The following is a 56,130-nucleotide window of genomic DNA, read 5'->3' as shown; positions in this document are numbered from 1 at the left end:
CAGCAGGGGCCAGACTCATCGCGGTACCCGGATGGCCGTTGCCCACCTTCTCCACGGCATCGGCCGCGAGGATCTTTGCGGTGTCTACGGCTTTGTTGTCAATGGGATCCCACTGGAGAGTTACCACGAGGTACTGCACCCTTCTTCAAGCGTCGTACCGGGCGTGTCGCCCGGCGTACGGTTTTCTGGATCTGCTGAGGACGACAGTGTCTCCGCCGCGGCGCACCACAATCACCCGTGGGTGAACTTTGGATAGGGCCGCGAAGGGCAGGCGTGACCAAGTATAGAGAAGGCCGGAAGTTCACGCCGATACTTGCGAATCGTGCCGTACGGGAGTAGTCAGTCTCCCAGCATTGCGTCGTTTAGAATCGTCTATATGGATGTAGTGATCGAGAACCGTGCCCCCCGGGAACGACTTGGCATCCTCAGGAAGACGAAAGCATACGTCGCACTCACCAAGCCACGGGTGATCGAGCTTCTCCTCGTCACCACGGCTCCGGTGATGATCCTTGCGGCGGGCGGCATCCCTAATCTCTGGCTTGTACTCGGCACCCTCGTCGGGGGAATCATGAGCGCGAGTTCCGCCAACGCATTCAACTGCTACATCGACCGCGATATCGATCGCGTCATGGACAGAACCCGGAAACGACCTCTCGTCACCGGCGACCTGAGCGATCGTGAGGCTCTCGTATTCGCCTGGGCCTCCGGAATCGCCTCAGTGCTCTGGCTGGGCCTGCTCATCAACTGGCTCGCGGCGATGCTGTCGCTGGCCGCGATCCTTTTCTATGTTCTGGTCTACACGCTTGTGCTCAAGCGCCGCACGCCGCAGAACATCGTGTGGGGTGGCGCTGCGGGATGCATGCCCGTGCTCATCGGATGGGCTGCAGTCACCGGCGAACTGACCTGGGCCCCGGTCATCCTGTTCGGGATCGTGTTCCTCTGGACCCCGCCGCACTATTGGCCGCTGTCGATGAAGTATCGCGCCGACTACCAGTCGGTCAACGTCCCCATGCTCGCCGTCGTTCGTGGCCGCACTGTCGTCGGACTCCAGGTCGTGCTCTACGCCTGGGCCACCGTCGCCTGCTCGCTGCTGCTCATACCGGTGGCCGACATGGGCATCCTCTACACGGCCGTCGCCCTGGCCAGCGGAGCCTGGTTCATCATCGAATCCCACCGCTTGTACAGCACGGCTATCCGCCATGGGGATGTGCGACCAATGCGCGTCTTCCACAGTTCGATCACCTACCTGACGCTGGTGTTCCTCGCCGTGGGGATCGACCCGCTGCTTCCGTTCTAGCCGGGGTTTCGGCTCCGGAGCCGCAGGCGGTTAATTCGCGGTGACGCGATCCCGTATGTCGATCGGGACCACGGGATCGACAGCAGAACGCGGCCGCAGCGACAACATCACGGCAGTCATCGCGGCCACGAGCGCGGCGGCGAGCACCATGTGGATGCCCACCAGCAACTCGGGCAGTCCCAGGCGGGCCTGGGTGATGCCGACGATCACCTGAACTGCTTCGATACCCAGCAGTGCGAGAATCCATCGTCTCTCGACGGGGAATCGCATGATCAGGATGGCCAGCGCCACCGTGAGGGCGACGGTGATGTACGCGGGCCAGCTGTGGACGTGCTGCAGCAGTTCGGGGTCGAGACCGTTGCGCGGGGCCGGCCTGTCGGGGTTCGAGTTGTCTCCGGCGTGAGGCCCTGATCCTGTCGTGAGGATGCCGACCACGACAGTGAACGCCACGGAGACGGCGCTGAGCCTGGCCAGGGAGAGCACGCCGGCCGGGACGAGGAGACCCGGGTTGTGTGGGCCGTTGTACACCTTCCAGACCAGCATCGTCGTCGCCATGACCAGCACGATCGACACGGCGAAGTGCGCCCCGACGACGTAGGGGTTGAGGCCAGTGAGCACCGTGATACCACCGAGGACCGCCTGGAAGGGAATGCTCAGTCCCTGCAGCAGCGTGAGCCTGAAGAGGTCCCTGCGCTGGCGACGGAATCGGAAGACCGACAGGAATGCGGCAATCGTGACGGCAGCGAGTACGAAGGTGAGCAGTCGATTGCCGAATTCGATGACCCCATGCAGTCCCATCTCGGGGGTGTTGACGAAGGAGCCCTCGACGCACTGGGGCCAGGTGGGGCAGCCGAGTCCGGATGCGGTCAACCGCACGGCACCACCAGTGCCGATCAAGGCCACCTGGAACGCGAGGGAGAGCCACGCGGCTACCCGAACACGCCTGTCCACACTCGACGGCAACCACTGCACGAACCGGTCAATTACGCGACGCAACACTGAAATACTGTCCTCTCAAGAGACCCACCCCATGATAGGCATCCAGTGCTGGGGATTCCCGCCGAAGCAGTGTGCCGGAGTCTGGCTGTTTGCCCCCTAAACGGCTGGTGAGCATCCACGGCCTGTAAGATTAAGTGGTTCTACGAACGCAACCGCGCCGCACAGTCAATGTTGATGACGGGCATCGAACCCGTCCTGCCAGTACATCGACAGGCCGGAATTTGTGCCGTCATCCCGCAGCGTGATCCCGTTTAAAGGAATGCCGCGGCAGCCACCTCGGTTGGCCAAGGTAGGGAAAGAGGAAAGCTATGTCTGACGTACTGATTGACCGCCCGGAACTGAATGGTCTTGGGCAGTATGAATTCGGGTGGTCCGACTCTGACACCGCTGGAGCTTCAGCGCGGCGCGGAATCAATGAGGAGGTCGTCACCGACATCTCCCGGCTCAAGAACGAGCCAGAATCCATGTTGAAGATGCGACTCAAAGGGCTGGAACTGTTCCGTCGAAAGCCCATGCCGACGTGGGGCGCCGACCTGTCCGGCATCGACTTCGAGAACATCAAATACTTCGTGCGCTCTACTGAGAAGCAGGCGCAGACCTGGGAAGACCTTCCCGAGGACATCCGGAACACGTACGAGAAGCTCGGGATCCCCGAGGCGGAGCGCAAGCGGCTCGTGTCGGGTGTTGCAGCCCAGTACGAGTCAGAGGTTGTCTTCCATTCGATCAACGCCGAGCTCGAAGCCCAGGGCGTCATCTTCATGGACACGGATACCGCGCTCCGCGAGCACCCCGAATTCTTCGACGAGTACTTCGGCACCGTCATTCCGGCTGGCGACAACAAGTTCGCGGCTCTGAACACGGCCGTGTGGTCGGGCGGATCCTTCGTCTACGTCCCCAAGGGCGTGCATGTCGAGATCCCGCTGCAGGCCTACTTCCGCATCAACACGGAAAACATGGGCCAGTTCGAGCGCACGCTGATCATCGCCGACGAAGGTTCGTACGTCCACTACATCGAGGGTTGTACGGCTCCGATTTACAAGTCGGATTCCCTGCACTCCGCGGTCGTCGAGATCATCGTCAAGAAGAACGCCCGCGTTCGCTACACGACGATCCAGAACTGGTCGAACAACGTCTACAACCTCGTCACCAAGCGGGCCATCGCCCACGAGGGCGCAACCATGGAGTGGATCGACGGCAACATCGGTTCCAAGGTGACGATGAAGTACCCGTCGATCTACCTCGTGGGGGAGCACGCCAAGGGCGAGACGCTCTCCGTCGCATTCGCCGGCCCCGGCCAGCACCAGGATGCCGGAGCGAAGATGATCCACATGGCGCCGTACACGACGTCATCCATCGTGTCCAAGTCCATTGCCAGGGGAGGCGGCCGTGCCGGCTACCGCGGTGAAGTGCGCGTCGACGAGAAGGCTCACCACTCGGCGAATACCGTGCGCTGTGACGCCCTGCTTGTCGACACGATCTCACGGTCGGACACCTACCCGGCGATCGACATCCGCGTGGATGACGTGCAGCTCGGACACGAGGCGACAGTGTCGCGCGTCAGTGCCGAACAGCTGTTCTACCTGCAGTCTCGCGGCATGCCCGAAGACGAGGCCATGGCCATGATCGTGCGTGGATTCATCGAACCCATCGCTCGCGAACTGCCGATGGAGTACGCGCTCGAACTCAATAAGCTCATCGAGATGAGCATGGAAGGCAGTGTGGGATGACCTTCCTCGCAACGTCGAAAGGAACTGTCGGATAGTGACCGTAGTAACCACACCCGAGCAGCTCGGGGCGAAGGCCCACAGCGATGGCGGATGGGGAGAACCGGGATACGTTCCCGTGCAGACCCGCTCAGCACGTTTCTCATCGACCCACCACGACGACTTCCCGGCCGTTACCGGCCTCGAAGCCGACTGGAAACTCACCCCGGTGAAGCTCGTGCGGCCGCTCATCGATGGAGAGCTCGACGGCTCGATCTACGACTACGTCGCCGACATCCCCGCCGGTGTTTCCGTCGCCTGGGTCGACAGGGATGATGCGCTCATCGGTCGTGCGGGTACGCCCGAAGACCGTGCGTCAGCGAACGCTTGGTCGACCTTCGACAAGGCCCTCGCCATCACCGTGACCTCGGAAGATCACGTGGCCCTCACGATCTCCCGCTCGACACTTGGAGGCGCGGCTCGCGCGGCCCACATGGTGATCACCGCGAAAGCGAACAGCAATGCGACCGTCATCCTCGAGTCGACCGGTAAAGCGACGCTTGCCGAGAATGTCGAGATCGTCGTGGAGGATGGCGCGAAGCTGACTGTCGTTTCGCTGCAGGAATGGTCTGACGACTCCCTCCAGCTCTCCAGTCACTTCGCCACCGTCGGTCGCGACGCGTTCCTGAAACACATCGTCGTCTCACTGAGCGGAGCCGTCGTCAGGCTCAACCCGTCTGTGCACCTGGCGGGTGAGGGATCTGACACCGAGCTCTACGGGCTTTACTTCGCCGACGCGGGGCAGCACTTCGAACAGCGCGTGTACCTGCACCACCTTGGTGCGAACACGAGGGGTCGGGTCAACTACAAGGGTGCGCTCCAGGGCACCGGCGCGAGGACGGTCTGGGTCGGAGATGTACTGATCGGGCCCGACGCTTCGGGAACCGACAGCTACGAGCAGAACCGCAACCTCGTACTCACCGAGGGCACCAGGGCTGACTCCATCCCGAATCTCGAGATCGAGACCGGGGACATCCTCGGCGCCGGTCACGCGAGTGCGACCGGGCGATTCGACGACGAGCAGCTCTTCTACCTGCAGTCGCGCGGGATAAGCGAGGCGGAGGCCCGCCGACTCGTCGTCATCGGCTTCCTCTCGGAGATCATCCAGAAGATCGGAAGCCCGCAACTCGAAGCCCGGCTCCATTCGGCGATCGACGCCGAACTCTCCCTCACCGCGGCGGTGACGTCGTGACCGCCGAGCGGATCTGCACGACGGCAGAGCTCGAGACCGACAAGGCCTTCAGGGTCGTGCTCGAGGGGGAAGCGATCGTGGTGGTGAAGGATTCGACCGGAGCTGTGCATGCCATCGGCGACACCTGCACCCACGGCGACATCTCGCTGGCAGAAGGTTTCGTCGAAGACAACGCCATCGAGTGCTGGGCCCATGGGTCGCAGTTTTCGCTCGCCACCGGAAAGCCACTCAACCTCCCGGCTTACGAGCCCGTCCCTGTCTACAGCGTGAATGTCGACGAATCCGGTGTGGTCTATATCGACTCCGCCCTTAAGACACTGGCCTCCTGACCCAGCACGGTCACGGCCCCAACAGGAAACAGAGCAATGTCAGTACTTGAAGTCAAGGATCTCCACGTCAGTGTCGAGACCGAGCAGGGCACCAAGCAGATCTTGAAGGGCGTCGATCTCACGATCGCGCAGGGCGAGATCCACGCGATCATGGGCCCGAACGGATCGGGGAAGTCGACCCTGGCCTATTCGATTGCGGGTCATCCGAAGTATCACGTCGAAGGCGGCTCCGTGCTGCTCGATGGCGTCGAGGTGCTGACGATGAGCGTGGACGAGCGCGCCCGCGCCGGCCTGTTCCTCGCGATGCAGTATCCGGTCGAGATTCCGGGCGTCCGTATGGCCGACTTCCTGCGCACCGCCAAAACGGCGCTCGACGGAGAAGCCCCGGCCCTGCGCCCCTGGATCAAAGAGGTGTCAGGGGCGATGAAGAGCCTGCGGATGGAGAAGTCGTTCTCCGAGCGCAACGTCAACGAGGGATTCTCCGGTGGTGAGAAGAAGCGACATGAGATCCTGCAGCTCGAACTGCTGAAGCCGAAGTTCGCGATCCTCGACGAGACCGACTCCGGGCTCGACGTGGACGCATTGAAGATCGTTTCTGAGGGTGTCAACCGCGCCAAGGAGGCCAACAACCTCGGCGTGCTGCTCATCACGCACTACACGCGCATCCTGCGTTACATCACCCCTGACTTCGTGCACGTCTTCGTCGATGGTCGCGTCGCGGAAGAAGGCGGCGCAGAGCTGGCGGATCGCCTTGAGAACGAGGGCTACGATCGCTTTCTCACCGACTCGAGCGTAATCTAGGACTATGTCGACTGCTCTTGCTCCCGCCCTGTTCGACCAAGTCGAAGAGGGACTCAAAGACGTCATGGACCCTGAGCTCGGGGTCAATATCGTCGATCTCGGTCTCATCTACGACCTCAGCTGGGACCCGGAGAGCGACGCGCTGATCATCAGCATGACACTGACCTCCGCTGGCTGCCCGCTCACCGACATTATCGAGGAGCAAATCGCCCAGTCTCTCGATGGCATCGTCGACGCCTTCAGGATCAACTGGGTCTGGATGCCGCCGTGGGGTGCCGAGAAGATCACCGACGACGGCCGCGACATGATGCGCGCCCTCGGATTCTCGATCTAGACCTGAACCTATAGGCAAGAACGGCCCGTGCGATCAATTGCACGGGCCGTTCTCTCTTGGGCTGGGTGGTTACTGCTGAGTGTTCCTGTTGTCGCGACGGCCGACGGCGAGCCACGCGAGGGTAATGATTCCGGCGCCGAGGATGGATTTCACCACTCCACCGACGACGAACGGGTAAAGGCCGGCGGCCAGCACGGAGTTGAGGTCGTTCGGGGCTCCGACGGCGCCGAGGTAGGTTGCCAGCCACGGAAGGCCGAACGCGAAGGTCACGACGGATCCCACGAGGAACGCGACGAACGCACGAAGGAGCTTGCGGTCCCATTCGCGCTGGGCCAGCCATCCGGTCAGGATCGCGGCGAAGATGAAACCGATGATGTACCCACCGGTCGGGCCTGCGACAACGCTCCACCCCGACGACGACTCGCTGAACACCGGCACACCGACGATGCCCACGATCGCGTACAGGGCCATGGACAACCCGCCGCGCACTGCGCCGAGCGTGACACCGACGAGCAGCACCGCGAGGGTCTGGCCGGTGACGGGAACGGGCCACAACGGAACCGCGATCTGCGCCGACACGGCTGTCAGGGCGGCTCCAGCGGCAATGAGCGCGACGTCCGCCACGAGGCTGCGGCTCACGATTCGGTCAGCCAGGGTGGGGCGCCCAAGGGCCAGGGTCAGATTGCTCACAAATTGCTCCTCGACGGGGATGGAAAGGGATCGGGGCCGAGCGCACCGTTCCACGAAGTAGACTAGCTGGCTGGTGCGCTGTTGGACCGCACCCTTCCCCTCCAAAAGAACCGGCCGTTCTTTATCGCTGGAGCCGTTCTCGATTACCAAAGGATTACCGCTGTGCTCTCTGTGCACGATCTCGAGCTGCGTGTTGGCGCACGCCTCCTGATGGACGAGGTTTCGTTCAGGGTCGACCGCGGAGACAAGATCGGCCTGGTCGGTCGTAACGGCGCAGGAAAGACGACGCTGACGAAGACACTCGCGGGGGAGTTGCAGCCTGCCGCCGGCCGCATCGACCGGACAGGCGAGATCGGCTACCTGCCCCAGGACCCACGCTCGGGCAATCCCGAAGACCTCGCGCGCACCCGGATCCTCGATGCCCGGGGGCTCGGGTCGATCGTGTTGGGCATGGCCCAGTCGATGCAGGACATGGCGAGCCCGGATGACGCGGTCAGCACTGCAGCGATGAAGAAGTACGGCAGCCTCGAGGAACGGTTCACGGCGCTGGGTGGCTACGCCGCCGAGGCCGAGGCTGCCTCCATCGCGAGCAACCTGAGCCTGCCGGACCACATCCTCGACCAAAAGCTTTCGACCCTTTCGGGTGGCCAGCGCCGACGCATCGAACTCGCCCGCATCCTGTTCTCCGGAGCAGACACGATGCTTCTGGATGAGCCCACCAACCACCTCGACGCCGACTCCGTCGTATGGCTGCGCGAGTTTCTCAAAGGCTTCCAGGGCGGCCTGATCGTGATCACCCACGATGTGAACCTCGTGGAGGAAACCGTCAACAAGGTCTTCTACCTCGACGCGAACCGCCAGACGATCGACCAGTACAACATGGGCTGGAAGAACTACCACAAGCAGCGCGCTGCCGATGAGGAACGACGCAAAAAGGAACGCGTCAACGCCGAGAAGAAAGCCGGCGTGCTCACCACCCAGGCTGCGAAGTTCGGTGCCAAGGCATCGAAGGCCGCGGCCGCGCACCAGATGGTGGCGCGCGCGGAGAAGCTGCTCGCCGGCCTCGACGAGGTCAGGAGCGTCGACCGCGTCGCCAAGCTGCGATTCCCGGACCCCGCGCCGTGTGGTCGCACTCCGCTCATGGCATCCAATCTCAGCAAGAGTTACGGTTCGCTCGAGATCTTCACGGCGGTGGATCTCGCGATCGACCGCGGTTCGAAGGTCGTGATTCTCGGATTCAACGGTGCAGGAAAGACGACTCTTCTCCGGATGCTGGCTGGCGTCGACAAGCCGGATACCGGCCAGATCGAACCGGGACACGGGTTGCGCGTCGGTTATTACGCCCAGGAACACGAGACCATCGACGTCAAGCGCACAGTACTCGAAAACATGGTCTCGTCATCCCTCAGCATCACCGAGATGGAAGCGCGGCGGGTTCTCGGCTCCTTCCTCTTCACCGGCGACGACGGTCACAAGCTCGCCGGGGTTCTCTCCGGTGGCGAGAAGACGCGACTCGCCCTGGCGATGATCGTGGTCAGCGGCGCCAACGTGCTGCTGCTCGACGAACCCACGAACAACCTCGACCCTGCGAGCCGCGAGGAGATCCTGGGGGCTCTCGCGAGCTACAGTGGCGCCGTCGTACTCGTCAGCCACGACGAGGGTGCCGTGGAAGCACTCAACCCCGAGCGTGTGCTGATTCTCCCCGACGGGATCGAAGACCACTGGAACAAGGATTACGCCGAGCTGATCTCGCTCGCGTAGGCCCGGCTTCTGCCTCGGGGCCTAGCGGTCGGCATGATCGAGGATCGCATCCTCGATCTCGGCGTCGGTCGGGCCCTTCGCCTCCGCCTTGCGACGTCTCGCCTCTGCCCTCAGTCGTTCCTGCGGATCGTCGGCGTTTTTCGCGCGGAATTCCTGCCTGACGGCCCACCCGAGACCGATGAAGGCCATGATTCCGAACACGATCCATTGGAACGCATACGACAGGTGGGGCCCCTCGTCAGGGACCGGTTTCGTGACGGCAACCGGCATCTGTGCTGACGCGGGATCCTCACTCGCCAGGAGGCCATACGCGCTCGAATAGATCGGACGGTCGATGATGCCGGCGATAGTCTCCAGGTTGATCGTGGCGACCTGCCCCTCTGGAGCCGATCGGCCGGGGATCGTGGGCTCGCTTCCCTTGAGCCTGGCGACCACGGTGACCTCGCCGGAGGGAACCGCAGGGATGACCTCGGGGGTATCCTGCTCGTTTCCCGCCCTGATCCAGCCGCGATCGACGATGAATACCGAGCCGTCGGAAAGCTGGAATGGCACGAGTTGTTCGAATCCGGCATTACCGTCGAGCGGTCTCCCGCGGGCGAGGAGTTCATCCTCGTCGAGGTACCGCCCGGTGAGGATGACCGGGGTCCACTTGTCATCGGGATCGAACGAGTCTAGGGTCTGAAGCACTTCGTCGATGGGCCTCGGTGCTGCCGCCCAGTTCGTATCCACCCTGTCGATCTCTGCACGTGCTTCGTCGCGCCGGGCGATCTGCCAGTACGAGAGACCGGCGCAACCAATGGCAAAGATGATCACGAGCGCGAGATAGCCCAGCCAGCGGCGGGAGAATGCGAAACCCCAGCCCTTCACGATGGCACCGACTCGACCACCTGGTCGAGGCTCGTGGTGAGAACGGGGAAGCTCCGCGAGTACAGGTAGTCGTGCAGGAACTCGCTGTGGTCGTCGCAGGCCAACCATACCTTGACCCGATCGACCCCGTGGATTCGCGGGTTGCGCCAGTTCACTTTGGCCGTTGCCGGATTCGTGCACCCCGCACGGGAACACCGGTCGACGAGTGGACCATCCGCGCCGATCATCATTCAGTACCCGTCATTCGTCCCGGGACACCGGGGGTTGGTAGCGGACAGGGAGCATCGATACCGGTCGCTCCACAACGCCACCCTCCTTGTAGCCGACGTTCGCGATCACGACGGCGATATAGGGCAACAGGACGGCGCCAAGCACGCAGGCAAGAAGCCACCACCCCTGTACGAAGAAGCACGCGATGACACACGCTACGCGCACACTCATCGCTATTCCGTACCTCACCATGCGACGCTTCTGATCGTCTTTCGGCGATTCGGGAAGCGACGTGATCGACTGCTTCTGGTTCACTATGCCTGCTCTGCTGTGGCTCTGCCGCGAAGTCCCAGACGCGGACATCTGGGCGCCAGAATGGCGCCATCTACCAAGCCTACGACGCAATCGCACGACTATAAGCTGGAGCGCATGACCTCGGCAAAACTCACAGCAGACTTCACACCTCGGACCGTTCTCGTGACGGGAGGCAACCGGGGGATCGGCTGGGCGATCGCCGAGGAGTTCATCGCCGCGGGCCACAGGGTTGCGGTGACAGCGCGATCGGGACGTGGCCCAGAGGGTTCGCTTACCGTCATCGCGGACGTCACGGACGGGCCGAGTCTCGACGCTGCGTTCGCGGAGATCGAGTCGACACTCGGGGCCGTCGAGATCCTCGTCGCCAACGCGGGAATCACCAGGGACACCCTGCTCATGCGCATGTCTGACGACGATTTCACCGATGTCATCGACACCAACCTCAGCGGTGCCTTCCGCGTCGTCAAGCGCGCGACCAAGTCGATGATGAAGGCCCGCTTCGGTCGGATCATCCTCGTGTCGAGCGTCGTGGGCCTGCTCGGGTCAGCGGGGCAGGTGAACTACGCGGCATCGAAGAGCGGACTCGTCGGGCTCGCCCGATCGGTCACGCGCGAACTGGGCAGTCGGGGCATCACTGCGAACGTGGTCGCTCCGGGCTTTATAGAGACGGATATGACGGCTGCGCTCCCCGAGGAACAGCAGAAGGCATACCTCAAGCAGATTCCGGCGAACCGGTTCGCGAGTCCGCTCGAGGTAGCCCGAGTCATCACCTGGCTCGCTGGCGATGACGCCGGCTACGTCTCCGGAGCCGTCATCCCGGTGGATGGCGGCCTGGGCATGGGCCACTGATCCGTCGGGTTCAGCCGCGGAGCCCGAGTAACGGCAGCACCTGCGACAGGTCGCGCACGTCGAGAAGCACGCCGGCGAGGTCCCGCACCGGGGCTTTGGCATCGAAGCCCACCGCGAGGCCGGCAATCGCCATCATCTCGAGATCGTTGGCGCCGTCTCCGACGGCGACGGTGCGCGAGAGCGGCACACCGCTGTCCGCTGCCCAATCCCGCAACGTTGTGGCCTTCGCCGCGGCATCCACAATCCGACCCGTGAGGCTACCGGTGAGCACACCGTCCACGACCTCCAGTCGGTTCGCACGGCAGTAGTCGAGGCCGAGTTCGCTCGCGATGGGATCGACGATCTCGTGGAATCCGCCAGACACGACGCCGACCCGGCCCCCGGCTGCGTGGATTCCCGCGATCATCTCGGGCACCCCCCTGGTCACGGTCACCTGGGCGGCCACGGCGTCGAAGACAGTGTCAGGGAGCCCCCTCAGGGTCGAGACCCGTGCGCGGAGGCTCTCCTCGAAATCGAGCTCTCCATTCATCGCCTGGAACGTGATCGACTCGACTTCGGCGAGCGAGCCGGCGTGGCCAGCGAGAAGTTCGATCACCTCGTCTTCGATGAGGGTGGAATCGACATCGAGCACGACGAGGAAGCGGGGCATGGGGGTCGGACCTTCCTCGAAGTGCGCGATCAGGTGACGATAACGCCCTTACCGACGACGGTGATTCCCGTCTCCGTGACAGTGAAGCCGCGCGCACGGTCGGCATCATGGTCGACGCCGACCGAGGCGCCTTCGCTGATGACGACCTCTTTGTCGAGAATAGCGCGTCGGACCGTCGAGTTCGGCGCGATCCTGACCTTCTCGAAAATGACGGAGTCGACGACGCTCGCGCCGGATTCGACCACCACCCACGGCCCGATCATGCTCCGCTCGATGTGGGATCCGGAGATCACACACCCGAGCGACACGATCGAGTCGATCATGGTGCCCTGGTTTCCCTGGGCATCCCTGACGAACTTGGCCGGGGGAGAGTTGAGCTGCTGGCTGAAGATCGGCCATTCCGTGTTGTACAGGTTGAAAATCGGCAGCGCCGCGATCAGGTCCTGGTGGGCGTCGAAGAACGACTCGATCGTGCCGACATCCCGCCAGTAGAAGCGGTCACGCTCGGTGGAGCCAGGCACGACGTTGCGATTCAGGTCGTAGACGCCGGCGAGTCCCCGCGAGACGAAGTCCGGGACGATGTCGCCGCCCATGTCGTGGTTGGAGTCCGAGCGCTCCCCATCGCGCTGCACGGCATCCATCAGTACGTCGGCGTCGAAGATGTAGTTGCCCATCGAGGCGAGCACCTCGTCGGGGGAGTCGGCAAGCCCGATGGGCTTTTGCGGCTTCTCGTGGAATGCGGCGATCTTCGACGGGTTGTCTGCGTCGACTTCGATCACGCCGAACTGGTCGGCGAGGGAGATCGGCTGGCGGATCGCGGCCACGGTGACACCGAATCCCGACGCGATGTGGGCTTCGACCATCTGGCTGAAGTCCATGCGGTACACGTGGTCAGCGCCGACGACGATGACGATGTCGGGCTTCTCATCCCGAAGCAGGTTCAGACTCTGCAGGATGGCGTCGGCCGAACCACTGAACCAGCGCTTGCCCAGGCGCTGTTGGGCGGGAACAGAGGCGACGTACGAGTTCAGCATGCCGCTCAATCGCCAGGTCTGGGAAACGTGACGGTCGAGGCTGTGGGACTTGTACTGCGTGAGCACCACGATCTGGCGGAGGCCGGAGTTGATGAGGTTGCTCAGCGCGAAGTCGATCAATCGGTAGCCCCCCGCGAAGGGAACCGCGGGCTTGGCCCGGTCAGCTGTCAGGGGCATGAGGCGCTTGCCTTCACCGCCGGCGAGGACGATGCCGAAGATCTTCTTTGATGACATAGGCCAACAGTATTAGAGGCAGGCGAGGTTCGGTAACCGCTTGTCTATCGACCCGCCGGGTGCACTACCGTTTTGATATGCGCGTAGATCTGATCAGCCGTGAATATCCCCCGGAGGTGTACGGCGGTGCCGGCGTGCATGTCGCCGAACTCGTCAGGGCCCTGCGTGGCGACCTCGATGTCGTGGTGCGCTGCTTCGGTGCGCCACGCGAGGAACCCGGGGTGTTTGCTTACTCGGTTCCGAGTGAACTGGCAACGGCCAACCCCGCGCTGACAACGCTCGGGGTCGATCTCCAGATTGCGCAGGACGTGGCCGGAGCCGATCTCGTCCACTCCCACACCTGGTATGCCAACGGAGCGGGGCACCTCGCCTCGATGCTCCACGGCATCCCGCACGTCGTGACGGCGCACAGCCTCGAACCACTCCGCCCCTGGAAGGCCGAGCAACTCGGCGGCGGATACCGGGTGTCCAGCTGGATCGAGAGCACCGCGTTCACCGGAGCGGCCGCGATCATCGCCGTCAGCGACGGCATGCGCCGCGACATCCTGCGTTCATACCCCTGGCTCGACGAAGAGAAGGTCATCACCGTGCACAACGGCATCGACCTCGCCCAGTGGAAGCCGGTGGATGACCCCGCCCTCGTGCGCGAGCTGGGAATCGATCCCGAGCGCCCGTCCGTGGTGTTCGTGGGAAGGATCACCCGCCAGAAGGGTCTTCCCTACCTCCTTCGCGCCGCCGCGTTGCTGCCACCGGAGGTACAGCTCATCCTCTGCGCCGGAGCCCCGGACACTCCCGAGATCCTCGCCGAGGTAGAGGCCGGAGTGAAGGCGCTCCAGGCCCAGCGTTCTGGCGTCGTGTGGATCGACAGGCTGCTGAGCCAGCACGACCTGTCCGCGGTGCTGAGCCAGGCCACGACATTCGTCTGCCCTTCTGTGTATGAGCCGCTCGGAATCGTGAACCTCGAGGCCATGGCGTGCGGTGTTCCGGTCGTGGGTACAGCAACGGGAGGGATCCCCGAGGTCATCGTCGACGGCGTCACGGGCAGGCTCGTGCCCATCGACCAGGCCGATGATGGAACCGGAACGCCGACCGACCCCGAGAAGTTCGTGGCTGACCTTGCAGCGGCGCTCACGGATGTCGTCAGCGATCCGGCGAATGCCAGGAAGATGGGCGCGGCGGGTCGCCTTCGGGCCGAAACCGACTTCAGCTGGGTGACCATTGCCGCGAGAACGCGTGAGATCTACGCGAGTCTCACCTAGGTCGTGCGTCTCACGCCGTAGGGTGGAGTGATCATGGCAAGTGTGCTGCAATTCTCTGATGTGACCGTCGTCCGCGACGGCAACCCGATCCTCAAATCCGCGAACTGGACGGTGGATGCGGCCGATCGCTGGGTGATCCTCGGTCCCAATGGCGCCGGGAAGACCACGCTTTTGCAACTCGCCGCGGCGCAGATGCATCCGAGCTCTGGTCGGGTCCAGATCCTCGACGACAGGTTGGGGCGGGCCGACGTATTCGAGCTCCGGCCACGAATCGGATTCGCCTCGAGCGCGCTCGCGCGCAAGGTTCCCCGCGATGAGCGCGTCATCGACGTCGTGCTCACGGCCGCGTACTCGGTGACGGGTCGCTGGAACGAGTCATACGAAGAGGTCGACATCAAGCGCGCCCAACGGGTGCTCGCGGAGTGGAAACTCACGCACCTCGAAGACCGGCGATTCGGCGATCTCAGCGACGGTGAGCAAAAGCGGGTGCAGATCGCTCGGTCCGTGATGACGGACCCCGAACTCCTCCTGCTGGATGAGCCGGCAGCGAGCCTCGACCTCGGAGCGCGCGAAGAGCTCGTCGGACTCCTGGGCGGCTTTGCTTCGGCCGACAGTTCTCCCGCGATCGTTATGGTGACGCACCATGTCGAAGAGATTCCGCCGGGATTCACCCATGCCCTGCTGCTTGCCCACGGTGAGATCTCGGCGGCAGGCGCGATCGACGAGGTGATCACGTCGGAGAACCTGAGTGAGGCGTTCGGGCTGCCGCTCGTCGTCACTAACGAGAACCGCCGATTCACCGCGCGGGCTGCCTGAATATTTGGTAGTCTTTTATGTCGGCTCCGAGTGGGCCGCTCGAGCGCACGCCGCTCCCTCATTCATCCTGTACTCCCGGCGCAAGAACCTCTCGCGCACGATATCAATCTGAAGGAACGTTCATGAAGACCGACATCCACCCCACGTACAACGCGATCGTGTTCCGCGACCTCGCGTCGGGCGCCACGTTCCTCACGCGTTCGACCGCGACCAGCGACAAGACCATCGACCTCGACGGTGTCACGTACCCGGTCATCGACGTCGAGATCTCATCCGAGTCGCACCCGTTCTACACGGGCAAGCAGCGCATCATGGACTCCGCGGGTCGCGTCGAGAAGTTCAACTCACGCTACGCCGGCTTCGGTACCAAGAAGGACTAATTCCTTCAGGATTCAGCGAAAGGCGGCCCTCGGGCCGCCTTTCGTCGTTAACGGTGAAGAGGGATGCCGGCCGGTCAGATCCCGGTCGCGCGCCGCGTGACCCACAGCGGCAGGATCGTGTCCCGCGTCAGCGGGGCGAGCTGAACCCCGGCTGGCTCGTCAGTGTCGATCCACAGCAGTTCTTCAATCTCGTCTGATGCCACCAGGTCTGCAGTGGTGGTCAGCGCGAAGACCTCAGCGCGGATGACGGTATCGGGCTCGTTAGCAGCATCAGCCCTGAAGCTTCCGAGGTACTCGGTGGCGCCAAGGTCGAGTTCGAGACCGACCTCCTCGAGAAGCTCGCGCGACAGCGCATCGACGGCGCTCTCGCCGCGTTCGATCTTGCCGCCAGCCTGCATGAAGGTCGAACTCCCACGCTTGCGCACCACGAGGGTGCGACCCTCGGCGTCGTTGATGATGGCGGCCGCGACCCGCAGGACCGTGGGCCGCAGGGTCGGGCGCTCTGCCGGAGCTCCGTCGACTGGCGCGTCGTCGCCTGGCACGACGCTGTCTGGGACGACGCTGCCTGGCACGACGCTGTCTGGGACGACGCTGTCTGCCGTCACCGGTTCCGACGCGATGGTCTGCGTATCGATGGAGAATTCCACTGACTCGAATTCGGGCTCGGGCGCGGTGGTGTCGATGTCGAGATCGCCCCACAGCAACTCGGGCTGGGCTGCGGCATCCGCGTAGTCCTGAGCAGGCTGAGTGCCGTCCGGCTCGGCCGGTTCCCCGGACTCTTCAGGGAGTGGCTCGACGAGCGAGAGTGGCTCGAAGACCGGCTCTGAGTCTGCGTCAGCGACCGGGTTGACGACCGAGTCTGACAGCGACGGCTCGACGTCGTCGAACGTCACTTCTTCGATCTCGGACACGCTCTCGGAGGCGCGGACGGGAGGCGCCTCGAGCGCCGGGCGGTCGAGGACGAGAACACCGGTGTCGAAGTCGAGGTGAGGTACGCGATAGCTGGGCCGCGGTGACGGTGCGGGAATCGGCTGGGTGTCCTGGATGCTCGTCGGATGGTCGGTCGACCGGATCGGCCACTCCGTGTCTGCCACGAAGTCCTGGTCGCCTTTCACCCTCCGGATGTAGTCCGCGAAGCTCGCCGCCTGCTCGGCGTACCACGCGATCTGCCTCTGGTGCAGTTCGGCCAGCGGCAGATCGAGCTGCTGGGGGTACGCGGCGCCCAGGGCAAGAGCTACCCGGCCCGCGGCTATGGCGTCGGCGCCGGCATCGTGGGCGTCATCCAGTTCCACCCTGTACTGGGCTGCCGTCACTTCGAGAGTGCGCTTGCCCTTGCGGTATTTATCGACCACCTTGTCGAGCACCAGCGGATCGATGACGGGCGTCGCCGTAGTCACGGGGTCGATGCCATACCGGCGGCACTCCCGGTCGAGAAGGCTGAGGTCGTACGGCGCGTTGTAGACGACAAGCGGCACCCCGAGAGCGAAAAGCACTTTGAGGCTCTGCGTGATCTCGGCCACGACGTCTTTGGCCTGGCGACCCATGGCCTGGGCGCGTTCCGTCGTGATGCCGTGCACGGCTGAGGCGCCAGCGGGGATCTCTACCCCCGGGTCGGCCAGCCAGTCCCAGCGCGCCACGACCGAACCGTCCGGATCGAGGATCGCTACGCAGGCAGACACGATGCGTGCGGTGTCGACGTCGACGCCGGTGGTCTCAAGATCGAAGACGCCGAGCTGGCCCCAATTGTTCATGACTTCAGGCTACGGCTGGCGAGCGACCGAGGCGCGCAGGCTCGCTGCTCACCTCTGACGAGTCCCGGCTCAGACCCGGCCTCCCGCGAAGTGCGCGTCGCCCAGGTGCAGCCAGTAGAAGCTCTGTGTGCCGAGGGTGAGCGTGAGCGTGCCGTCCTCATTCACCGGGGGAAACTCGCCGCCGCCGAACAGGTCGAAGGATGTCGCGCCCGAATAACCCTCGACCTCGATCGTGACCGAGACCGGATTATGGGAAAAGCTGAACACGCACAGGATCGATTCGGGGGAGTCGCCGAACTGGGTTCCCGCACCCTCGTACTCGCGAACGAACGCGAGCACAGACTCGTGATTGGTCTTGAGCACGCGCAGCGACCCCAGACCGAAGGTCGGGTGTCCCTTTCGTACATGGATGACGTTGCGCACCCAGTGCAGCAGCGAGCGCGACTGCGCGAGTTGGGATTCGACGTTGACGAGGTTGTAGTTGTACACCAGTGACTGCACCACGGGAAGGAACAGCTTTCCCGGGTCCGCGTGTGAGAATCCGGCGTTGCGATCCGGAGTCCACTGCATCGGGGTCCTCGATGAGTCACGGTCGGGCAGCCAGATATTGTCACCCATGCCGATCTCGTCACCGTAGAAGAGAAACGGGCTTCCCTGCAGCGAGAACAGGAGCGCATGGGCGAGCTCGAGTTCGGCGCGGGAGTTGTCGAGCAGCGGTGCGAGCCTGCGACGGATTCCCACGTTCGACCGCATCCTCGGGTCGTAGGCGTACCAGCCGTACATGGCCTGGCGGTACTCCTCGCTCACCATCTCCAGCGTGAGTTCGTCGTGGTTTCTCAGGAAAACGCCCCACGCGGCTCCCGCCGGCATGTCCGTCGTCTCCGCGAGAACCCGCACGAGCTCCCCGGCGTTCTGGGACCGCAGCGAGTAGAAGATGCGGGGCATCACCGGGAAGTCGAAGGCCATGTGGCACTCCGGCTCCTCCTCGGTGCCGAAGAAGGCGACGACCTCCTGCGGCCACTGGTTGGCCTCGGCGATCAACACGCGACCGGGGTACTCCCGGTCGACCATGGCACGGATCTCCTTGATGAACTCGTGGGTCCTCGGCTCACCCTCGCCGTTACCGTCTTCGGATTCGAAGAGGTAGGGAATCGCATCGAGGCGCACGCCGTCGACTCCGAGATCCATCCAGTGCCTGATCGTGTCGAGCACGGCGTCGCGAACGGCGGGGTTCTCGAAGTTCAGGTCCGGCTGGTGTGAGAAGAACCGATGGAAGAAGAACTGGCGACGCACGGGATCGAACGTCCAGTTCGACTCTTCGGTGTCGACGAAGATGATGCGGATGTTCGGATACTTCTCGTCAGTGTCGCTCCACACGTAGTAGTCGCCGTAGGGGCCTTCGGGGTCTTCCCTCGACTGCTGGAACCACTCGTGGGCGTCAGAGGTGTGGTTGAGCGGATAGTCGATGACGACCCGCATGTTGCGCTCGTGAGCCTTGGTGACGAGTTCTTTGAACTCGTCGAGGGTGCCGAATTCCGGCAACACTGTCGTGAAATCCGAGACGTCGTAACCGCCGTCACGCAGCGGTGAGTTGAAGAACGGAGGGATCCACAGCGCGTCGACACCCAGCCACTGCAGGTAATCGAGCTTGGAAATGAGCCCGGCGATGTCGCCGGAACCGTCGCCGTTGCTGTCGTAGAACGACCTGACCATCACTTCGTAGAAGACCGCACGGCGGTACCACTGGGGGTCGAGGGCGAGTCCGGGCGTTTGGATGGGCGCGGTAAAAGTCACCACTCGAGTCTATGGCTGAGCCGTCGAGGCGTGTCCAGACCTTGCGCAAGGCCGGGCCGTGCCGATACGGGGGGCGGGCATCCTCGTAGAATCGGACCGATGTCTGTCGAATCCCCTTATGCAGCCCTGCTGGCCGAAATTCCGACCCGTGAGGTCGTGGTGGACGTGCTGGGGAGCAGCACCCACTACTGGGAATATGGCTCGCCGGATGCCGCAACCACCGTCGTGGTCGTGCACGGTTATCGGGGCGAACACCACGGTCTCGAGCCGGTAATCGCGCAACTCCGCGGAATCCGAATCATCAGCCCCGACCTCCCCGGCTTCGGAGAATCGACCCCGCTCATCGGCCATCGCCACGACATCGCGGGGTATTCGCGGTGGCTCGGAGAGTTTGTCGCACGAATCGGAGTCTCGGGAAGCGCGATCATTCTCGGCCATTCCTTCGGCTCGATCGTGGTCTCGGCCGCCGTCGCTGGCGGGCTCGTTACCCCGAAACTCATCCTCGTGAACCCGATCGCCGCGCCGGCTCTCGAAGGTCCCAACGGCCTCATGAGCCGCCTGACCCTCGTGTACTACCGCGCCGGCAGGGCGCTGCCCGAGAAGCTCGGCAAGAGCCTCCTCAGCAACTGGCTTGTGGTGCGGTTCATGAGCGTGTTCCTCGCCCAGTCCCGTGACCGAGCCCTGCGTCGATGGATTCATTCACAGCACCACGACTACTTCAGCAGGTATTCGGATCGCGACACCGTGGTCGAGGGTTTCGAGGCATCCATCTCCAGCGATGTGAGTATGTTCGCCGCGAAGATCGCCGTTCCGACCCTGCTGATCGGCGCCGACCGTGATCCCATCACGAGTGTCAGCGCCCAGAACACGCTCGCCACCCTGTTTCCCGATGCCGAGTTGCACATCCTCACTGGCGTCGGGCATCTCGTGCACTACGAGAAGCCCCGTGAGGCAGCGGCCCTCATCGTTTCGTTCGTCAACGACGGTTCCCTCGCATGAAAATCATCTTCGATTGCCGCTACACCCGGATCGGCCGCCACGACGGTATCAGCCGCTACGGCTCGAGACTCGTCGAAGAGTTGGCGAAGCTGCATCCGGTCACGATGCTCATCTCGGACGAGCGCCAGCTGGCCATGCTTCCCGATCTCCCATGGGTGTTGGGGTCGGATCCCACCGCCGCGCGTGAGCCCTGGATCTCGCGGCAGGTAAACAAGCATGCCCCGGATGTCGTATTCACCCCGATGCAGACCATGGGTCCGGGTGGTCGCAACTATGCGCTCGTGACGACCGTCCACGACCTGATCTACTACACGCACCGCACGCCGCCGCGCGACCTGAACCCCGCACTCAGGCTGCTGTGGCGCGGATACCACCTGTGGTGGGGCTTCCAGCGCAGCCTGCTCAACCGGGCGGATGCCCACCTCGTGGACTCGGAGACGACCCGCGACCTCATGGAGCGGCACAGGCTTACGCGCAACCCCATGCACGTCGTGCTTCTCGGAACCGAACAGCACGACGGCCGGGAGCCCCGCACGGCTCCCACATCGAAGAATCTCGTCTACATGGGCTCCTTCATGCCGTACAAGAACGTCGACCTCATCGTCAGGTCGCTGGCCGACCTGCCCGGCTACAGGCTGCAGCTCATGAGCCGCATCTCAGACGACGAGAAAGCCAGGCTCACCGCGCTTGCTCCGGCCGGGGCTCTCGAGTTCTTCAATGGCGCCAGCGATGACGATTACGAATCGGCAGTCCTGGGCGCCACCGCCCTGGTGTCGGCCTCCCGCGACGAAGGCTTCGGTCTGCCCGTGGTGGAGGCGCAGGCGCTCGGAACGCCTGTGCTTCTCAGCGATACACCGATCTTCCGCGAGATCGGTGGCGAACCAGCCGGCTTCTTCGACCTGTCGAGCACGTCGTCGTTCGTCGCCGCCGTGCGCGAACTCGAGGACGATGCCGAGTGGGCTCGTCGGTCGGCGGCATCCATCGAATGGGCGAAGCGCTATAACTGGCCGGATGCCGCGAAAGCCCTTCTCGCGGTGCTTACCGGCGCCGTGCAGAGGCGCCAGTCCCGGCGTTAGCGAGCCGCCCAGAGCTCAGAGCGCAGCCAGGGGAAGAACCAGCCGGTTGAAAGCGACGAGTGAGAGCACGTCGGAGTCGAAACCGAGGGTGTGAATTGAGCCGTTGGCAATGCGACCGTGAGCGCCGGAGGGCTCGAGTTCGGCAAGGATGGCGCGGATGACTCCTCCGTGGGCGACGATGACCGTCGCCTTGCCCTCACTCGACCGCGCAATGGCGTGCACCGCTCGCACGGACCGTGCGGCGAGCTGCGACTTATGTTCCTGGCCGGGGACCAGAGACCTGTCGGGGAACCGCTTCTCGATCTGGAGGTAGTTGAGCCCCTCTGCCTCGCCGTAGTGACGCTCGACAAGTCTGGGTGCCGGAATCGGTGCCGGCAGGCCCAGCGAGCGGGCGATGATCTCGCCGGTCTCGAACGCGCGCACCAGCGGACTCGCGAAGACCGTATGCGGTTCGACGCGGGCCAGAAGCTCGGCGGTGGCCAGCGCCTGCGCACGCCCGGTGTCGTTGAGGGGTATGTCCGTGCTGCCCTGGATGCGCTGCTGGCGGTTCCACTCGGTCTCGCCGTGGCGTACGAGGTAGAGCCGTGAACTCACGGGCTGAGCCTCAGCAGCAGCGCCTGCAGGGTTTCGGAGGTGCCGGCATCCACCTTCACCGTCGCCCGGTTGTCACCCTTGGTCACTCCGCGGTTCACGATGACGATGGGCAGCTTCCGGCGATTGGCCTGTTCGAGGAGACGGATTCCCGAATTGACGATGAGGGATGAGCCTGCGATCAGCAGGGCATCGGCCGACTGCATGAGCGCCGATGCTTCGGCGAACTTCTCCTTCGGCACGAACTCACCGAAGAAGACGACATCAGGCTTGAGCACGCCGCCGCAGACCGAACAGTGCGGAAGCACGAAAGAATCGACGTCGTGCACCTCGACGTCGCCGTCGGGGGAGAGGTCGAAAGCCTCATCGGTATCGATCCACGGGTTTGCCGCGGTGATCTGGTCTGCCACCCCCTGGCGCGCAAAGAACTGCCCACAGTCGAGGCAGCGCACCCGATCCATGGTGCCGTGGAGGTCGACCACCCGTTGCGATCCGGCACGCAGGTGCAGGCCATCGACATTCTGGGTGATGATGCCGTCCACGATTCCCGCCAGCTCGAGCTCGGCCAGGGCTGCGTGACCCGCGTTCGGCCTGGCCGCGGAGAAACGCTTCCACCCGAGGTGGCTACCCGCCCAGTACCGCTTGCGGTAGTCGACATCGGCGAGAAAGTGCTGGAACGTCATGGGCGCGCGCACCGGAGCGCCTGCGCCGCGATAATCGGGGATTCCCGAGTCAGTACTCACTCCGGCACCGGTGAGCACCGCAATGGTGTGATCCCTGAGTGCATCGACCGCGGCATCGAGCGAATCGCCAGCAGGAGCCTCGACGGAGATCGGTTCGGCGTTCGCCATTCGATCTCCTTGCGATTACGTATTCCCGGGTGCGGTAATGCCTGCTCCAAGACTAAACGCAGCAGCTTTCCGATATGTTTCCGAATGCCGCCAGAAACCTGCCGGCACCGTCCGGTCGACCATGGGGGCACTCATCCACGTCATTCGCATCGACGACCTCACCGACGACAGGCTCGGCGATTTCGCCAATCTCACCGATGTCGCGCTACGGCGTCGCACTGAACCCGCCGGTGGCCTGTACATCGCCGAATCGCCCAAGGTCATCGCCCGCGCGCTGGCGGCCGGTCACCGGCCACGTGCCGTACTCGTGCTCGAGCAGTGGCTGGCCGAACTCGAGCCGCTGCTCGAGACCATCGACGTGCCGGTCTTCGTGGGGGAGTCCGACCTTCTCGAGGGCCTCACGGGCTTCAACCTCCACCGGGGCGCGCTCGCGTCGATGCATCGTCCCGTACTTCCGCCAGTATCGGAACTGCTCAGGGATGCCCGGCGGGTCGTCGTGCTCGAAGACATCGTCGACCACACGAACGTCGGTGCCATCTTCCGCTCGGTCGCCGGCCTGGGAGCCGATGCCGTGCTCGTGACCCCGCGCTGTGCGGATCCCCTCTATCGCCGCAGCGTGCGGGTGAGCATGGGCACGGTGCTGCAAGTGCCGTGGACGCGGATCGCGGACTGGCCACAGGGCGCGGACGACCTGCGCGCCGCTGGGTTCCACATCGCCGCGCTAGCACTTGCCGACAACGCGATATCGCTCGACGACTTCGCGTCGGATGCGCCGGAGCGTGTGGCCATCGTGCTCGGCACCGAGGGGGACGGGCTCAGTCGTGCGGCGCTCGACGCTGCCGATACCGTCGTGACGATTCCGATGCTGCACGGTGTGGATTCGCTCAATGTGGCGTCCGCGAGCGCCGTGGCGCTGTACGCCCTCAGGGTTCGTTGATGGCGGGCTCGCCTGAGCGACGGGTGGAAGGCGATCGTCTAGCATGAGCGGGTGCCGCTGACTCGACGACAGGTCTATTTCAGGCGCCGACTCGCGGTCGTCGGCGGAGGGCTCGTCGCTCTCGCCACGGCCTTCTACCTGCCCCTGACGCTGCTCGCTCCGGTGCAGGAGGTGGCAGCACAGGTCGAGGCATTCGAGACCCGCGCGGTCGTGCAACCGGCGCTCACGTTTCCGGAGTACGGCGCATCAGCCATCGGCGCTGTCGGCTACGCGGGAGTGCTCGCCAGTGGCGGATCCGCGGATGCGCTGCCGATCGCATCCATCTCGAAGGTGATCACCGCGCTCGTCATTCTCGACGCGAAACCGCTCGCGGTGGGGGAGCCAGGACCGGATATCGCTTTCGGGGATGCCGATGTGGCGCTGTACGACGCCCAGGTCGCCCAGAACGGAAGCGTTGCTCCCGTCTACGCAGGACAGGTGCTGACACAGCGCGACGCGATGAACGTGATGCTCATCGTGTCGGCGAACAACTATGCGGAATCCCTCGCGAACTGGGCCTTCGGGTCTCAGGAGGCTTTCGTCGAGGCCGCGAAGGTCTGGCTGGCCGGGGCCGGGCTGCCCTCGACGGCGATCGTCGAGCCGACCGGCGTCTCACCGAGCAACATCAGCACGAGCACCGATCTCGTCGAGCTCGGCCGGATCGCTCTCTCCCATCCTGTGCTTGCCGAGATCGTGGGAACGCCGAGCATAGACATCCCCGAGCTGGGAACCATCGAGAACACCAACTCCCTGCTCGGCATCACGGGGATCGATGGAATCAAGACCGGCACGCTCGACGAGGCGGGATCCTGCCTGCTCTTTTCCCAGGACTACGTTGTCGGCGACACCACAGTGACTCTCGTCGGTGTCGTGCTCGGCGGACCTGACCGCCCCACGATCAACGCGGCCGTACAGTCCCTGCTGGCGCAGGCGGATGCCGGCTTCCAGTCCGTGACCCTGGTCGAGCAGGGCCAGCGACTGGCGACATACGACACCGAGTGGGGGGATGAATCGGCAGCTGTCGCGGCGTCGACCCTGAGTGTCGTGGTGTGGTCGGCCACCCCGATCACCGCTGCGTCGAGCCCCGAGGATGTGCAGCTGGCCGAGGCAGGTACCGACATCGGAACTCTCAGTTTCACCGTCGGCAACCGCACGCTGGATGTGCCTCTGGAGCTTTCGTCGACCATCGACGACCCCGGACCGTGGTGGCGTTTGACGCATCCGCTGGAACTCTTCTGAGAGTCGCACGTCGTTCACAGCCTTCACCACTACGGTGGAGATATCTCGAGCATCCGCTCCCTATGTGTGACTGTGAAGTCATCTGAACTTCTGAGGTCACGTGACTACTGCTGCCGAACCCTCCCGCGTCATCAAAACCGGGCCACGAGGCATCGGGAACCCCATTTCGGAGTTCTCCGCCCTGCTCCACACCGTCCGCGATGCCGGACTATTGCGACGCAGCAAGGCCTTTTATGCGCTGACCTTCGCCGGAATCACCCTCGCCATGGTCGGGGCCTGGTTCGGCTTCGCGCTGCTCAACGGCACCTGGTACCTGCTGATCATCGCTGCGGTGATGGGGATCCTGTTCACCCAGTACGCCTTCATCACCCACGAACTCTCGCATCGCCAGGTTTTCAGCTCTAACAAGTTCAACGATTTCGCCGGTCGCATCATGGCCGACCTGGTCGTCGGCATCAGCTACTCGTGGTGGATGAGCAAGCACTCGCGTCACCACGCGAACTCGAACACGATTGGTCGCGACCCCGACGTCGAGACCGACTTCATCGTCTTCCATGCTGAGGCTGCGGGTGGCCTCACGGGCATCTCGAAGTGGCTCGCCAAGCGCCAGGGATACATCTTCTTCCCCGTGCTGCTGCTCGAAGGCGTGAACCTCCACCGTCACGCCTTCCAGACCGTCTTCTCCAAGGGCAAGGTCGATAAGCGAGCGCTCGAGATCGTGTTGTTGACCATTCGCAACGTCGGCTACGTCGCCGTGCTGTTCACGTTCCTGCCGGTCGGAATGGCTTTCGCGTTCCTCGGCGTGCAGCTCGCCATCTTCGGCCTCTACATGGGTGCGTCCTTCGCCCCCAACCACATCGGCATGCCGGTGCTGCCGAGAGGCTCGAAGGTCGACTTCCTGCGCCGCCAGGTGCTGACCAGCCGCAACATCAAGGGTGGTCACGTCATGAACCACTTCATGGGCGGCTTGAACTACCAGATCGAGCACCACCTCTTCCCCAGCATGGCCCGCCCCCACCTTCGTCGTGCTGGCGAGATCGTCCGCGAGTACTGTGCGGCAAAGGGCATCCTCTACACCGAGGTTCACCTGCTGCCGGCTTATGGCGCCGTTGTGTCCTACCTCAATGAGGTCGGTCGCGGCGTGGATCCCTTCGACTGCCCGGGAGCCGCTCGCGGCGGGTACAGCGCAACCTGACCCGCTCGTACAACCCGACCGCTAGAAGTTCGGTCGTTTCGGCACCACGTTATCTCCGGATGACTGGTGCCGAACCCGTCTCAGCACCCAGGGGACGAGGTATTCGCGGGCCCAGCCGATGTCGCTCGCGCGGGCGTCCCGCCAGCGCGGTGACGTCAGCGGCTCGGGGCTGAATGGCTCAAGAGAATGTTCGACGGCGAGTGCATCGAGCACCATGGCCGCGATGGTGTTGTGTCCGACGGGGGAGAAGTGCAGCCGATCGGGCGCCCACATCCTCGGGTCTGATAACTCACGAAGAGCCCACATGTCGGCGACTATCGCATCGTGACGCTGGGCGATGGCCCTGAGGTTCTCGTTGTAGATCGCGACTTTTCCGCGCAGCCGATTGAGCACCGGAGTCATGCCGATATCGGGGCCGTTAAACATGATGATGGTGGCGCCGTCTGCACCCAGCCTCTCGATCATCGACTCGAAGCGAGCCGACAGTTCGTCAGCGTCGGTGCCGGGCCTGATGATGTCATTGCCGCCAGCAGAAATGCTGACCAGGTCTGGTTTCAGCTCGAGCGCCGCATCCACCTGCTGGTCTGAGATCTGCTGCAGGAGCCGCCCGCGTATCGCGAGGTTCGCGTAGGTGAAACCGTCGGTGCTCTCCGCGAGAACCTCTGCCACGCGGTCCGCCCAGCCGCGGTGCCCACCAGGGCTCAGCGGCTCCGGATCGCCGATCCCCTCCGTGAAGGAATCGCCGATCGCGACGTACCTGCTCCACGGGTGTTGCTGGGTCATCCTCACAGTGTGCCACCAATAGCAGGTCGGGCCACACGAACACAAGGGGCATCCCCCAAAAGGGGGACCGTGGTTAGATCGTTGACGGCCCTGAGACCCAGGGTAGAAAGAATGATCGACTGGGAGGTCATCATGGGAATCATCGGCTGGATCGTACTAGGCCTTCTTGCAGGAGCAATTGCAAAGGCAATCCTGCCCGGCTCGCAGGGCGGCGGATGGATCATCACGCTGGTCCTCGGCGTTGTTGGCGCACTGCTCGGTGGCTTCATCGGAAGCGCCATCTTCGGAGTTGGCCTCGAAGGCTTCTTCGACATCTCGACGTGGCTCCTGGCAATCGGCGGCTCGATCGTCGTGCTGCTGATCTACGGCCTCGTTACCCGCGGTAGCCGCAAGGCGTAAGTCTTGACGGGCTTCGGCCTCGACTTGTGGGCGGCATGCTTCGGCATGTCGCCCATCGGCGTTTAACGGCCACAATCGCAGGTCGGTGGCTACTGGGAGAATGACACCATGGGCAAACAGGATGGCACAGACCGCCAGGTCACCATCGGGCCCATCGACGACAGCACCGCCACGATCCTGCACGTCGACATGGACGCGTTCTTCGCCTCGGTGGAGTTGCTAGATCACCCCGAGCTCGTGGGCAAGCCCGTTATCGTCGGCCACAAGTCCGCGAGGTCGATCGTAACCGCCGCCACCTACGAGGCCCGGAAGTTCGGGGTCAACTCCGCGCTTCCGATGGGTATTGCGCTTCGCCGATGCCCCCAGGCGGTAGTTCTCGAACCGCACTTCGAGCGCTACCAACACTTCTCCCGTCAGGTCATGACCATCTTCGACGAGATCACGCCGAAAGTGGAGCGACTCGGAATCGACGAGGCGTTTCTCGACGTGGCCGGCGCACGCAATGTCTTCGGCTCTCCCGTGCAGGTGGCCCAGCTCATCCGGCGACGGGTCCGCAGCGAGACCGGGCTGAACTGCTCGGTCGGGGCGGCTGCCACGAAATTCGTGGCGAAACTGGCCTCTGGCCTGTGCAAGCCCGACGGGCTGCTCGTGGTTCCCGCAGACCGCAGCGTCGCTGTGCTCCATCCACTCCCGATCGCCAAGCTGTGGGGCGTCGGTGCCAAGACCGAGGAACTGTTGCGGGGGCGCGGGTACAACACGATCGGCGATCTCGCGGCTGCGAGCGTCGCCGACCTGCGCAGGGTGATCGGCGACGCCGGGGCCGAACGCCTGCATGAGCTCTCCTGGGGCAGGGATCCGCGCACCGTGCAGGCTCGCGCCGACGAGAAGAGCGCGGGGCACGAAATCACGTTCGAGACCGATGTGACAGATCCGCAGGTGATCCGGCGGGAGCTGCTGAGGATGTCGAACATGGTCGCCGTTCGACTCCGGTCCGGAGGTTTCGTGGCTCGCACCGTCGTGCTGAAGCTGCGGTTCTCGGACTTCACGACCATCACCCGCTCCCGCACCATCTCCGAGCCGACCGACCTCGGCCGCACGATCTACGAGGAGGTGCGCCAGGTCTACGAGGCTCTCGGTCACCAGAACTCGGCCATCCGTCTCGTCGGCGTGAGGGCCGAGCAGCTGCAGGATGCGGCAACCGCGCCGCAGGGGCTGTGGGACGACTCTGACGCCTGGCGCGAGGCAGAAGACGTGATGGATGCCGCCAGCGCGAGGTTCGGCAAGGGCGCCGTCAGGCAGGCGAGGCTCATCGGGCACACGCCGGATGAGCGGCCACGACTCGGCCAGCGCGACTGAGAGCTCTGGGGCCGGCGGTGGCTGACGTATGTTCCAGCAACGTCGGTGCCGTCGAGTAAAGTTTCGTTTAGTGAATAGCGCAGCGATAAACCCCGGGGGATTCACGCCCACGGTCGGAACCTTCGCCGCCGAGCACCTCTCACCATCGTTCCCTGATCGTGCGGCCCGCGGTACGGCGACCGCCCTTCGCGCCTGGCAGGCCGAAGCGCTCGACCTATACTTCGAGCGCCATCCGCGCGATTTCCTCGCGGCAGCAACACCGGGCGCAGGCAAGACGACCTTCGCCCTCAGGCTCGCGGTCGAGCTCATCGCACAGCGCGTGGTGGACCGCGTGACGGTGGTCGCCCCCACCGACCACCTCAAACGCCAGTGGGCAGATGCCGCTCACCGGGTGGGGCTGAGGCTCGACCCCGGCTATTCGAACGGCGACGCCTACGGTGGCAGGCGGTTCCACGGAATGGCCGTCACCTACGCACAGGTCGCCGTCCGGGCATCCCTGCACAAAGAGATCACAGAATCGGCCCGTACCCTGGTCATTCTCGACGAGGTCCATCACGGCGGCGACGCCCTGAGCTGGGGTGACGCGATCCGAGAGGCCTTCGAGCAGGCGACACGCCGGTTGTCGCTCACCGGGACGCCGTTCCGCAGCGACACCGCCCCCATCCCGTTCGTCACGTACGCGCCCGACAGTAAGGGCATCCGCACTTCAGTCACCGACTACTCCTACGGCTACGGTCGCGCTCTGGCCGACGGCGTCGTCCGGCCCGTCATGTTCATGTCGTACGCCGGCAAGATGCGCTGGCGCACCAAGATGGGCGATGAGATGGAGGCACGGCTCGGCGAGGGTGACACGAAGGATGTCACGGCGCAGGCCTGGCGCACCGCCCTCGACCCCGGCGGTGACTGGATGCAGGCCGTGCTGCGGGCTGCGGATCGCCGACTGACCGAGGTGCGCCACACCATCCCGGACGCAGGCGGCCTCGTCATCGCCACGGACCAGCAGACGGCCCGCGCCTACGCCCAGCTCCTGCACGACATCACGGGCCAGGTCGCCACTGTCGTCCTGTCGGATGAGAAGGAGTCGTCGTCACGTATCGAGGCCTTCTCCCAGGGAGACCAGCGGTGGATGGTGGCGGTGCGGATGGTGTCCGAAGGAGTCGACGTTCCGCGACTGGCGGTCGGGGTGTATGCGACGTCGGCGTCCACTCCGCTGTACTTCGCGCAGGCCGTGGGGCGATTCGTGCGGGCACGTCGAACCCAGGAGACGGCATCCATTTTCCTGCCGAGCGTGCCATCGCTCATCACGCTCGCCGGACTCATGGAGCTCGAACGCGATCATGCCCTCGATCGCGAATCGAGTGGTGACGAGCTTCTGGATGACTCCATGCTCGACCAGGAGAACAGGGAAGAGACGACCTCCGACGAATTGACTGAAGAGTTCGTGTGGGAAGCGCTCGAATCCGATGCCAACTTCGACATGGTGCTCTACAACGGCGACGAATTCGGATTCTCAGCCGAGACCGGGAGCGACGAGGAACTGGATTTCATCGGCCTTCCCGGCATCCTCGAGCCCGACCAGTTGCGCGAACTGTTGAAGCAGCGTCAGTCGAGGCAATCCCGCCGCTCGGCAGGCAGGCCGAAAGAGGAGCAGCCCCAGGCGCTGTTCCGCAACCTGAAGGAGCAGCGGTCGCTTCTCAACCAGCTGGTGGGAATCCGGGCGAAGATGTCGAACGAGCCGCACGGGCTCATCCACGCCGAACTGCGTCGCGTCTGCGGGGGACCGGCTGTGGCCCAGGCTACGGTCTCGCAACTGCAGTCCCGGATCGATTACCTGCGCCGCGGTATCCGCAGCTGAGATCGGGACACGCCCAGCTGACAACGGGACATGCGAGGACAAAAGAAAACGCCCCGGTATGGACCGGGGCGTTTCCGTTACTGAACTATCAAGATCAGAGGGGGCGAATGTTCTCCGCCTGGGGACCCTTCGGTCCCTGTGTGATGTCGAACTCGACCTTCTGGTTCTCGTCGAGCGACTTGTAACCACCGGTTGCGATGGCCGAGTAGTGAGCGAACACGTCAGGACTTCCGTCCTCAGGGGCGATGAATCCAAAGCCCTTTTCCGCGTTGAACCACTTAACGGTGCCTAATGCCATGTAAAACTCCTCCAGGAGCGTTCTTCTAGCCCCGACAGTCGAGGCCACATCCCGTTCACAAAGAAACGAAGACGATGTTCCTAGGCTATAGCAGGGGACGCCCTAATCCGCCATGTATTTCAGAAATGATGTCAGATATTAACGAAGCGTCATCTTCGCGGGTCACCGGAAATCGCGAGATCGCACCTTCGGAGCCATATCCAGCAGCTCGAACCTGTCGGCCAGAACGTTCGTGACACCCTCGGCCGACCGCTCCAGGATCCCGCGGATGATGAGGGCTGGCGCCTCACGTACGACACGCCTGTAGCGCGTCCAGACGCCGACACTGCAGATCACGTTGATCAGGCCGGTCTCGTCCTCGATGTTCACGAACGTGATGCCGCTCGCCGTCGCCGGACGCTGGCGATGGGTCACCACTCCGCCAATCTCGATCCGCCTGCCCGATTCTGCCGTCGACAGGTCAGCAGCAGACAGCACGCCCCGCCGGTGCAGCGCCGTGCGCAGGTGTTCGACGGGATGACTGTTCGTCGAGACCCCCGTGGCCCACAGGTCTGACATCAGGTCGTCGACCGAGGACGGCAGGGCGAACAGCGGCGGCTGCACTGTCACGATGCTGTCGGGAAGGAATTCGGAGCGATCCTGTGCGGCATTGCCGGCATTCCACATCGCCTCCCTCCGACTCAGGCCGAAGCAGTCGAATGCCCCGGCAGCAGCCAGCACCTCGAGCTGGGCCGTCGTCAGTCCCACCCTGCGCACGAGGTCGTTCATGCTGAGGAACTCACCGGCGCGCTCACGTTCCGCCACGATCTTCTCTGCGACCGGGATGCCGATGCCGCTGACCTCGTCGAGACCGAGTCGCACCGCGAACGCGCCGTCGCGGCGGTGATCATCGGTGTCGAAGTGGGCCGTGCGGTCGAACGGACCCACCGGCGGCTGTTCGCGAGAGAGGCAGGAGTCGCGGCCTGTGGTGGCTGTGGAGCCGTCGAGCGGCTCCAGCGTCGCGTACACCCCCGAGGCCTGGATGTCGGGCCTGAGCGCCTCAACGCCGTGGCGCCGGGCATCCGCCACCAGGGATTGCGGTGAGTAGAAACCCATCGGCTGGGCGCGGAGCATCGAGGCGAGGAACGCTGCGGGATAGTGCAGTCGCACCCAGGCGCTGGCATAGACGAGCAGGCCGAAGCTGAGCGCGTGGCTCTCGGCGAAACCGAACCCGGCGAAGGCCTGGATGCTGCCGTAGATCTGGTCGGCATCGCTGCCGGTGATGCCGTGCTCGGCCATTCCGACGTAGAGCTTATCGCGCAGCCTCTCGATCTTCTCGATGCCACGTTTCGACCCCATCGCGCGTCGCAGCAGGTCGGCGTCATCGGGCGTGCATCCGCCTACGGCGACGGCGATCTGCATGAGCTGCTCCTGGAAGATCGGCACCCCGAGGGTGCGCGCGAGCGGTTCTTCCAGCCGGGGATGCAGGTAGGTGACGGGGTCGGTTCCCATCTTGCGGCGCACATAGGGATGCACGGCTCCGCCCTGGATCGGGCCGGGCCGGATCAGCGCGATCTCGACCACGAGGTGATAGAACTCGCGGGGCTGCAGTCGGGGGAGGAGCCCCATCTGCGCCCGACTCTCCACCTGGAAGACGCCGATCGCATCTGCCCTGCACAACTGGTCGTACACGCCCTGCTCTTCGCGCGGCAGCGTGCCGAGCTCCCAGCTCTCGCCGAGGGTCTCGCGCACCATGTCGAAGCTGTACTGCAGGGCAGACAGCATCCCGAGCCCCAGCAGGTCGAATTTGACCAGCCCCATCCACGCACAGTCGTCTTTATCCCACTGCACGACGGTGCGCTTCTCCTTGCGAGCATGTTCGATCGGCACCACCTCGCCCACGGGTCGCCGGGTGAGCACCATTCCTCCGGAGTGGATGCCGAGGTGGCGGGGGAACTTCATCACCTCCATCGCGAGATCCACGACATTCTGCGGGATGTCGTGCTCGTCGCTCGAGACGGTGGCGCCCCAGCGCTCCACCTGCTTCGACCACGCGTCCTGCTGCCCCGGGCTGTGCCCGAGAGCCTTCGCCATGTCACGGACCGCGAACTTCGGACGGTACTGGATCACATTGGCGACCTGCGCAGCGTTCTCGCGACCGTACTTCTCGAAGACGTACTGGATCACCTCCTCGCGACGCTCGGAGTCGAAATCGACGTCGATGTCAGGTTCTTCCTCACGCATCGCCGAGATAAACCGCTCGAAGGGCAGCTTGTAGAAGATCGGGTCGATGGCAGTGATCATCAGCAGGTAGCAGACCGCCGAGTTGGCAGCAGAGCCGCGACCCTGGCACAGGATGCCGCGGCCACGGGCGTAGCGGACGATATCCCACACGATCAGGAAGTACCCGGCGAAGTGCTTCTCCTCGATGACCTCGAGTTCACGCTCGATCCGGGCGTGCTTGGCCTCATCCATCTCCATCGCCCGCAGCCCGACGCCCTGCCAGACGAGTTCACGCAGGTAGCTCATGGGGGTGTGGCCATCGGGCACGTCCTGCACCGGCAGGTCAGGCTTGGCCGACCTCAGTTCGAAGCTCAACTCGTCGGCGATGATGACGGTGTTCTCGATCACGCCGGGGTAGCGGGCGAACCTGGCGGCCATCTCGGCTCCTGAGCGGAGGTGGGCCGAACCGGATGCGGGCAGCCAGCCATCCATCTCGTCGAGGCTGCGATGCGAGCGCACGGCAGACAGCGCCGTGTGCAGCCTGTTCTGCGCCGGCGTGGCGTAGTGCACGTTGCCGGTCGCCACGGCCCGAAGCCCTCTCTCGCCGGCCAGTTCGAACAGGGCGTCGTTGTGGGAGCTGTCGAGCGGATTGCCGTGGTCGAACAGTTCGACGACGACATTGTCGGCGCCGAACAGCCCGACGAGATGATCGAGTTCAGCCGCGGCATCACCTCGAGCGAGCCCCTGCCGCACCGCACCCTTGCGGCATCCGGTGAGCACGATCCAGTGACCGCCTGCCTGCTCGGCCAGCTCTTCGAGATCGTAGAGCGGGCGGCCCTTCTCACCGCCGCGCAACTGGGCCCTGGTAATGGCTGAGGCGAGCCGGTGGTAGCCCTCCTCCTTCCTGGCGAGCACGAGCAGGTGGATGCCCTCGGGATCGGGGGTGCCGTTCTGCGGCTTCCTGAGACCGAGAGACAGCTCTGCGCCGAACACCGTGGCCGTCGCCCCGATCTCGGCTGCGGCCTCTGCCATCCTGACGATGCCGTACAGCCCGTCGTGATCCGTGAGGGCGAGAGCGTGCAGCCCGAGCCGCACCGCCTCCTCCGCCAGCGATTCCGGCATGCTCGCGCCGTCGAGGAAGCTGAAGCTCGAGTGGGCATGCAGTTCGGCGTACGGCACGGCTTCTGCGCGGGCGGCGGTTGCGGCATCCGGATCCCCGATGTTCGCAGGCGCCTGGTATGCCTTGCGCTTGAGTGACCAGGCCGGGCTGTCGCCGCCATCGGCGCCCACCGGCGGCGCCGAACCGGGCCGCGTGGCATCACTCAGTTTCTTCTCGAACTCGGACCACGGAACTGGCGGGTTGTTCCACCCCATCAGTCGTACCGCGCTTCGGCCCACCAGCCGCCGGCGTCGAGCACGAGCAGCCAGGCACAACCTGTCTCGTCCACGGCCTGGAACCGCCATGAACTCGTTGCATCTTCACTCCACCAGCGTTCGTCGATGGGCCAGGGGCCAGCCCAGGCGGTGAGTGTGCGGGACTGGGTTCCCGTGGCCGAGAACGAGACGGGCGGTGCCGAGAGGGCGCCTCGCTCATCGACGGCGACGGACGCGCCGCCATGGGAGAAGACGTGCACGGGATGCCGCGGCGAGAACACGGTGCCCGGCAGGGGAGTGGGGAGCTGCCCCGGCCAGGGTTGTCCCGGTGGACGTTCTCCCACGAGCCTGTCGCCCCAGGCCACGAACTGCTGCCGTTCGTGGAGGGTGCGGCCTCCGCCCACGCCCGGCATCAGCACCGCACCGTGGCCGAGCATGCTCTGCACGCGAGACAGTCCATGGTGGATGCGTTCATCAGGACCCTGCCCCCACAGCCCACTCTCGTGATTGCCGATCGCGTCGACGGCCTCCGGAGCCACGCGCACCTTCGTGATCCCCGAACTCAGCCCGACCTCACCCGAGCCCTGCAGCTGCCACCGCACCCTGTCGACGACATCGCCAGGGGTGAAGGATCGAGGATGCAGCCATACGCGCTCAGACAGCTCTCCGGAGTCCGAATCGAGTTCGACGCGGATCGCCGTGCACACCAGCTTCGCCGCCGTCATATCGAGGATGAAGCGTTCGGCCATCGCCCGCACACCGAACGCGACCTGGTCGACCCTGTCGAGGGCAGGCTCGAAGTCGATCGACACATCCAGGTCTTGTGGGGGAGTGCGCGGGGTGACGGGCCAGGAATCACGGCCGCTCGCGAGCGCGTGGAGGCGCGCGCCGGGAGCGCCGAACCTCGACATCACGTCGTCGGCGGGCAACGCGGCGACATCACCGAGCGTGCGGATGCCGAGCCTGCGCAACAGGGTGACGATCGCCACCGCTCCCGCCGGCCCGTGCTGGTCGTCGAGCAGCCCGATACCCAGGGGCGCCAGGAAGTCGGCGGAATGCCCGGCCTGCACCACATGCACCCGCTGGTTGCCCTGCGCACCGGTTCTGCGTGCCGCCTGGTCTGCCGTGAATATCCCGTCGGCGATGCCGACCCTGGCCCCGCCTGCACCCTCATCGTCTGCCCTGCCCGCGAGGAAGAGACCGGCGGGCAGTTCGCCCCCGTAATACCCGGCAGCGCCGCGTACCCGCACGGCGCACAGCCCTGGCCTCAGCACCTGCACGCCGGGAACGAGGTCTTCGAGGGCCGTGATGATGGGCTCGAACGCCCGGTTGTCGAGGGCTGCGTCGTAGTCGAGCACCACGAGATCGGGGTGCCTGGCCTGTGCCTCGCGCAAGCGCAGGCCACGCCGGATCCCCTCGACGCGAGCCGCAGCGGATGAGGCATGGACTATGCCGTTCGAGATCAGGGCGATCGGGGCATCCACCGGCACTTGTGCGGACTGGGCTGCGGCGGTCACGGGCCAGTCCGGGCACCACAGCAGGGCGACCCTCGGCGGCTCCCACATCATGTGCCGTACCTGCGGGTGTCGTCGATCAGCGTGTCTGACCGCCTCACCACCGCCCCGGAGTCTGGCAGCCAGAGCCGCGTGCTGCGGGGCCGGCCGGTCATGCGGTTGGTCACGGTGATGGTCACCTCGCGCGAAGACAAGTGGCCGTGGCCCTCGCCGATGCCGTGCCAGGTGCTCTGGGAGAGCGACAGCATCGCCTCGGTCTGGGGCCAGCTGCCGAGCACGAGCAGGGTGGTTCCGCGCTGGCGCAACCGGGCAGCGAGCCGCGCGACGCTGGAGTCGGTTGCGCGCTTGGGCGGCCGGGTGACGACGACGCTCATGACGTCCGCGATAGCTGCCGTGACGGCCAGCCACTGCTCTGCGGGTCTGGGCACCAGCACCAGCCGGTCGAGATCGACCCCGAAATGCCCGGCTGCTTCGACTCCGAACTCCGGTACACCCACGACCGCACACCAGGAGCCAGCGGCCGAAGGTGCAGCGAGCAGGGTCATGAGCAGCATCGCGGAACTGTCGACGGAATAGGCCGCTCCCTGTTGCAGACCACCACCCGGCAAGAGCCCGGCGATGGCGGGATGCGTGGGGATCAGCTTCGAGTCGAGTTTTGTTGCCTGCATCGACCGGATGCGCGCCTGCAACTCGGCGACCCTGCTGGGCGCGCCGCTCTCGGCAGCATGCTCAGCAGTGCTGAGGGTCGCGGCGGCGGAGGTCATAACCCCATGTTCGAACATACGTTCGAGTGTGTCAATTACGGACGACATTGGACGGCGTGTCGTCGCCTGTGCAGCCGTCGACCGCACGCGCGACAATGACCTATGACAAAGAACTGGACTCCTCTCGCCGTCACCTGGCTCGTCCTGGCGGTGGTCGGCCTCGTCGGCACCTGGACATTCAACGCGCTGGCGATCATCCAGCTCCGCGACTTTATCGGCGACTGGGTGAACAGCGGGCCCGCCGTCTCATCGCTGACCGTCGACCTGCTGGTCGTCGCCGTGGCGGGCTGCATCCTGATCGTCGTCGAATCCCGCAGGCTGGGCATGAAACGCGCCTGGCTCTACATCGTGCTGTCGGGCATCACGGCCTTCGCGTTCACCTTCCCGCTGTTTCTCGCGATGCGGGAACGCACGCTGGCACGCCTGCGGGTCTCCACCGCATCCTGACAGGGCGTCCCAACAAGGTGTCCCGCCGTGGCAACGTATGGCATTGCGCCATACGTTGCCACGACCGCATCCCAGACTCTGCACAGCTGTGCGCGGGGCCGAGGCTATAGCCGTCGACGGCCCGGGGATCAACCCCGGGCATCCTGTCGCCGTTGTGCCTAACGTGGAATGACAACAACGAAACGACTAGGAGCCTCCCCATGGCACAAGTAGTGCAGACAATCGACGTCGATGTTCCTGTGAACATCTCATACAACCAGTGGACCCAGTTCGAAGAGTTCCCGAAGTTCCTCAGCGTCGTCGACTCGATCACCCAGCAGGACGATAAGCACAACCACTGGGTCGTGAGCATCGCCGGCAACACTCGCGAGTTCGACACGGTGATCAGCGAGCAGATCCCGGATGACCGCATCGCCTGGACCAGCACCGGTGGCGAGGTCGATCACGCCGGAGTCGTCACTTTCCACAAGCTCAGCGACACGTCGTCACGAGTGGCGGTGCAGATCGACTGGGAGCCGAGTGGACTCCTCGAGAAAGCCGGTGCAGCACTCGACATCCCGGACCGGGCGGTCAAGCACGAACTCGAGAACTTCAAGAAATACATCGAAACCGAGGGCACTGCCGACGGCGCATGGCGAGGCACCGTCGCCAACTAGAACCACCCGTGCCGAAGAGGGCAACCGCGGGGCGTAGTCTCGATGCATGCGTTTTCCGTCGGTAGATCCCCGCGGTTGACCCCTCTTCACTGTGCTGGATGTCGCGAAATTACTGCCCCCGACGATCAGGGACCTGCGCCCACGGTCGATTGTCGGGGCCGTCAGGCTCGCCTTCGCCGTCACGTGCGCGATCGCGCTCATAGCGCGCTATAGCTGGGGCCTCGGCTCCGCGACGTTCACCCCATACAACTACTACGCGTACCTCACGATCCAGAGCAATATCGCCTTCACGGTAGTGGCGGTTCTCGCGGGAGTGGTGGCCCTGAGAGCTGAACGGGACCCGGCCTGGCTCACGGCCCTGCGGGCCTGCATCCTGACCTGCACCGTGACAGCGGGTATCGTCTTCGCCCTCATCGTGCAGCAGGCAGGGTCGAACACCGTGCCCATCGACGTGCCGACGTCCGATCTCGTGCTGCACTTCTGGCTGCCTCCACTCGCCATGCTGGAGTGGTACCTGTCACCCGGCCGTGGTCGTGCATCGTGGCGCACCATCGCCTTCGTGCTCGGCTACACCCTCACGTGGGGCGGCCTGACGATGCTGCGCGGCGCGATCGTAGGCTGGTTTCCCTACTATTTCCTCGACCCGGGCCAGCTCAGCGGACCGCTGGAATTCGTCACCCTGTCGGGGCTCGCCCTGCTGGTGTTCGCCGTGGTCGGGTTCGGCGTGGTCGCTCTTACGCGTTATCGGCGAAAGGCTCCAGGCTCGAACTGACCAGCTCCGCGAGTTCGTTCTCCGTGAGTCCGGCGAGAGCGAGTGCGGCCTCGCCACCGACCACCCCGAGCAGCGCAGGTTCGCCGGTGATGGGCAGCAGGTTGACCCAGCTTGTGATGAGCTCATCGGTTCCGACGAGGCTCCAGGTGGTGGCATCCGTCGTCCAGAAGGGTTCGTCGAACGTGGCTTTAACCAATTCGACGGCACCGACCGAGATCGCGTTGATGGCCGCACGATGACCGAACGGCAGCAGCGGTGAGAACTCGATGGCGGCGGCTTTGAGCACGCCGAGCGGCACGGTCACGACAACCCGGTCGACGCTGAGCGACTCGCCAGTGCCGAGTCGCAGCCGCACGCCGTCATCGTCGTAGGAGATTCCGAGCACTGCCGTCGACAGGAACGTCTCGATTCCGTCGAGGTCGTCATCGACGATGGCGACGAACGGCCCGGTGACGATGGCGCGTTCTTCTCCGGTCTGCAGGGGAGTGAACCACGCAGACAGAGTGGATGCCTCGGCCCCGGACTCGACGGCGAGCCCCCGCAGGTACTGCTCGAGCAGGGCCGCACCCCCGAGGTCTCCCTGGTTCGCAGCGGCCGCGGTGCTTCGAGCGCCTGATGCTTCGAGGGCGGCGTCGAGGGTGGAGTCTGCGACCTGCACGGCGGCCCAGTCGACAGCGGTGGTGACGGCTCTCGCCCCCACGCTGTTGGCCGGGGTGGTGTCTGCTGGCGTCACGACCTCAGCACTCCCGTCAGGATCCCGCATCAGGTCGGGACCGCTGGTCGAATTCGTCGGAACGTCCAGTCGGTCGAGGGCGGCGATGATCTCGGCATCACTCTCGGCACCCAAACGCCATGCACCGAATTCGCTGAACTGGCCGACGTCGGCTTTCGTGCTGTGGATGCGGCCACCGGTTCGGTCACGCGCCTCCAGCACGACCACATCGACGCCGAACGCCGACAGTCGACGCGCACACTCGGCTCCGGCCGCCCCGGCTCCGATCACGGCAACACGTTCGCCGTCACCGACGAGCGCGAACACTTCGCCCGCGGCCCTCGCGCCCGAGCTCCGCGCTCCACGGACGGTGGATGGTTCATCCGCTGTCGCCTCGCCGGCAAAAAACACCCGATCGACGATGTTCTGCGCGAGATTCTCGCGGTGCAGTGGCGTCGCTCCGAGCGGAAGAAAGCTGACAGCGCCCATGGCCAGGGGGTCGTTCGACCAGTCACTGCGACGCAGGCTCGTCGGAGTGGGAACAGAATTCGTCGGAAGAGGCGTGGGAGTCGGCTTAGGCACGGGAGGCGTGTCGGTGCATGCGGTCAGCACGAGCAACGAGGCACCGGCCCCGGCGCTGACAATGAAGCTGCGTCGCGTGATTGACATCTCGCTCCACTGTACTGCCCGCCCGCTTTAGTCCCTTTATCGTGAACATGACGTACTACGTAATCCCCCCGGCGATATTCGTCCTGGTCCCTATTCTGTGATCAGGCAACCGTCGACTGAGCAGAAAGGGGAGCGGCCGGTGTCGAACAACAGCGCCGAATGGCCGGCCAGGCTCCGACGCCGCTACACACCGCTGTCTCTCATCGCCCGCGGCGGCATGGCCGACGTCTTCCGGGCGAGGGACGAGTTCCTCGGCAGGGATGTTGCGGTCAAGCTGTTCAGGGCGGCCGCCACAGCCGAGAGCGATTTCCGCAAGCAGGAAGTCGAAGTCAATGTACTTGCGCGCCTCAACCACCCGAACCTCGTCACCCTGCTCGATGCGGCCGTCGACCGGACAGACCCGGCACGGCCGCGCATCTATTTCGTGATGGAGCTCGTCGAGGGCACCGATCTCAAGCGCCGGCTCGACTCAGGGCCCCTGCGCAATCGCCAGGTGGCACAGGTCGGATACTGGGTCGCGACCGCACTCGAATACGTCCATGACCTCGGCATCGTGCATCGTGACGTCAAGCCGGCCAACATCCTCATCACCGTCAGCAATGACGGTTTGACGGTCAATTCGAAGCTGGGCGACTTCGGCATCGCGTCGATCGGCAACGCCCAGGCGATTCCGGATGAGGATTTCGTCACGGGAACTGTGGCCTACCTCAGCCCGGAACAGGCCAGGGGCGAGGAGGTGGGGCCGGCCAGTGACGTCTACTCGCTCGGGCTCGTGATCCTGCAGTGCTTCACGGCGAAGCTCGCGTTTCCCGGCCCCGCCCAGCATTCCGCCATGGCTCGGCTGATCGACGATCCCGAGATCCCTGATGTCGTGCCGGATAAGTGGCGCATACTCCTGCGGGCCATGACCTCCCGCGAACCGGGCGAACGTCCCGACATCCATGACGTCGCTGTGGCCATGGGCCAGCTGTCGTTCACCGAATCGGGACGGCATAAGTCACCTCCGCCGCCGATGAGCATCGTTCCTGCCGATCAGATCCCCGATGATGCGTTTGACCGCATCACGGCGATGGCCGCAAGGGTCACGTCGGTTCCCCTCGCCATGGTGAGCATCGTCGGCCATGACCGCGTGTGGTTCACGTCGCGACAGGAATTCGATGTCACCCACATCGAGAAGGATGCCGCAACCACGGCGTCCGCCCTCATCCAGTCGACACCACGGATCATCGAGGATGCCTCGAGCGACCCGCGCTCAGCGGACAATCCTCTTCTGACGCAGGGTGATCCCGATGTGGAGAGCTTCAGGTTCTACGCTGGCGTTCCGCTGCTCACGCCGGAGAGCATTGCCATCGGCACGCTGAGCGTGCTGGATGTGAACCCGCGCTCGCTCGATGCCGACGACCTGGCCACCCTGGAGGATCTCGCAGCGATGATAATGCGCGAGCTCGAGTCCCTGGCCGTTGCGCGCAACGACTAGCGTCTGCGATTCGGCCGACGGTCGGGAGTGCGGGGTTTTGCCGGCTTCGACTTCTTTTCCGGAGGAGGCTGCACGCCGCGCGAACTGTTCGCCGTCCGGCCCCTGACGATCCCGATGAACTCCTCGACCAACGGGCTGTCGTTGGTCGAGAGCCACGCAAGCGCGATCCGACTCTGGGGGCCATCGGAAACCGGTCGAGCGACCACGTCCCGGCGGCTGAGCGCCCTTGCCACCGATTGGGGCATGACGGCGATGCCGGCACCCGTTGCGACCAGCTCGACGATGGACGACCAGTCGGCATCATGCACGTCGTTCGACAGCACATTCTCGGCGTCGAGATCGCCCATGGTCACGGAGTCCATTGCTTCGATGGCGTGGTCTTTGGGGACGACGACGACCGGGAGCTCGACGTAGAGGGGGATGCTCGACAGGTCATCGCCCGTGACGGGCATGCGCAGCAGCACGGCGTCGACGGCGGCGCTGGACAGCGCAGCGAGCGACTCCGGGGCCGTCATGGCCGTCAGTTCCAGGTAGGTGCGCGGCAGTCGATCAGCCCAGACCTTCGCCCACTTACCCGGGGTGACTCCGACCACGAATGCGACCCTGAGGGTGGCCCCGTAGGCTGGATTTGCAGGCTGGACCATTGCCACAGGCTACCCTTGGACTGTGCCAGACCAGACCATGAAGCCCGCCACTGCGGCAAAGAAGCTCGGAATCTTCCTGCCAGCGACCCCCGTCGAGTTCCAGGAGGGCGAGGTCACTCGCAGCCAGTTCCTCGAACTGCAGTCTGCTCCGCCCGAGTGGCTCCTCGAGTTGCGGAAGAATGGCCCGCACCCCCGCCAGGAGGTCGCGCGCAAACTCGGCATTTCGACATCAGGCCTTGCCAGGGCCGGTGCCCCTGACACGATGACCTCGACGGAGATCAAGAGCCTGCTGGAGCAGAAGCCGGAATGGCTCGTCGTCGAGCGTGCCACCCACGCGGCAGTGCAGGACGATAACGCGCGCATCAAAGCCGACAGAGCAGCAAAAGCCGAGCAGCGTAAGGGCGGCACTGGTCGCTGATTGACCCAGAGCACTTAAGAAAGTTAAGGGGTTGCTGGGCGTCGGTGTCGTTTTTCAGTGCGCCCGGGGTACGTTGGGGTACAGGGTCATAGAGACCAGCACGAATCCGGGGGGATAAATGGACGGTATTGTCCACGCGATCGCCAAACCTCTCGCCGATGTCTGGATGAGGTCGTCACGCAACTCCTGGCGTCAATTGCCTACGCCGCTCGACGCGCCCTCCGTGCATGCTGACGGTCCGGATGCCGATCGGATCCTGCTCATGGGAAGCGGAATCGCCGTCGGCTATGGGGTGCTCTCTCACGACCTGGCGATGGGGGGACATCTTGCCAGGCGACTGGCTGAGCTCACTCACCGGGGCGTCGATGTCGATATCGAAGCCAGGCCCGGGGTGCTCATCGTCGATGCTACCGAAGCCTATTCGCGCGCAGATCCCACTCGATACGATGCCTCGCTGCTCGTTCTCGGGGATATCGAAGCCATGCAGCTTCTTCCCCTGGAGTCCTTCAGGGTGCAGGTGCGCGCTCTCGTGAGGTTGCTCGACAGCTCCGCTCCCGAGGCCTTCGTGCTCATGGGAACAGCGGTGGCCTCCGCCGGCATCCTCGATCCTTCGGCCTACGCGCGGGCCGTGGCCGAGCGGGCTCGCGATTTCGTCGCCATTCTTCGAGAAGAGTGCGACGGATCGCGCGTGACCCCGCTGATGATCACCTTCGGCGAGCAGGGGGTCGCCGTCGTGGGCCGCGACGACTACCAGGCATGGGCCTCGACCATCGCGCCCGGCATGATGGCGGCCCTGAACGCCGCGTCCTGCAGGAGGAAGTCGGCAGTTTACGGGCCCATCGATGAGGATGACCGGCTCAAGGCGCTTCGGGATATGGATGTGCTCGATGACAGCAAAGACCGCGGATTCGACGACATCGTGCAGATGGCGCGAAACCTGTTCGGAACAGATACTGCTGCCCTGAATTTCATCGATTCCGATCGGCAATGGGTCAAGTCCTTTGCCGGAGCCCATCCCGGAGAGATTCCCCGCTCGGAGACCGTGTGTTCGTTCGCCATCCAGAGGCCTGAGCTCATGGTCGTCGAGGATCTTTCTGCCGATTCCCGGTTCCGCGATCGAAGCTGGATCCGTCGGGTCGGTGCTCCACGGTTCTACGCGGGCTATCCGATCGAATCGGCGGATGGCCAGAGGGTCGGGGTGCTGTGCCTTTTGGACTCGAAGCCCAGGACGTTCTCCGAGCGCGACCATGCGCTGCTCCGCCAGCTAGCGTTGAGACTCCAGGCGATGGTGAGGGACAGGGAACGCCAGCGTTCGCAGCCGCGCTGAACTCTCTCCCACTGAGACGGTGTCCCCGAAACTGGGAGTACCAAGCTGAGGACATCTCGTAATATGCTGTCGAGTCAGGCTGATCTGGCCACGCGAAACGCCGAGGAGGCAGGAAGTGATCAACTGGCTTCGCCATGCGGTGGTCCGACCGCTCGCGCTCCACTGGCTGTCGACGTCCCGCTCCTCCTGGCGTTCGCTTCCGTCCCCCCACTCGACAGGCTCGGTGTCAGTTCCCGGACCCGACCCCGATCGCATCCTGCTGGTGGGAGGCGGGATCTCTGTCGGCTGGGGTACGAGTTCCCACGATGATGCCCTTGCGGGACACCTGGCGCGATCGATCTCGCTGTCGACTGGCCGTGGAGCGGTGGTCGACGTCGTCACCGACGACATCCTGTCAGGGAACGCCGAATTGCCTGTCCACGTCACGCAGATCCTTCGGACAGTGGACGCGGTTGTCATCACTCCTGGCGACCTCGACTCGATCCTCTTTCTTCCGGCTGCTGTCTATCGTGGACGACTCGAACGGGCGCTCGACCAGATCACCGACGCCGCGCCGGCGAATATGCGGGTATTCGTCGTGGGGACCGCGCCGCTGCAGAAGGTGCTCACCCTGCCCGGAGTTTCCCGGATCTGGGCCGCCAAACTAGGTGATGCCCTCAACGCGACAGCCCGGCGACTGTGCGACGACAGCCCGAATGCTATTTTCGTCCCATTCTCTCCCCGCGACATCGCCGGTCGAGAGGGCACGGGCCGCACCTATTCCGCCTGGGCAGAACTGATCGCGCCACCAATGGGGCGCCAGCTGAATTCCTGCACTGAAAGGTCGATTCGCTGATTTTCTCTGCGGCTGGTCGACCCGCACTCGCGAATAGCCGTACCGTTAGAGGAGACGCCGATCATGTCTCGAGAGGACAGCAGTGCCAGATTGCATCCACGGGCTCGAGATTCCGCTGTGCGACAGCTGTTTCCCGAAGGCCGTTCCAGAAAAGCCCAAGGTCGTTCGCGCGAGTTCACGATCACCACGAGTCGCTTCAGTGTCGGCCTCGAAGAAGTCAATCAATACGGGTGCGCAGCGGGTCTATCACGTCACGCACATCAATAACCTCGAGGGGATTCTCGCAGCGGGAGCCCTCCTCGCCGATGCCGAGCCGACTGTAGACCTGAGCACCGAACTCACTCGGGAGCTTCGGAGCACGGCACGAGTGAGCACAGACGGTCACCTCGTGTCTGAATACGTCCCGTTCTACCTCACGCCGAGTGCGACCCTCTGGGAGCAGCTGCGCGAGGGGGCACGCGACGAGACACGCTGGTCACCTGCAGCTCGCACCGCGACGACCTCGGATTTCGTCTTCCTGGTCAGCACGGTCGAAGCTCTCGGCGATGGTTCGGTCATCGCCGATGGCGACGCCGCTCACAGCCTCACCCGCTTCGCTACGGGGGATTCGCTCACCAGAATGCTCGAACGGCTGCACGACAGTGACGACGTGCAGGAGGCTGAAGCCCTCGCCCTCGCCCCATTCTCCATCGATGCTGTGCAGTTAATCGGTGTCTCCAACGATCGGGTGCGCGACCGGGTGCGAAAGCTCACCTCGGTCAAGGTCGTGGTGTATCCACCCTGGTTTGTGTCAGCTGAGTAGTCGAACAGCGGAATAGCGGAACAGCGGTCATCGGTCGGTCAGGTGACCGATCAATCGCCACACCGTACTCGTGAGAGCGGGGTGTGCGAGGGCGATCTGCCTGAGCACCCTGTACTCTCGCGTCGCCGACGGCGCCGCGCCGGCATTGGCCGCGATAGCGTCGGCGCGGAGAAGGTAAACGACCAGCTCGTCGATGGCGGGAAGCTCCTCCATGAACTCCCAGGGGTCTCCGCCCGCGATGAGTCGCTCGTGCACGACAGTGTCCCGTTCTTGCGTTGCTTCAGCGCGCAACACCTCGAGACTGGCTCGTCTCTGCACACGGAATTCACTCACCGTTCGACGATAACAAGATCGGGGCAGCGACCTCGAATCGAGAAGATGTCGCGTCGATCCCGGCTACCGTTGAACCATGACCGAGTTCGCAGATGCACCCATCGACCAGGCCTCAGCAGCATCGCTCCTATCGAACGGGTTGAGGCTCGGCCTCGTCGATACTTCGGATTCCGCACAGTTCGAAACCTGGCTCAGAGCCGATTCGCGCGGATTCCACGGGCCGGAGGCCAGCGCCGAGACCATCGCCCACCACGTCTCCGGTCTTGCCGACCGCCGCACCACGGGCGTCTGGGATGACTCGACCCTCGACCCGGCTATGCCCGTAGCCACGGTGAGTTCGTGGACCGTGGATATGACGGTGCCGGGTCGTCGGACCATCGAAGCCTGGGCCATCAGCTCGGTCACCGTCTCACCGACACATCGCCGCAAGGGCATCGCCCGCGCCCTGCTCGAGGGCGAACTACGCACGGCTCATCGACGGGGAACTCCGATGGCGACGCTGACGGTATCCGAATCCACCATTTATGGCCGATTCGGATTCGCACCTGCCGCGTTCGCGACCGACCTGGAGATCGACGCGACACGGGTGACCTGGACAGGACCGATTCCGGACGGTCGGGTCAATTTCGTCACGAGGGCCCAGTTCCGCACCGAGGTGGCCGCCATGCACGACAGGGTGAGGCTCGACAGCCCCGGCCAGATTCCGGCCTGGGATCTGCGCTGGGACCAGTTCGCGGGGCTCGTGGACGACGACACAACGAAGGGAGCCGACCTCCGTGCCGTCAGGTATGACGACGTCGACGGGCAGCCACGCGGACTCGCCCTCTACCGCGTGACGGAGAACCACGGCGACTTCGCGGGGCACACTCTCACCCTGCTCCATCTGTCGCACGAAACCGACGACGCCTACCACGCGCTCTGGCGCTTCGTGCTCGAGATGGATCTGGTCCGCACGATCAAGGCCCGGCACCGCTCGGTCGATGAGCCCGTGGTGTGGAACGTCAGTGACCGACGCGCCGTCTCACAAACGACGTGGGACCATCTCTGGCTGCGCATCCTCGATGTGCCGGCGGCGCTGGAGGCCCGCTCGTATGCGAGGGAGGCCCGGTGTGTGCTTCGGGTGCAGGATGAGCTCGGGTTCGCTGCGGGCACCTATCTGCTCGAGGTGGATGCCACGGGATTCGCCCAGGTGACTTCAGGGTTCGACGCAGACGACAGCTCTGCCGTCTCGCTGCCTGCCGTCTCACTGCCTGTCACGTCGCTGTCGGCGCTCTACCTTGGCGGCGTGTCTGCATCGACCCTCGCCGCGGCGGGACTTCTCGCGGGAACAGCGGAATCCATCTCGATCCTTGATTCGGTGTTCCATTCGACTCGCGCACCCTGGCTCTCGATCTGGTTCTAGCACCGGAGCGATCGATGTGTCACCGTCCTGCGGCGTAGCCCTGGTTGCCGCGGGGGTTCGCCGCGGCCCACAGCATGCCGCTGTCGTCGACGCCCACCGCGGACAACCGACCGAGGGACCAGTCACCGGCACGAGTGACCACATGCCCACGCGCCTCCAGGGACGCGATGACATCGCAACCCAGCCGATCCTCCACGACGGCACCGCCCGGCTCCCACTGCCTGGGCCAGAACGAATCGGGGAACGATGTGGTGTGGAATGCCGGGGCATCGATCGCCTGCTGGGGGGTGTAGCCGCCGACGATGGTACGCAGCAGGTACAGCAGTTGCCACGTGTCCTGCTGGTCGCCGCCGGGGGAGCCGAGAGCCGTTACAGCGCCGCCGGCACCCATTACGAGAGTCGGGGTGAGGGTGGTGCGTGGCCGGCGACCCGGAGTGAGCGTGGCGGGCGCCTCATCCTGTAGCCACGTCATCTGCAGTCTCGTTCCCAGGCAGAATCCGAGACCCGGTATCGCGGGGGAGCTCTGGAGCCAGCCGCCCGATGGCGTGGCCGAGATGATGTTTCCCCAGCGGTCGGTGACATCGATATGGCAGGTGTCGCCCTTCACGACTCCGCGCCTGCTCACGGTGGGCTCACCCATCCCCGAAGTGCCGGTCGTCAGCGGCGGACTGAACGGAGTGCGACCCTCGATCGAACCCGGCCTGAGTCCAAGCGACGCCGTATCGCCCACGAGCGAGCGTCGGTCAGACACGTAGGCGTCAGAGAGCAGCACATCGAGCGGAACATCGCCGGTGTCACCGAACCAGGCGTCGCGATCCGCGAGGGCGAGCTTCTCGACCTCGAGGATCGTATGCGCGCCGAGGGCCGTCGACGGATCGATGTCGTCGCAACCGTCGAGCATCGCAAGCATCTGCAGAAGAGCTGGGCCCTGGCCCCATGCCCCTGACTTCGCGATCGTGTGGCCCCTGAAGTCGAGAGTGACAGGCTGCTCGAACGTGGCCGAGAATCCTGCCAGATCTTCGGCAGTGAGCACCCCAGCGTGGTCACGGCCATCGGAATGCCGATGGGGCTCGCGCACGAACTCGACGATCGCGTCAGCGACGAATCCCCGGCTCCACTGCATCCTGGCGGCATCGATGCGCTCGACTCGGGATGCGCCCGGTGACACGGCCAGCCGCTCATACGTGTCGGCGAGCTCGGGCATCCTGCCGTCGTAGTTTCCCCACAGCGCCGTCGACGTGGGCCAGTGATCGTCGAAATGCTCGCGCATCCGCTCGATGGTCGCGGTGACCCGATCGAGCACAGGATGCCCGTGCCTGGCGTATCCGATGGCGAACTGCAGCACATTCCGCAGTTCCCACGTGCCGTGGTCCCGCAACAGCAGCAGCCACGCGTCGACAGCCCCCGGGATCGCCGCAGCCAGGGCACCCGCGCCGGGAACGAGTTCCAGCCCGCGTTCGCGATAGGCCGCGGCCGATGCACCGGCTGGCGCAGGGCCCTGGCCCATCAGGACTGTGGGTTCTCCGCCCGCGGTCGCGAAAACACCGACCATGTCTCCACCGGGGCCATTCAGGTGCGGTTCGACGACGTGCAGCACGAAGGCACCAGCGACCACGGCATCGAAGGCATTACCGCCCTGCTCGAGAACGGATTGCGAACTGGCGGTCGCGAGCCAGTGGGTCGAGGCCGACATCCCGAAACTTCCGGAGAGGGTCGGTCTGGTGGTGAATTCCGGCGCTGGAGTGAACGACATCAACCCACGCTACCGGCGACTGCCATGCCATGGCGCGAATCCCGGTGCCGGGTCGTGTAGCTGGACAGCGGACCCTTGGCGAGAAGCTAGTCGAGGATTCCGAGGCTCCGGAGCTTGGACTCCAACTCCGGATTGCTCGGCTCCACCTGGTGGCTGCCGTCGGGAAACGTGATGACGGGGATATTCGTGCGACCGCTGATAGCGAGTGCCGCGTCTGCCTGCTCGGGCGTGGCCACGAGGTCGACGTACGTGTAGTCGACGGAATGCGCATCGAGCAGCGCCTTCGAGCGGATGCAGTCGCCGCACCAGTCGGCGCCGAAAAGAGTGATGGTTGACGTGGTCATCCTTCGACCCTAGAGAACGCTCGCTGGGCGTTCGCCCCATCCGCCTCTATGGCGTCAGCGCAACGATCGGCGCGTCGGAGACGACGGAACCGATTCCACGATGGCGAGTGGCGTGATGTTGCGGGTGTGCCCCGTCCACGCCAGTCCATCCCACCAGCGCGCCGCACGACTGTCTACCGGATCCCGGTACCAGCCCGCGACAGGCAGTCCTGATGTTGCTATAGATGACATTCCCGAAAGTGTCATAGCGTGGCCCCCCGACCGTCGTTACACGGTCGAGACTACGAGATTCGAGGTGTTCGGGCACACCCCCGTTGTGGGGGAGCAGGAGTTGCTTGACGTGTGCGTCAGCCCTGGGATCTGATCGCCTCGGAAATCGGCTGCGATCCGCTCGCGAACTCCCACGCAGCGCCGACAGAACCTGGGTCGTCCAGGGCCGCGACGATCACCGCTGCTACATCGGACCGTGGCACCGAACCGCGCTCGACCGTGGGTGCGAGGTCAACGAGACCGGTTGCGGGATCGTCGGTCAGGGCGCCCGGCCTCAGGATGGTCCAGTCAAGGCCTGTCGCCATGAGCGCCTCGTCGGCGTCGTGCTTCGCCTGGTAGTAGGTGACCATGTCACCGTCGGTGGGCACTGGCCCACCCGCACCCATCGCCGACACCATGACGAACCGCTTCACACCCGCAGCGGATGCCGCCGCCATCGCCAGCACGGCTCCATCGAAATCGACGGCTCGAGTGCGGGCCGCATCTCCGCCGCCGGCGCCGGCAGAAAACAGCACGGCGTCAGAACCGGCAATGGCCTGCGCCAGCGCGGCTCCCGTCGCCTGCTCGATGTCGAGCACCACGGGGGTCGCGCCGAGCTCGGCGATCTCGCTGGACCTGTCGCCGTTACGGAAGATCGCGATCACGTCGTCACCCCTCGCGTGCAGTTGGGTGATGACATGGCGGGAGACCTTTCCGGTAGCTCCGATGATCGCGATGCGCTGTGGTGTGGTCGGTGTCGTCGTCATGCTCCGAGTCTTCCACCGGCGGCTGAGTGCCCGCTTGGACCCGGCGCAGAACGGTCGACCGCCGTCACCCGGCCCGGTCTGGTGCACGTATGGTGAAGAGACCGAACATGACAGGGAGCGCCGGTGAGCACGTCGACAGAAAAAACTACGGGTAGCGGCACGAACGGCAAGGTGATTGCTCTGGCTGTGGCCGGTGCACTCGGTGGATTCCTGTTCGGATTCGATTCGTCTGTCGTCAACGGCGCGGTCGAACCCATCAGGGAGCAGTTCGGACTCACCGAATCCCTCACGGGGTTCGCCGTGGCATCCGCGCTGATCGGTTGTGCCGTCGGCGCCTATCTCGCGGGGCGACTTGCTGATTGGAAGGGTCGGATCCCCGCCATGCTCGTGGGCGCTGTGCTGTTCCTGGTCAGTGCACTCGGTACCGGATTCGCCTTCGGCATCTGGGACCTGATCCTCTGGCGCCTGGTCGGAGGGCTCGGCATCGGTATCGCGTCGGTGATCGCCCCCGCCTACATCGCCGAGATCTCGCCGAAACACCTGCGTGGCCGACTCGGTTCCCTCCAACAGCTCGCCATTACCATCGGTATCTTCGCTGCGCTGCTGTCTGACACCATTTTCGCGAACGCCGCGGACGGAGCCGCCAATGTGCTGTGGTTCGGTCTGGAGGCCTGGCGCTGGATGTTCCTCGCCGGCGCCGTTCCCGCCGTCGTGTACGGCCTCGTCGCCCTGAAGCTTCCCGAATCTCCGCGCTACCTGATCCTCAAAAACCGCGACGACGATGTGCGGGGGATCTTCGCGAAATACTGGCCTGGGCAGGATGTCGAGAGGGCCATCCGGGACATGCGTTCCGTCATCAAGACCGACGAGCTCGGTTCACGCAAGGGCGCGCTTCGTGGCAACCGATTCGGATTGAAGCCGATCGTGTGGGTCGGCATTATCCTGTCGGTGCTCCAGCAATTCGTCGGGATCAATGTGATCTTCTACTACTCGACGACCCTGTGGAGGTCTGTGGGATTCGCGGAAAGCGATTCGCTGACCATCTCTGTCGCGACGTCAGTGACGAACATCGCCGTGACGTTCGTGGCCATCGCCCTGGTCGACAGGGTGGGACGACGGCCGATCCTGCTGTTCGGCTCGGTGGGCATGACCGTCGCACTGGCGACGATGGCCATCGCGTTCAGCCAGGCCACGGTCGTCGACGGCGAGCCCATGCTCAACGGTGCCTGGGGTCCGGTCGCGCTCGTCGCCGCGAACGTGTTCGTCGTGAGCTTCGGGGCATCATGGGGACCTGTTGTCTGGGTGCTGCTCGGTGAGATCTTCCCGAATAAGATCCGCGCTCGCGCTCTCGGCATCGCCGCAGCCGCACAGTGGATCGCCAATTTCCTCATCACTGTGTCATTCCCGCCGCTCGCCTCCCTCTCCCTCGTCGTGACCTATGCGATGTATGCGCTCTTCGCGGCGCTGTCGTTCGCCTTCGTCTTCAAGGTCGTGCCGGAGACCAATGGCATGTCTCTCGAAGAGGCGGAGACGCTGTTCACCAAGCCCCGGAAGAAATAGCGTGCGTATGCTGGTCACAGCACAGGTTTCCTCAGGATAGGGCGAGCTCTCCATGACTCCAGACGTCACGACGATGACCGGCGGCACCCCCAAATCCCGAGCGCGGGACGACCTCCCCGCCCTGGAGATCCGTGGACTGGTGAAGCGCTTCGGACCGAAGACTGCTGTCGACGCGCTCGATCTTGTCGTGCCGAGCGGTTCGTTTTACGGCCTGGTGGGGCCGAACGGAGCCGGCAAGACGACGACGCTCTCGATGGCCACCGGCCTGCTGCGTCCCGATTCTGGCCGGATCAGCATCCACGGCGTCGACGTGTGGTCGAACCTCGTGCAGGCCAAACGGCTTGTCGGCAATCTCAGCGATGGCGTACGACTTTTCGACAGATTGACTGGCCTGCAGCTCGTCACCTACGCCGGTCTGCTCAGCGGATTGACGAGAGAGGTCGTCGTCGAACGCGCACACGACCTGCTGAACCTCCTCGACCTCGATGCTGCCAGCGGAACCCTCGTCATCGACTATTCGGCGGGAATGACCAAGAAGATCGCGCTGGCCTGCGCTCTCGTCCACGCGCCTCGACTGCTCGTGCTCGACGAACCTTTCGAATCCGTGGATCCGGTATCTGCCGCCAACATCCGCGACATCCTGGAAGGGTTCGTGTCGTCGGGAGGCACAGTCATCGTCTCCAGCCACGCCATGGATCTCGTTCAGCGCATGTGCGACCACGTCGCCATCATTGCGCAGGGTCGGGTGCTGGCATCCGGCACGACGGTCGAGGTCCGCGGCGATTCGACCCTCGAAGACCGATTCGTCGAACTCGTCGGAGGACGGCGCACCGGAGAGGGTCCGGCATGGTTGCGACTCTCGTAAGGCTGCGATTCCTGCTGCTGGCAAACTCGCTGAAGAAGAAGCCCTGGCAACTCGTCGCCGTCGTTCTCGGCGGACTCTACGGCCTCGGTCTGCTCGTCGGGGCTGTCGCTCTGCTGTTCGCCCTCAGTTTCGGGTCTATCGAGTTCGCCCGCACCGTGACCGTGCTTGCCGGGGCTGCTCTCATCATCGGATGGACTCTTTTACCCGTGCTGACCTCGGGAATCGACCAGACCGTCGATTCCGCGCGACTCGCCACCTTCCCGATCCCGCTCAACACCCTGGTTCTCTCGCTGACTATCAGTGGCGTTCTCGGCGTGCCCGGCATCGTCACACTCGTCGCAGCTTTGGCCACGGCCGGCACATGGTGGAAGCATCCGGTATCGGCCCTCATCGCTGTCGTGTGCGCCGTGGTGGGCGTGCTCACCTGTGTGATCGGGTCCCGGATGCTCGTGGCGCTCAGCTCACGGATCGGGGCAGGTCGTCGCGCACGAGAGGCGAAGGGCATCCTGATCTTCGTGCCTCTGCTGTTGCTCGGACCGATCATTCTCTGGCTCTCCGAGATGTTCCGGGACGCCCCCAACCTGCTTCCTCGCATTGCTGAGATCGTGTCGTGGACGCCGTTCGGGGCGATCTGGGCGGTTCCGGCAGACGTGGCGTTGGGCAATCCCGGTCGGGCAGCGCTCGAATTCCTCGTCGGGCTGGCGACCCTGGCAGCGTTCCTGCTGCTCTGGCGATGGGGGCTGGCGAGAGCTCTCGAAACGCCGAATCGCTCGGCCCAGTCGACGTCGAGTGCAAGGGGGCTCGGACTGTTCGGCGTATTCTCGGGCACTCCATCAGGCGCGGTCGCGGCGAGGGCCCTGACCTACTGGATCCGCGACCCGCGCTACGCGCAGTCGCTCATTACGGTTCCGCTGGTTCCCGTGCTGATCTTCGTCTACGCGGGAGGTAACGGAAATCTCGCGGCACTCAACGTGGTGGCACCCATCATCGCCGTGTTGCTCTCGATGTCGATCTACACCGATGTCTCCTACGACAACACGGCATTCGCGCTTCACCTGCAGTCCGGAGTGAGCGGGAGAGCAGATCGAGTCGGCCGCGTTCTCGCGCTGGCGGTATTCGCAGTCCCGATTTCGATCGGCCTGGCGATAGCGAGTGTCGCCGTGTCGGGCACCTGGCAGGTCCTTCCCGGATTGCTCGGCATCACGATCGGGGTGCTCCTCACCGGATTCGGCGTATCGTCCCTGGTATCGGGCCGGTTCGTCTTCATGGTTCCTGCCCCCGGCGAGAGCCCGTTCACCTCCAAGCCCGGAGGGGGAGTGAGCCTCATGCTGTCGACCTTCGCCACGTGGGGAATGGTGGGAGTGCTCGTCATTCCCGAGGTGGCATTGGCAATTATCGGCTTCGCGCTCGACATCCCGCTGCTCGGCTGGCTGTCGCTGCTGGTCGGGCTCCTGCTCGGCTCCGGACTCATGGTGATCGGTATCCGCCAGGGTGGAGCGATCCTCGACCGGCGGGGTCCGGACCTGCTTGCGACGCTGCAAACCCACAGATAGGGGCTCATCCGCCGAAGGGTTCAGGCGAGTCGCCTGAGCAGTTCCTCCACAGGAACGCCGGCGGCAGCGGCTCGTTCGGCCAGCCGGGAGTACTCGGCAGCACCGAAGGTGACGGTGACCGCACGAGAGGATTCGACTGGTTCAGCCGGCTCATCGAAGTCGAATAGGCCGGGTGACGACGCCACGGTTTGGGACGCAGGGCTGTCCTGAGTCACGGCTGCCCCGGGGTATCCCGGGCCGGCCGGGGCCTGTCGATCACGCTGGTAGGCCTCGGCGGCGGCTCGAGCACGCGAATCCGCTGCTTCGTTGAGCACGTGCCCTACGTGTCCCTTCACCCACTCGAACCTGTACCGCCGACCGGCGATAGCCTCGTCGATTTGCTGCAGCAGTTCGAGATTCATGACGGGTTTACCGTCACCCTTGCGCCAGCCCTTCTTCTTCCAGCCGGGCATCCACTTCGTCACGGAATTGATCACGTACTGGCTGTCACACAGGATGTGGAGGTCATCATCCACGTGTGCGGTAGCCCGAAAAAGCTCGAGGACGGCTTTCAGTTCCCCCATGTTGTTCGTGCCGTGAGGCCAGCCTCCGGCGGCCCAGGTCTGGTCGTCGACGTACCAGGCCCACCCAGCGGGTCCCGGGTTTCCCAGCGCCGAACCGTCGGCAGCAGCAGTAATAGTCATTTCATCTAGGGTAGCGAGCATGCCGTCCTATCGAGTGACCATGGCCGTCGGCGCGCTGGCCGTCGGCGTGACTCCGGACCGGGTGCTGCCCGCAGCGCGCAGTGCTGCGCTGCAGTTGGTGGTGGTCGAGGCCGCTGAACTCCAGGTGGTCTCCGGCCAGGCCAGGATCGTCGTGCGCTTTGCGGCAGACGACCCCGACATTGCCGAACAAGTGGCTCAGCATGTGGTGACTGTGACGACCACGACCGCTGTTGTCGACTCGTGGCGGCTCACCGTGCGGGACGGATCCCGCTGGAATTCACTTAGAACTGCCCCATGATGCTCGGCAGGAACTGAAGGGCGGCGAAGACAGCTGCAGGCACCGCGATGGTGTTCATCAGCAGGAGCACGAGCGGTACTCGGCCCTTTTCTGTCACCTGGGCGACCCTGATCGTCCGGGCGATCATGTAGGCCAGAGGGCCGAGAAGGATCCACCAGGAACTCGCGGGCTCCTGGAATCCCAGTTCGAGCAGGGACTTGCGGTCCTGGACGGCGGTAGCGAGCATCCACAGGATGGGAACAAGTGCGCCGGCGACGATCGCTCCGATCTGGGGAGTGATCAGGGTGTAGACGAGAGCTGCACCCAGTGACGACAGTGTGGCGATCCATGGCGTGAACGCCAGCGCCCAGACGCTTTCGGTGGATGATGTCGTCGGAGCGGGCTGCCGGGAGGTGTCCCACCAGCTTGCGGGCCCCGTGGTGTTCTTGCCGAGTCCGGACTTCGACAGGCCGGGCAGGTTGATTTCCGTGTTGGCCGTGTACCCGCGGGCGATTCGCTCGCGGGTTTCCTCGGTGATCACCGACGCGTCGAAGAGGGCAGCCGGCACCGCGGCAGGCTGCGATTCCACCGCCGCGAAGACCTCGGGTGCGGGCTCCGGCACATCGACGACGTCGTCAGCCTCCGCTGGTTCGCTGTCGGGTTGGCCATCCACGAGCTGGCCATCAACCAGGGGACCGACCTGCTCGCGCAACTCGCGACGGGTCAGGGGAGTGGCAATCGATTCCTGGATGGCCGCTTCCTGGGCCG

At 64.6% G+C, this 56,130-nt stretch carries 57 protein-coding genes and 1 pseudogene (2 of these 58 running past the window's edge); 32 read left to right on the top strand and 26 right to left on the bottom strand.

Features of this window, described 5'->3' with window-relative positions; genetic code table 11:
- Positions 1-127 carry the start of a transketolase gene (gene tkt / locus IWX81_RS02875; RefSeq protein ID WP_199279746.1) on the bottom strand. It extends 1,967 nt beyond the left edge of the window, so only the first 127 of its 2,094 coding nucleotides appear in the window; it begins with the start codon at positions 125-127; its stop codon lies off the left edge, out of view.
- Between the two features lie 249 nt (positions 128-376).
- Here tkt and IWX81_RS02870 point away from each other — a divergent pair, with 249 nt between their 5' ends.
- On the top strand, positions 377-1,297 hold the full coding sequence (locus tag IWX81_RS02870) for a heme o synthase (RefSeq protein WP_199279745.1): 921 nt from the start codon (positions 377-379) through the stop codon (positions 1,295-1,297).
- 30 nt (positions 1,298-1,327) lie between these two features.
- On the opposite strand, the gene IWX81_RS02865 is transcribed toward IWX81_RS02870, so the two are convergent.
- Positions 1,328-2,296, bottom strand: coding sequence for a COX15/CtaA family protein (locus IWX81_RS02865; RefSeq protein ID WP_334592839.1), 969 nt, complete (start codon positions 2,294-2,296; stop codon positions 1,328-1,330).
- A 308-nt stretch (positions 2,297-2,604) separates the two neighbouring features.
- On the opposite strand from IWX81_RS02865, the gene sufB reads away from it, so the two are divergent.
- The 5 genes from sufB to IWX81_RS02840 are packed head-to-tail and all read left to right on the top strand — an operon-like array spanning position 2,605 to position 6,715.
- On the top strand, positions 2,605-4,023 hold the full coding sequence (gene sufB, locus IWX81_RS02860; protein ID WP_199279744.1) for a Fe-S cluster assembly protein SufB: 1,419 nt from the start codon (positions 2,605-2,607) through the stop codon (positions 4,021-4,023).
- Positions 4,024-4,054: 31 nt separating this feature from the next.
- Positions 4,055-5,251, top strand: coding sequence for a Fe-S cluster assembly protein SufD (gene sufD, locus IWX81_RS02855; RefSeq protein WP_442977624.1), 1,197 nt, complete (start codon positions 4,055-4,057; stop codon positions 5,249-5,251).
- On the top strand, positions 5,248-5,580 hold the full coding sequence (locus IWX81_RS02850) for a non-heme iron oxygenase ferredoxin subunit (RefSeq protein WP_199279742.1): 333 nt from the start codon (positions 5,248-5,250) through the stop codon (positions 5,578-5,580). Before sufD ends, IWX81_RS02850 begins: the two co-directional genes overlap by 4 nt.
- A gap of 36 nt (positions 5,581-5,616) precedes the next feature.
- Positions 5,617-6,381 (top strand): Fe-S cluster assembly ATPase SufC, encoded by a 765-nt coding sequence (gene sufC, locus IWX81_RS02845; RefSeq protein WP_199279741.1) that lies wholly within the window; start codon positions 5,617-5,619, stop codon positions 6,379-6,381.
- A 4-nt stretch (positions 6,382-6,385) separates the two neighbouring features.
- A complete protein-coding gene (locus IWX81_RS02840) occupies positions 6,386-6,715 on the top strand; it encodes a metal-sulfur cluster assembly factor (RefSeq protein ID WP_097061900.1) in 330 nt (109 codons plus the stop codon).
- Between the two features lie 69 nt (positions 6,716-6,784).
- Here the strand turns inward: IWX81_RS02840 and IWX81_RS02835 are convergent, their stop codons facing one another.
- Positions 6,785-7,405 (bottom strand): biotin transporter BioY, encoded by a 621-nt coding sequence (locus IWX81_RS02835; RefSeq protein ID WP_199279740.1) that lies wholly within the window; start codon positions 7,403-7,405, stop codon positions 6,785-6,787.
- Positions 7,406-7,567: 162 nt separating this feature from the next.
- Between IWX81_RS02835 and IWX81_RS02830 the strand changes: the two genes are divergently transcribed.
- Positions 7,568-9,166: an ABC-F family ATP-binding cassette domain-containing protein gene (locus IWX81_RS02830; RefSeq protein ID WP_199279739.1), complete on the top strand. Its 1,599-nt coding sequence runs from the start codon at positions 7,568-7,570 to the stop codon at positions 9,164-9,166.
- A gap of 21 nt (positions 9,167-9,187) precedes the next feature.
- On the opposite strand, the gene IWX81_RS02825 is transcribed toward IWX81_RS02830, so the two are convergent.
- From IWX81_RS02825 to IWX81_RS02815, 3 genes are read right to left on the bottom strand one after another with little or no spacing between them, the layout of a single operon-like run.
- Entirely contained in the window at positions 9,188-10,033 is an 846-nt protein-coding gene (locus IWX81_RS02825) for an SURF1 family cytochrome oxidase biogenesis protein (protein WP_334592834.1), read from the bottom strand.
- Positions 10,030-10,263, bottom strand: a complete 234-nt coding sequence (locus tag IWX81_RS02820) for a hypothetical protein (RefSeq protein WP_334592832.1) — start codon at positions 10,261-10,263, stop codon at positions 10,030-10,032. The genes IWX81_RS02825 and IWX81_RS02820 overlap by 4 nt, the downstream gene beginning before the upstream one ends.
- A 10-nt stretch (positions 10,264-10,273) precedes the next feature.
- Positions 10,274-10,558, bottom strand: a complete 285-nt coding sequence (locus tag IWX81_RS02815) for a DUF3099 domain-containing protein (RefSeq protein WP_334592829.1) — start codon at positions 10,556-10,558, stop codon at positions 10,274-10,276.
- Between the two features lie 114 nt (positions 10,559-10,672).
- Between IWX81_RS02815 and fabG the strand changes: the two genes are divergently transcribed.
- A complete protein-coding gene (fabG, locus tag IWX81_RS02810) occupies positions 10,673-11,407 on the top strand; it encodes a 3-oxoacyl-ACP reductase FabG (protein WP_199279736.1) in 735 nt (244 codons plus the stop codon).
- Positions 11,408-11,417: 10 nt separating this feature from the next.
- Here fabG and serB read toward each other — a convergent pair whose 3' ends face one another.
- Both serB and glgC read right to left on the bottom strand, forming a co-directional pair.
- Positions 11,418-12,056 carry a phosphoserine phosphatase SerB gene (serB, locus tag IWX81_RS02805; protein ID WP_199279735.1) on the bottom strand — a complete coding sequence of 213 codons (639 nt, stop codon included), beginning with the start codon at positions 12,054-12,056 and terminating at the stop codon, positions 11,418-11,420.
- A 29-nt stretch (positions 12,057-12,085) separates the two neighbouring features.
- Positions 12,086-13,324 (bottom strand): glucose-1-phosphate adenylyltransferase, encoded by a 1,239-nt coding sequence (gene glgC, locus IWX81_RS02800; protein ID WP_199279734.1) that lies wholly within the window; start codon positions 13,322-13,324, stop codon positions 12,086-12,088.
- Between the two features lie 77 nt (positions 13,325-13,401).
- Here glgC and glgA point away from each other — a divergent pair, with 77 nt between their 5' ends.
- The 3 genes from glgA (at position 13,402) to IWX81_RS02785 (ending at position 15,779) form a co-directional block, all read left to right on the top strand.
- Complete coding sequence (gene glgA / locus IWX81_RS02795; protein WP_199279733.1) at positions 13,402-14,583, top strand: glycogen synthase; 1,182 nt, start codon at positions 13,402-13,404, stop codon at positions 14,581-14,583.
- Positions 14,584-14,616: 33 nt separating this feature from the next.
- The gene (locus IWX81_RS02790) at positions 14,617-15,399 is read left to right on the top strand and encodes an ABC transporter ATP-binding protein (protein WP_199279732.1); all 783 of its coding nucleotides are present in this window, start codon (positions 14,617-14,619) and stop codon (positions 15,397-15,399) included.
- Between the two features lie 122 nt (positions 15,400-15,521).
- Positions 15,522-15,779 (top strand): type B 50S ribosomal protein L31, encoded by a 258-nt coding sequence (locus IWX81_RS02785; RefSeq protein ID WP_199279731.1) that lies wholly within the window; start codon positions 15,522-15,524, stop codon positions 15,777-15,779.
- Between the two features lie 74 nt (positions 15,780-15,853).
- Here IWX81_RS02785 and IWX81_RS02780 read toward each other — a convergent pair whose 3' ends face one another.
- Together IWX81_RS02780 and treS are read right to left on the bottom strand one after the other, a co-directional pair.
- Positions 15,854-17,530 carry an exonuclease domain-containing protein gene (locus tag IWX81_RS02780; RefSeq protein ID WP_199279730.1) on the bottom strand — a complete coding sequence of 559 codons (1,677 nt, stop codon included), beginning with the start codon at positions 17,528-17,530 and terminating at the stop codon, positions 15,854-15,856.
- Between the two features lie 69 nt (positions 17,531-17,599).
- Positions 17,600-19,324 (bottom strand): maltose alpha-D-glucosyltransferase, encoded by a 1,725-nt coding sequence (treS, locus tag IWX81_RS02775; RefSeq protein ID WP_199279729.1) that lies wholly within the window; start codon positions 19,322-19,324, stop codon positions 17,600-17,602.
- A gap of 99 nt (positions 19,325-19,423) precedes the next feature.
- Here treS and IWX81_RS02770 point away from each other — a divergent pair, with 99 nt between their 5' ends.
- Both IWX81_RS02770 and IWX81_RS02765 read left to right on the top strand, forming a co-directional pair.
- On the top strand, positions 19,424-20,323 hold the full coding sequence (locus IWX81_RS02770; protein ID WP_199279728.1) for an alpha/beta fold hydrolase: 900 nt from the start codon (positions 19,424-19,426) through the stop codon (positions 20,321-20,323).
- The gene (locus tag IWX81_RS02765; protein WP_199279727.1) at positions 20,320-21,399 is read left to right on the top strand and encodes a glycosyltransferase family 4 protein; all 1,080 of its coding nucleotides are present in this window, start codon (positions 20,320-20,322) and stop codon (positions 21,397-21,399) included. The genes IWX81_RS02770 and IWX81_RS02765 overlap by 4 nt, the downstream gene beginning before the upstream one ends.
- 15 nt (positions 21,400-21,414) lie before the next feature.
- On the opposite strand, the gene IWX81_RS02760 is transcribed toward IWX81_RS02765, so the two are convergent.
- On the bottom strand, positions 21,415-21,993 hold the full coding sequence (locus IWX81_RS02760) for a histidine phosphatase family protein (RefSeq protein WP_199279726.1): 579 nt from the start codon (positions 21,991-21,993) through the stop codon (positions 21,415-21,417).
- The gene (locus tag IWX81_RS02755) at positions 21,990-22,841 is read right to left on the bottom strand and encodes an NAD-dependent protein deacetylase (RefSeq protein WP_199279725.1); all 852 of its coding nucleotides are present in this window, start codon (positions 22,839-22,841) and stop codon (positions 21,990-21,992) included. Before IWX81_RS02755 ends, IWX81_RS02760 begins: the two co-directional genes overlap by 4 nt.
- 133 nt (positions 22,842-22,974) lie before the next feature.
- On the opposite strand from IWX81_RS02755, the gene IWX81_RS02750 reads away from it, so the two are divergent.
- The 3 genes from IWX81_RS02750 (at position 22,975) to IWX81_RS02740 (ending at position 26,251) form a co-directional block, all read left to right on the top strand.
- Positions 22,975-23,778, top strand: coding sequence for a TrmH family RNA methyltransferase (locus IWX81_RS02750; protein WP_199280412.1), 804 nt, complete (start codon positions 22,975-22,977; stop codon positions 23,776-23,778).
- A gap of 51 nt (positions 23,779-23,829) precedes the next feature.
- Positions 23,830-25,056: a D-alanyl-D-alanine carboxypeptidase family protein gene (locus tag IWX81_RS02745; protein WP_334592819.1), complete on the top strand. Its 1,227-nt coding sequence runs from the start codon at positions 23,830-23,832 to the stop codon at positions 25,054-25,056.
- A gap of 100 nt (positions 25,057-25,156) precedes the next feature.
- On the top strand, positions 25,157-26,251 hold the full coding sequence (locus tag IWX81_RS02740; RefSeq protein WP_199279724.1) for a fatty acid desaturase family protein: 1,095 nt from the start codon (positions 25,157-25,159) through the stop codon (positions 26,249-26,251).
- Between the two features lie 21 nt (positions 26,252-26,272).
- Here IWX81_RS02740 and IWX81_RS02735 read toward each other — a convergent pair whose 3' ends face one another.
- Positions 26,273-27,034: an SGNH/GDSL hydrolase family protein gene (locus IWX81_RS02735; RefSeq protein WP_199279723.1), complete on the bottom strand. Its 762-nt coding sequence runs from the start codon at positions 27,032-27,034 to the stop codon at positions 26,273-26,275.
- 132 nt (positions 27,035-27,166) lie between these two features.
- On the opposite strand from IWX81_RS02735, the gene IWX81_RS02730 reads away from it, so the two are divergent.
- From IWX81_RS02730 to IWX81_RS02720, 3 genes are all read left to right on the top strand, one after another.
- Positions 27,167-27,433, top strand: coding sequence for a GlsB/YeaQ/YmgE family stress response membrane protein (locus IWX81_RS02730; RefSeq protein ID WP_199280410.1), 267 nt, complete (start codon positions 27,167-27,169; stop codon positions 27,431-27,433).
- Between the two features lie 108 nt (positions 27,434-27,541).
- Positions 27,542-28,789, top strand: a complete 1,248-nt coding sequence (gene dinB / locus IWX81_RS02725) for a DNA polymerase IV (protein WP_199279722.1) — start codon at positions 27,542-27,544, stop codon at positions 28,787-28,789.
- 70 nt (positions 28,790-28,859) lie between these two features.
- The gene (locus IWX81_RS02720; protein ID WP_334592815.1) at positions 28,860-30,644 is read left to right on the top strand and encodes a DEAD/DEAH box helicase; all 1,785 of its coding nucleotides are present in this window, start codon (positions 28,860-28,862) and stop codon (positions 30,642-30,644) included.
- A 94-nt stretch (positions 30,645-30,738) separates the two neighbouring features.
- Here the strand turns inward: IWX81_RS02720 and IWX81_RS02715 are convergent, their stop codons facing one another.
- The 4 genes from IWX81_RS02715 to IWX81_RS02700 all read right to left on the bottom strand — a co-directional run bounded on the left by IWX81_RS02715 (position 30,739) and on the right by IWX81_RS02700 (position 36,796).
- Positions 30,739-30,942 carry a cold-shock protein gene (locus IWX81_RS02715; protein ID WP_097061923.1) on the bottom strand — a complete coding sequence of 68 codons (204 nt, stop codon included), beginning with the start codon at positions 30,940-30,942 and terminating at the stop codon, positions 30,739-30,741.
- 162 nt (positions 30,943-31,104) lie between these two features.
- Positions 31,105-34,518 carry an error-prone DNA polymerase gene (locus IWX81_RS02710; protein ID WP_199279720.1) on the bottom strand — a complete coding sequence of 1,138 codons (3,414 nt, stop codon included), beginning with the start codon at positions 34,516-34,518 and terminating at the stop codon, positions 31,105-31,107.
- Positions 34,518-36,086, bottom strand: coding sequence for a DNA polymerase Y family protein (locus IWX81_RS02705; RefSeq protein WP_334592810.1), 1,569 nt, complete (start codon positions 36,084-36,086; stop codon positions 34,518-34,520). Before IWX81_RS02705 ends, IWX81_RS02710 begins: the two co-directional genes overlap by 1 nt.
- Positions 36,083-36,796: a hypothetical protein gene (locus IWX81_RS02700; protein WP_334592808.1), complete on the bottom strand. Its 714-nt coding sequence runs from the start codon at positions 36,794-36,796 to the stop codon at positions 36,083-36,085. The genes IWX81_RS02705 and IWX81_RS02700 overlap by 4 nt, the downstream gene beginning before the upstream one ends.
- A gap of 102 nt (positions 36,797-36,898) precedes the next feature.
- Here IWX81_RS02700 and IWX81_RS02695 point away from each other — a divergent pair, with 102 nt between their 5' ends.
- The 3 genes from IWX81_RS02695 (at position 36,899) to IWX81_RS02685 (ending at position 38,671) form a co-directional block, all read left to right on the top strand.
- Positions 36,899-37,243, top strand: coding sequence for a DUF2834 domain-containing protein (locus IWX81_RS02695; RefSeq protein WP_199279719.1), 345 nt, complete (start codon positions 36,899-36,901; stop codon positions 37,241-37,243).
- A gap of 200 nt (positions 37,244-37,443) precedes the next feature.
- Entirely contained in the window at positions 37,444-37,899 is a 456-nt protein-coding gene (locus IWX81_RS02690) for an SRPBCC family protein (RefSeq protein ID WP_199279718.1), read from the top strand.
- Positions 37,900-37,990: 91 nt separating this feature from the next.
- A complete protein-coding gene (locus IWX81_RS02685) occupies positions 37,991-38,671 on the top strand; it encodes a Pr6Pr family membrane protein (RefSeq protein ID WP_199279717.1) in 681 nt (226 codons plus the stop codon).
- On the opposite strand, the gene IWX81_RS02680 is transcribed toward IWX81_RS02685, so the two are convergent.
- Positions 38,634-40,052 (bottom strand): flavin monoamine oxidase family protein, encoded by a 1,419-nt coding sequence (locus IWX81_RS02680; RefSeq protein ID WP_199279716.1) that lies wholly within the window; start codon positions 40,050-40,052, stop codon positions 38,634-38,636. The two genes, IWX81_RS02685 and IWX81_RS02680, sit on opposite strands and share 38 nt — an antisense overlap.
- Before the next feature lie 139 nt (positions 40,053-40,191).
- On the opposite strand from IWX81_RS02680, the gene IWX81_RS02675 reads away from it, so the two are divergent.
- Positions 40,192-41,529, top strand: coding sequence for a protein kinase domain-containing protein (locus tag IWX81_RS02675; protein WP_199279715.1), 1,338 nt, complete (start codon positions 40,192-40,194; stop codon positions 41,527-41,529).
- Here the strand turns inward: IWX81_RS02675 and IWX81_RS02670 are convergent.
- A complete protein-coding gene (locus tag IWX81_RS02670; protein WP_199279714.1) occupies positions 41,526-42,173 on the bottom strand; it encodes a LysR family substrate-binding domain-containing protein in 648 nt (215 codons plus the stop codon). The two genes, IWX81_RS02675 and IWX81_RS02670, sit on opposite strands and share 4 nt — an antisense overlap.
- Before the next feature lie 37 nt (positions 42,174-42,210).
- On the opposite strand from IWX81_RS02670, the gene IWX81_RS02665 reads away from it, so the two are divergent.
- The 4 genes from IWX81_RS02665 (at position 42,211) to IWX81_RS02650 (ending at position 45,555) form a co-directional block, all read left to right on the top strand.
- Positions 42,211-42,591, top strand: a complete 381-nt coding sequence (locus tag IWX81_RS02665; RefSeq protein ID WP_199280407.1) for a DUF5997 family protein — start codon at positions 42,211-42,213, stop codon at positions 42,589-42,591.
- 118 nt (positions 42,592-42,709) lie between these two features.
- Positions 42,710-43,918, top strand: a complete 1,209-nt coding sequence (locus IWX81_RS02660; RefSeq protein ID WP_199279713.1) for a GAF domain-containing protein — start codon at positions 42,710-42,712, stop codon at positions 43,916-43,918.
- 115 nt (positions 43,919-44,033) lie between these two features.
- Positions 44,034-44,753 carry a hypothetical protein gene (locus IWX81_RS02655; protein ID WP_199279712.1) on the top strand — a complete coding sequence of 240 codons (720 nt, stop codon included), beginning with the start codon at positions 44,034-44,036 and terminating at the stop codon, positions 44,751-44,753.
- Positions 44,754-44,952: 199 nt separating this feature from the next.
- Entirely contained in the window at positions 44,953-45,555 is a 603-nt protein-coding gene (locus tag IWX81_RS02650) for a DarT ssDNA thymidine ADP-ribosyltransferase family protein (RefSeq protein ID WP_334592806.1), read from the top strand.
- A gap of 27 nt (positions 45,556-45,582) precedes the next feature.
- Here IWX81_RS02650 and IWX81_RS02645 read toward each other — a convergent pair whose 3' ends face one another.
- Positions 45,583-45,888 (bottom strand): tryptophan synthase subunit alpha, encoded by a 306-nt coding sequence (locus tag IWX81_RS02645; RefSeq protein ID WP_199279711.1) that lies wholly within the window; start codon positions 45,886-45,888, stop codon positions 45,583-45,585.
- A 76-nt stretch (positions 45,889-45,964) separates the two neighbouring features.
- Between IWX81_RS02645 and IWX81_RS02640 the strand changes: the two genes are divergently transcribed.
- On the top strand, positions 45,965-47,290 hold the full coding sequence (locus tag IWX81_RS02640) for a GNAT family N-acetyltransferase (RefSeq protein ID WP_199279710.1): 1,326 nt from the start codon (positions 45,965-45,967) through the stop codon (positions 47,288-47,290).
- Positions 47,291-47,309: 19 nt separating this feature from the next.
- Here IWX81_RS02640 and IWX81_RS02635 read toward each other — a convergent pair whose 3' ends face one another.
- The 4 genes from IWX81_RS02635 to IWX81_RS02620 form a co-directional block, all read right to left on the bottom strand.
- The gene (locus IWX81_RS02635; protein ID WP_199279709.1) at positions 47,310-49,043 is read right to left on the bottom strand and encodes a gamma-glutamyltransferase family protein; all 1,734 of its coding nucleotides are present in this window, start codon (positions 49,041-49,043) and stop codon (positions 47,310-47,312) included.
- Positions 49,044-49,129: 86 nt separating this feature from the next.
- A complete protein-coding gene (locus tag IWX81_RS02630; protein ID WP_199279708.1) occupies positions 49,130-49,387 on the bottom strand; it encodes a glutaredoxin family protein in 258 nt (85 codons plus the stop codon).
- A gap of 54 nt (positions 49,388-49,441) precedes the next feature.
- A complete protein-coding gene (locus IWX81_RS02625; protein WP_199279707.1) occupies positions 49,442-49,618 on the bottom strand; it encodes a DUF2510 domain-containing protein in 177 nt (58 codons plus the stop codon).
- Between the two features lie 116 nt (positions 49,619-49,734).
- On the bottom strand, positions 49,735-50,403 hold the full coding sequence (locus tag IWX81_RS02620; RefSeq protein ID WP_199279706.1) for an SDR family oxidoreductase: 669 nt from the start codon (positions 50,401-50,403) through the stop codon (positions 49,735-49,737).
- 123 nt (positions 50,404-50,526) lie between these two features.
- Here IWX81_RS02620 and IWX81_RS02615 point away from each other — a divergent pair, with 123 nt between their 5' ends.
- The 3 genes from IWX81_RS02615 to IWX81_RS02605 all read left to right on the top strand — a co-directional run bounded on the left by IWX81_RS02615 (position 50,527) and on the right by IWX81_RS02605 (position 54,381).
- Positions 50,527-51,963, top strand: a complete 1,437-nt coding sequence (locus IWX81_RS02615) for a sugar porter family MFS transporter (RefSeq protein ID WP_199279705.1) — start codon at positions 50,527-50,529, stop codon at positions 51,961-51,963.
- Between the two features lie 73 nt (positions 51,964-52,036).
- Positions 52,037-52,828 carry an ABC transporter ATP-binding protein gene (locus tag IWX81_RS02610; RefSeq protein ID WP_199280405.1) on the top strand — a complete coding sequence of 264 codons (792 nt, stop codon included), beginning with the start codon at positions 52,037-52,039 and terminating at the stop codon, positions 52,826-52,828.
- A complete protein-coding gene (locus tag IWX81_RS02605) occupies positions 52,810-54,381 on the top strand; it encodes a transporter (protein ID WP_199279704.1) in 1,572 nt (523 codons plus the stop codon). Before IWX81_RS02610 ends, IWX81_RS02605 begins: the two co-directional genes overlap by 19 nt.
- A gap of 218 nt (positions 54,382-54,599) precedes the next feature.
- On the opposite strand, the pseudogene IWX81_RS02600 reads toward IWX81_RS02605, so the two are convergent.
- Positions 54,600-55,064 (bottom strand): annotated as a pseudogene (locus IWX81_RS02600) (RNase H family protein); the annotation flags it as partial.
- Positions 55,065-55,083: 19 nt separating this feature from the next.
- Here IWX81_RS02600 and IWX81_RS02595 point away from each other — a divergent pair.
- Entirely contained in the window at positions 55,084-55,383 is a 300-nt protein-coding gene (locus IWX81_RS02595; protein ID WP_199279702.1) for a hypothetical protein, read from the top strand.
- Here the strand turns inward: IWX81_RS02595 and IWX81_RS02590 are convergent.
- Positions 55,367-56,130, bottom strand: the 3' portion of a protein-coding gene (locus IWX81_RS02590; protein WP_199279701.1) for a DUF2510 domain-containing protein. Its footprint extends 112 nt past the window's final position; only the last 764 of its 876 coding nucleotides appear in the window; its start codon lies off the right edge, out of view; it ends in the stop codon at positions 55,367-55,369. The genes IWX81_RS02595 and IWX81_RS02590 overlap by 17 nt on opposite strands.

This window comes from Salinibacterium sp. CAN_S4 (assembly GCF_015752305.1).
Classification (GTDB): domain Bacteria; phylum Actinomycetota; class Actinomycetes; order Actinomycetales; family Microbacteriaceae; genus Rhodoglobus.
This window is presented reverse-complemented; position numbering and strand designations above follow the sequence as displayed.

Excerpts from the sequence above, each read along its gene's own strand:
- IWX81_RS02780 (WP_199279730.1), bottom strand. The coding sequence starts at position 17,530 with ATGAACAATTGGGGCCAGCTCGGCGTCTTCGATCTTGAGACCACCGGC.
- IWX81_RS02680 (WP_199279716.1), bottom strand. The coding sequence starts at position 40,052 with ATGTCAATCACGCGACGCAGCTTCATTGTCAGCGCCGGGGCCGGTGCC.
- IWX81_RS02785 (WP_199279731.1), top strand. The coding sequence starts at position 15,522 with ATGAAGACCGACATCCACCCCACGTACAACGCGATCGTGTTCCGCGAC.
- IWX81_RS02610 (WP_199280405.1), top strand. The coding sequence starts at position 52,037 with ATGACCGGCGGCACCCCCAAATCCCGAGCGCGGGACGACCTCCCCGCC.
- IWX81_RS02700 (WP_334592808.1), bottom strand. The coding sequence starts at position 36,796 with ATGACCTCCGCCGCCGCGACCCTCAGCACTGCTGAGCATGCTGCCGAG.
- IWX81_RS02660 (WP_199279713.1), top strand. The coding sequence starts at position 42,710 with ATGGACGGTATTGTCCACGCGATCGCCAAACCTCTCGCCGATGTCTGG.
- IWX81_RS02840 (WP_097061900.1), top strand. The coding sequence starts at position 6,386 with ATGTCGACTGCTCTTGCTCCCGCCCTGTTCGACCAAGTCGAAGAGGGA.
- IWX81_RS02635 (WP_199279709.1), bottom strand. The coding sequence starts at position 49,043 with ATGTCGTTCACTCCAGCGCCGGAATTCACCACCAGACCGACCCTCTCC.
- IWX81_RS02870 (WP_199279745.1), top strand. The coding sequence starts at position 377 with ATGGATGTAGTGATCGAGAACCGTGCCCCCCGGGAACGACTTGGCATC.
- IWX81_RS02625 (WP_199279707.1), bottom strand. The coding sequence starts at position 49,618 with ATGTCATCTATAGCAACATCAGGACTGCCTGTCGCGGGCTGGTACCGG.
- IWX81_RS02790 (WP_199279732.1), top strand. The coding sequence starts at position 14,617 with ATGGCAAGTGTGCTGCAATTCTCTGATGTGACCGTCGTCCGCGACGGC.
- IWX81_RS02735 (WP_199279723.1), bottom strand. The coding sequence starts at position 27,034 with ATGACCCAGCAACACCCGTGGAGCAGGTACGTCGCGATCGGCGATTCC.
- IWX81_RS02710 (WP_199279720.1), bottom strand. The coding sequence starts at position 34,518 with ATGGGGTGGAACAACCCGCCAGTTCCGTGGTCCGAGTTCGAGAAGAAA.
- IWX81_RS02730 (WP_199280410.1), top strand. The coding sequence starts at position 27,167 with ATGGGAATCATCGGCTGGATCGTACTAGGCCTTCTTGCAGGAGCAATT.
- IWX81_RS02820 (WP_334592832.1), bottom strand. The coding sequence starts at position 10,263 with ATGATGATCGGCGCGGATGGTCCACTCGTCGACCGGTGTTCCCGTGCG.
- IWX81_RS02695 (WP_199279719.1), top strand. The coding sequence starts at position 36,899 with ATGACAAAGAACTGGACTCCTCTCGCCGTCACCTGGCTCGTCCTGGCG.
- dinB (WP_199279722.1), top strand. The coding sequence starts at position 27,542 with ATGGGCAAACAGGATGGCACAGACCGCCAGGTCACCATCGGGCCCATC.
- IWX81_RS02595 (WP_199279702.1), top strand. The coding sequence starts at position 55,084 with ATGCCGTCCTATCGAGTGACCATGGCCGTCGGCGCGCTGGCCGTCGGC.
- serB (WP_199279735.1), bottom strand. The coding sequence starts at position 12,056 with ATGCCCCGCTTCCTCGTCGTGCTCGATGTCGATTCCACCCTCATCGAA.
- fabG (WP_199279736.1), top strand. The coding sequence starts at position 10,673 with ATGACCTCGGCAAAACTCACAGCAGACTTCACACCTCGGACCGTTCTC.
- IWX81_RS02665 (WP_199280407.1), top strand. The coding sequence starts at position 42,211 with ATGAAGCCCGCCACTGCGGCAAAGAAGCTCGGAATCTTCCTGCCAGCG.
- IWX81_RS02605 (WP_199279704.1), top strand. The coding sequence starts at position 52,810 with ATGGTTGCGACTCTCGTAAGGCTGCGATTCCTGCTGCTGGCAAACTCG.
- IWX81_RS02705 (WP_334592810.1), bottom strand. The coding sequence starts at position 36,086 with ATGATGTGGGAGCCGCCGAGGGTCGCCCTGCTGTGGTGCCCGGACTGG.
- IWX81_RS02755 (WP_199279725.1), bottom strand. The coding sequence starts at position 22,841 with ATGGCGAACGCCGAACCGATCTCCGTCGAGGCTCCTGCTGGCGATTCG.
- glgA (WP_199279733.1), top strand. The coding sequence starts at position 13,402 with ATGCGCGTAGATCTGATCAGCCGTGAATATCCCCCGGAGGTGTACGGC.
- IWX81_RS02620 (WP_199279706.1), bottom strand. The coding sequence starts at position 50,403 with ATGACGACGACACCGACCACACCACAGCGCATCGCGATCATCGGAGCT.
- IWX81_RS02640 (WP_199279710.1), top strand. The coding sequence starts at position 45,965 with ATGACCGAGTTCGCAGATGCACCCATCGACCAGGCCTCAGCAGCATCG.
- glgC (WP_199279734.1), bottom strand. The coding sequence starts at position 13,324 with ATGTCATCAAAGAAGATCTTCGGCATCGTCCTCGCCGGCGGTGAAGGC.
- IWX81_RS02765 (WP_199279727.1), top strand. The coding sequence starts at position 20,320 with ATGAAAATCATCTTCGATTGCCGCTACACCCGGATCGGCCGCCACGAC.
- IWX81_RS02630 (WP_199279708.1), bottom strand. The coding sequence starts at position 49,387 with ATGACCACGTCAACCATCACTCTTTTCGGCGCCGACTGGTGCGGCGAC.
- IWX81_RS02690 (WP_199279718.1), top strand. The coding sequence starts at position 37,444 with ATGGCACAAGTAGTGCAGACAATCGACGTCGATGTTCCTGTGAACATC.
- IWX81_RS02715 (WP_097061923.1), bottom strand. The coding sequence starts at position 30,942 with ATGGCATTAGGCACCGTTAAGTGGTTCAACGCGGAAAAGGGCTTTGGA.
- sufC (WP_199279741.1), top strand. The coding sequence starts at position 5,617 with ATGTCAGTACTTGAAGTCAAGGATCTCCACGTCAGTGTCGAGACCGAG.
- IWX81_RS02770 (WP_199279728.1), top strand. The coding sequence starts at position 19,424 with ATGTCTGTCGAATCCCCTTATGCAGCCCTGCTGGCCGAAATTCCGACC.
- IWX81_RS02670 (WP_199279714.1), bottom strand. The coding sequence starts at position 42,173 with ATGGTCCAGCCTGCAAATCCAGCCTACGGGGCCACCCTCAGGGTCGCA.
- sufB (WP_199279744.1), top strand. The coding sequence starts at position 2,605 with ATGTCTGACGTACTGATTGACCGCCCGGAACTGAATGGTCTTGGGCAG.